Below are 54,014 nucleotides of genomic sequence, written 5' to 3'. Positions count from 1 at the left end.
ATGAATAGTAGACGCTAACTATTCATGAATCACCCTTGGCAAGCGTCCTAGGATGTCCCTTCGCTTTCTCTTGGAGAGGTCCGATGAGCCGCTATGCCTTCGTTTCCACCGATGTCCTGGATATCGCCTACCTGGAGTGGAATCCGCAGGGGGCGCGCAGCGCCGTCTTGTTGCACGGTTGGCCGGACAGCCCGCATACCTGGAAAGACCTGGCGGAGTCCCTGGCGGACGCCGGCTATCGGGTGCTGGCACCAGCCCTCCGGGGATTCGCCCCGACCCGCTTCCGCGATGCGTCTACTCCGCGCAGCGGGCAACTGGCGGCTCTGGCTTGCGATGTGCTGGCATTCGTCGACAGCCTGGCATTGCAACGTCCCCTGCTGGTCGGCCATGACTGGGGGGCTCGCGCGGTGGCCAGTGCCTGCGGACTGCGCGAGGGCGGCGCCTCGCACCTGGTGATGCTCTCGGTGGGGTACGCCAGCAACGATCCGCAGCAAGTTCTTTCCCTGCCGCAGGCCCGTAGCTTCTGGTACCAGTGGTTCATGGCTACGCCACGCGGAGAGCGCGCGCTGCGCGAGGAGGGCGAGGCGTTCGCCCGGCAGATGTGGGACACCTGGTCGCCGCCGGGATGGTATGCCGAGCGCGATTTCCAGGAGGCCGCCCAGGCCTTCTCCGGGCCGGACTGGGTTGCCGTGGTGCTGCACTATTACCGGCATCGCTGGGGCTTCGTCGCGGGGGAGCCGCGCTACGGGGCGGCGGAACAGCGCTTGCTCCCGGCACCGCGCCTGGCGCTGCCGACCCTGGTGCTGCACGGCGGCGCGGATGCCTGTACCCACCCCGACGGCTCCCGCGGACGCGAGCACTACTTCAGCGGGCGTTACCAGCGGCTGGTGCTGGAGGGCGTCGGCCATTTTCCGCAGCGTGAGGCGGCCAATCAGGTGGCGGACGCGATCCTGCGGTTCTGCGCGGATGACTAGGTCCTGGACGCCGCAGCGGCGGATAACGCCCATGGCGTTATCCGCCCTACGAATCGGTGCGAAAGGTCTTGCTCGGCGGGACGAATGATCGCGTCGCGGTTATCCGCCGATGGGGCGGGGGGACGGCGGATAACTCGCCCTACGAACCGGTGTGCCGCGAGCGGTCGCGGCGGACGTGGGGTCGTAAGCTCCGCCGGCGGCCCTATGGCGTCCGCAGGCGGTCGAGCAGCGCCGGGGTCGGATAGCCGTCCGCCGGCCAGCCGAACTCCTGCTGGCAGGCGCGGATCGCCTTGCGCGTATTGGCGCCGATGATGCCGTCCACCGCGCCCGGATCGTGTCCGCGGGCGGCCAGTTGCCGTTGCAGCTCGATGCGCTGCGAGCGGCTCAGCGGAACATCCTCCAGTGGCCAGGCGCCGACTATCCGGCCGCCGCCCTTGAAGCTGTCGGCGAGCAGGCCGACGGCCAGGGCATAGGCACTGGAGTTGTTGTACTTGAGGATGGCGCGGAAGTTGTGCAGCACCAGGAAGGCCGGGCCGCGGTGCCCGGCCGGCAGCAGCAGCGAGGCCTGTTCGCCGGAGAGCCCGGAGGGCAGGGGGCCGCCGTTGACGCCTTGTACGCCCATCCCTTGCCACTCGCCCAGGGGCTTGCGGATGGTGAGTTCCGCCAGGGAATAGTCGAAGCCTGCCGGCAGGCGGACTTCGAACCCCCAGGGTTGTCCGGCGATCCAGCCGGAGGCTTTCAGGTAGTTGGCGGTGGAGGCCAGGGCGTCGCCGGGCGAGCCCCAGATGTCACGCTTGCCGTCGCCGTCGAAGTCCACGGCATACTGGTTGTAGGTGGTTGGGATGAACTGGGTCTGGCCCATGGCGCCGGCCCAGGAGCCGATCATGAAGGAGGCCGGAACGTCGCCGTGCTGGAGGATCTTCAGGGCGGCGAGCAACTGGGCGTGGGCGAATTCCGGACGGCGTCCTTCATAGGCGAGGGTCGCCAGGGAGCGGATCACGTTCTTGTTGCCCATGTGCGAACCGTAGTTGCTCTCCATGCCCCAGATCGCCACCACCGCATCCGCATCCACCGCATAGCGCGCGTCGACTTCGCCGAGGATGCGCGCATGCTGCGCCAGGCGCGCCTGGCCCTGGCGAACGCGCAGCGGATCGAGGGCGCCTTCCAGGTACTTCCATACCGGTCGGGTGAATTCCGGCTGGCTGCGGTCTGCTTCGACCACGGCGGGATCGGGCTGGACGCCGGCGAAGGCGCGATCGAAGGTCTGCGCATCGATTCCACCGGCCAGCGCCTGTTGACGGAAGGCGTCGCGCCACTGTTCGAAGCTCTGCCCAGGTTGGGCCTCGTTCGGCGCGCCAGCGGGCACCGAGGCGGCCGGGCCGGCGCCGGAGAAGGGCGCCTTGGTCTGCAGGGGAGCGGCAGGCTGGTTGTATTCGACTGTCGGATTCTTCTGCGCGCAGGCGCTGGAGAGGCCAAGCCCCATGGCGACGACGGTGCTGCCCAGCAGCCCGCTCACCTTCAGCAGGGCGGATCGTTCGGGGTTACGCATTGCTCTCCTCAGCAGGGTCCTCGGGACGGGCCACCTTAGCACGCCGGCCAGAACGCGTCTGCCGTCGTTGGACGCGCCGGCAGGGCCCCGGGTTCGCCAATACGGTTCCATCGGCTTCGACATAGGTTCGGTCACTGTCGGGCGGCCAATGGTTTCGTCCGTACCGCTCCGCCGCCTGTCGAAGCCTCGCGGCGCACCCGAGTCGGGATCGGCGACGGGCCGCGCGGCATGCTCGAGGCCTTCGACTTCTTCTTCCTGGCCTTCGTTCTGCGCGACATGGCTACCCGCTTCGGCGTCGGCATCGAACGCCCGAGCCTGGTTCGTGCGCTGCAATGGCCAGAGGGTTGCCAGTCGGCCGCGCGGGATGTCGAGGCCGCGGATCATGATGGAGGAACCATTGGCTTTTCGCCCAACCCGATGGGGCCAGGGCTTGCGCGCCGACGATAGTGTGCCCATGGGCGGCAGGCTGGCGGTGGGGTTGGTCTTGTCGACGGGCTTCGGGCGGGGTAGGCGGGGCGCGTGGGTGAGGAGGGCATTGCGGGAGGATGGACCAGCGGCTGTTTCAGGCCGCCATAACAAAAGAAGCCTCCCAGTTACGGGAGGCTTCGCGGCGGTAGCTGCCTTTGCCTTTCTTCGCCTGTTCCTGGCGGCTGCGGAACAGTGGCTGGGCGACCAGGGATTTGGCCTTGTTCGGCCGCTTGCTTTTCTTTGCCATGGCATAGGTCCTCGAAGGTGATCGGGCTGGCGCTCGCCAGCGCGCGCATCATCTGCCTGTCGCCGCGGATTGTCCAGTGCCGGTTGCGCCTTCAGGCTGCCGGCAGGCCGAGACGCTGGCCGGCGAGGCTCAGGGCGAGAAGCGAGAGACCGCTCCAGGGGCTGCCGGGTGCCTGTCCCTTGATCTGCGCGTCGATCAACTGGGCATCCCGCAGCATCTGGTTCCAGCGGCTGCTGGAGTGGCGTTGCAGGGCACGGGTCAGCAGCGGACGGCGCTTGTCCCAGACCGGCGGACGCGCCTGGGCGAAGGCTTTCTCCAGCGGTATGCCCTGGCCGTATTGCTGGGACAGACCCGCCAGCAGGCGGATCTCGCGGGCCAGGCCCCAGAGGATCACCGGCGGCTCGATGCCTTCGCCGCGCAGTCCTTCCAGGATGCGCAGGGCGTGGGCCGCTTCACCGCCAAGGGCAGCGTCGATCAGGCCGAAGACATCGAAGCGTGCGCTGTCGGCGACCGCGGCCTGTACGGTGGCGGCGTCGATCTGGTTGCCCTCGGCGAGCAGCTTGAGCTTTTCGATTTCCTGGGCGGCGGCGAGCAGGTTGCCTTCCACGCGCGCGGCGATCAGCTCCAGGGCTTCGGGGCTGGCGGACAGGCCGGCCTGGGACAGGCGCTGGCGAATCCACTGCGGCAACTGGTGGACGTCGACCGGCCAGACCTGGATGAACTGCGCGGCGTTGCCATCGATCAGGGCCTTGGCCCACTTGGTCTTCTGCGTGCTGCCATCGAGCTTGGGCAGGCTGAGCAGGAGCACGGTGTCTTCCGGCGGCCGTTGCAGGTATTCCTGGAGAATTGCCGCGCCTTTGTCGCCGGGCTTGCCGGAGGGCAGGCGCAGTTCGATCAGGCGCTTCTCGGCGAACAGCGACAGGCTGGCGCCGGCCTCCAGCAGCAGGCCCCAATCGAAGTTGGCTTCGGCATTGAATACCTGGCGCTCGCCGAAGTCGCGCTCGCGGCAGGCCTGGCGAATGGCATCGCAGGCTTCCTGGCAGAGCAGCGGTTCATCGCCGCTGACGACATAGACGGGCGCCAGGGGGCCCTGGAGGTGCTTGGCGAGTTGCGCGGGAGTCAGCTTCATAGGAGAAGACGGGGCCGGCGAAACCGGCCCCGGGGCATCACGGGGTGGGGAACTCGATCGGCGACTGCTGCGGCTCGGCGGCGCGGCGCTGGCGCTCCGCCTCGTCGGCGGCGCGCAGGGCTTCGGCTTCCGCCTTGGCCTTGGCTTCTGCCTGGCGCTGGGCTTCGTCGAGTTGCGCCGGGGTCAGCGCCTGGAGGCGCATGGACAACTGCTGGATCAGGTCGCGCCGCATCTCGCTGCGCAGCTGCGCGGCTTCCTGGTCGGAACCGATCAGGTTGTTTTCGTCGTGCACGTAGACCTTCTGCACCTGTACCTGGTTGCTCATCAGGACCAGGTCGTTGGCGCCGACGATCTCGTAGTTGATCGTGTTGGTCAGCTCGAACTCCGCGCCGCGCGCGGAACCGGTGTAGCTGACGGTGCGCTGCTGGTTGTCCTCGCGGACCAGCACCAGGTGGTAGGGCGCGTTGCTGGTGACCTTCACGCCGCTGTTTTCCAGGGTTTCCTTCAGTTCGCGCACGGTCGGGCCGTAGGCGTTGCGCGCGGACACGTCGATTTCCTTGAGCGCGAATTGCGCATCGCCCAGGCCGCGCAGTTGGAAGCCGCAGGCGGCCAGCAGGGTGGTCATACCGATCAGCGCGGCGCTGGTCAGGATACGTTTCATCAAGCTTCCCTCACTCCTGTTGATCAGCGCCCCCGGATGGCCGGGGGCGTCCAATGGAATCGCGTATCAGTTGGCGACGATGTTGACCAGTTTGCCCGGTACCACGATGACCTTGCGGATGCTCAGGCCTTCGGTGAAACGCAGCACGTTCTCGTTGGCGCGCGCGGCGGCCTCGACATCCTCGCGGCTGGCGCTGGCGGCCACGTCGATGTGCCCGCGCAGCTTGCCGTTGACCTGCACCACCAGTTGCAGGGTGTCCTGCACCAGTGCGCTCTCGTCGACGCTCGGCCAGCGCGCATCGATCACCGCTTCGGCATGGCCGAGCTGGCCCCAGAGCACGTGGCAGATGTGCGGAGTGATGGGCGCCAGCAGCAGGACCACGGTTTCCAGGCCTTCCTGGATCAGGGCGCGGTCCTGGGCGTCCTGGTTCGGCGCCTTCTCCAGCACGTTCATCAGGGTCATCACCGCGGCGATGGCGGTGTTGAACTTGTGGTGCTGGCCGACATCCTGGCTGGCCTGCCTGATCGCCAGGTGGATGGCGCGGCGGACCTGCTTCTGCGCGTCGTCCAGGGCGGCGACGTCCAGCGCGCCGGGGAGGCCGGCGCTGACATGGGCGTGAGCCAGGCGCCAGACGCGGCGGAGGAAGCGGTTGGCGCCCTCGACGCCGGCGTCCGACCACTCCAGGCTCATGTCCGGCGGCGAGGCGAACATCATGAACAGGCGGCAGGTATCGGCACCGTACTGGTCGATCATCGATTGCGGGTCGACGCCGTTGTTCTTCGACTTCGACATCTTCTCGGTGCCGCCGATCTCGACCGGCTGGCCGTCGCTCTTCAGGCGTGCGCCGACGACCTTGGCCTTGGCGTCACGCTCGACCTCGACGTCGGCCGGGTTGAACCAGTCCTTGCCGCCGTTGGCGGTGGTCCGGTAGTAGGTATCGGCGACCACCATGCCCTGGGTCAGCAGGTTCTTGAACGGCTCGTCGCTGCCGACCAGGCCCTCGTCGCGCATCAGCTTGTGGAAGAAGCGCGCATAGAGCAGGTGCAGGATGGCGTGCTCGATGCCGCCGATGTACTGGTCGACCGGCAGCCAGTAGTCGGCCGCCTTCCTGTCCAGCATGCCGCCTTCGAACTGCGGGCAGGCGTAGCGGGCGAAATACCAGGACGACTCGACGAAGGTGTCCATGGTGTCGGTTTCGCGCTTGGCCGGCTGGCCGCATTTCGGGCAGCTGCATTCGTAGAATTCCGGCATCTTCGCCAGCGGCGAACCGGAGCCGTCCGGTACCACGTCTTCCGGCAGCACCACCGGCAACTGGTCGGCTGGCACCGGGACGTCGCCGCAAGCCTCGCAGTGGATGATCGGGATCGGGCAGCCCCAGTAGCGCTGGCGGCTGATGCCCCAGTCGCGCAGGCGGAACTGGGTGCGCGCCTGGCCCAGGCCCTTGGCCTCGAGGTCGGCGCCGATGGCGTCGAAGGCGGCCTGGTAGCCGAGGTTGTCGTACTTGCCGGAGTTGACGGTGAGCACGGACTCGTCCTTGGCGCCGTACCACTCCTTCCAGACGCTGGACTCGAAGTCGTCGTCGCCCTCGACCTTGGCGATCACCTGGCGGATCGGCAGGCCGTACTTGTTGGCGAACTCGAAGTCGCGCTCGTCATGGCCGGGCACCGCCATCACCGCGCCTTCGCCGTAGTTCATCAGCACGTAGTTGGCGACCCATACCGGCAGCTTGTCGCCGGTCAGCGGGTGTTCGACGAACAGGGAAGTGGCCATGCCTTTCTTCTCCTGGGTGGCGATGTCGGCCTCGGCGACGCCGCCGCGCTTGCATTCGTCGATGAACGCCTGCAACTGCGGGTCGTTCTGCGCGGCCTGGGTGGCCAGCGGGTGTTCGGCGGCGACGGCGACGTAGGTGGCGCCCATCAGGGTGTCCGGACGGGTGGTGAACACCTTCAGTTGGCCGGCGTGGCCGATGGAGGCCTGGTCGTAGGGGAAGCCGATCTCCATCCCACGCGACTTGCCGATCCAGTTGCGCTGCATGGTCTTCACCTGCTCCGGCCAGCCGGGCAGGTTGTCGAGGCTCTCCAGCAGTTCCTCGGCGTAGGCGGTGATCTTGAAGTAGTACATCGGGATCTCGCGCTTCTCGATCAGCGCGCCGGAGCGCCAGCCGCGCCCGTCGATCACCTGCTCGTTGGCGAGTACGGTCTGGTCGACCGGATCCCAATTGACCGTGCCGTTCTTGCGGTAGATCACCCCTTTTTCGAACAGGCGGGTGAACAGCCACTGCTCCCAGCGGTAGTAGTCCGGCTTGCAGGTGGTGACCTCGCGGCTCCAGTCGATCGCCAGGCCGAGGCTGTCCAACTGCGACTTCATGTAGGCGATGTTGTCGTAGGTCCAGGCCGCCGGGGCGACGTTGTTCTTCATCGCGGCGTTTTCCGCCGGCATGCCGAACGCGTCCCAGCCCATCGGCTGCAGCACGTTGCGGCCCTGCATGCGGTGGTAGCGGCTGATCACGTCGCCGATGGTGTAGTTGCGCACGTGGCCCATGTGCAGCTTGCCGCTCGGATACGGGAACATCGACAGGCAGTAGAACTTCTCCTTGTCGGGTAGCTCCCTGACGAGGAAGGACTGGTGTTCTTTCCAGTAGTTCTGGGCCTGGGTTTCGATCTCGAGTGGCTGATATTGCTCGTGCATGGCGCTACTTAGACGTGACTGTTCGAAAGCCTCGTAGCATACATGACCCCCACTCCTGTCGATAGCCCGCGCCGTTTGTCGCCGGGGGCGGTTCAGCCGAACGGGAACGCTAAGCTTTCCCTATGGGCCGTCGATGGCTGGCTGCCCAGTGGTACCTTCAGAGGTGTTCGATGGCTGAGCTGCAACGCGCGAGTGTGACGGGAGGTGGGCTGTACGAGAGGCTGCTGCAGCGTCTCGCCCTGGCTCTGGATGAAGCGGATACGGCCGAGCGCCTGCGTGACGAGCATCCCACGGAGCTTGAGTTGCGTGGTTTGAGCGAAGCGGAGATGGGGCTGATACGCGCCTATCTCGACCAGGACCTGCACTGGTTGCGCGGCTGGCATGCGGCCGCCGAGGAGCTGGCGCTGCTCGAGCGCCAGCCCGGCAGGACACCCCGGCCGCCCCGGCCGCAACCGCCGGCGCCGCGTCGGCACGTCTCGTTGAAACAGCGGCAACTGCTCTGTGCGCTCTGCGGTGCGCCGGTGCAGTGGAGCAAGGGGCATGGCGTGTTGCCGTGCGGCCATTGCGGCTCGCAACTGTTCCGTTCGGGCAACGACCGCTAGGGTCTCCTTCCCGGAAGTTTCGCCAGGCGTCGCGCAATCCTTTAGATTGCCTCTTCCGACAGGGAGGGGGCGATGCCGATCCGTTATTTCTTCAAGCAACTGCTGCTGCCGCCGGGCGGCCTGTTGCTGCTGCTGTTTTTCGCTTTCTGGTGGCGCACCAGCCGACCGAGGCTGGCGCGGCTGTGCGGTGTCTGCGGGTTCTTCGGTCTGTGGCTGATGAGTATGCCGCTCAGTGTGGAGCGGATGGGGCGCTGGCTCGAAAGCGAACCGGCCCTGCTGGCGGAGGATCTGCCGGGCCTGGCGCAGCGCGCCGACGCCATCGTCATCCTCGGTGTCGGCCGGCAGACCAACGACCCGGCCTGGGGCGACGATGCGCCGAGCCTGCTGGCGGCCGAGCGGCTGCGCTATGCCGCGCGGCTGGCCAAGACCTCGGCGCTGCCGGTACTGATCAGCGGCGGGTTGCATTACGGGCGCCCGCCCAGCGAGGCGGCGCTGATGGCCAATGCCCTGTTGCAGGACTTCGGCGTGCCGACGCGCTGGCAGGAAGGTCTCAGCCGTACCACCTGGGAAAACGCCACCCTGAGCGCCCCGCAGTTGCGCGAGGCCGGCGTGCGCCGGGTGGTGCTGGTGACCCAGGCCTGGCACATGCAGCGGGCACGCTGGAGCTTCGAGCGCCAGGGGTTCGAGGTGATCCCGGCGCCGGTCGGCTTCCTCGGCGGGGCCAACCTGCGGCCCTTCGGCGGCTGGCTGCCGGAAGCGCAGGCCTTCTGGCAGAGCGGCATGCTGCTGAACGAGGCGATCGGCCTGGTCGGCTATCGCCTGTTCTACCGCTGAGACGCAACCGGCGCCGCAGGGGCGCCGGTCTTTCCAGGAGGGGCTGGTTTCAGCCGAACAGGCGTCGCTCCTGCGGACGCAACTGGCGGCCGAGCAGAGCCCATAGCAGCAGCACGCCGGCCAACCCGGCCAGCGGCCAGACGCGGTATTGCAGATAGGGCGTCAGGCCCTGCATGGGAATCACCTCGCCGCGCAGGATGCCCTGCTGGAACTGCGGGATCTGCCGGACGATTCGGCCATAGGGATCGATCAGGCCGGTGACGCCGTTGTTGGTCGCGCGGATCATCCAGCGACCGCTTTCCAGGGCGCGCATCTGCGCCATCTGCAGGTGCTGCAACGGGCCTATGGAAGTGCCGAACCAGGTGTCGTTGCTCACTGTCAGCAACACCTGGCTCTGCGCCGCGAGCGCGGCAGCGAACTCCGGGTAGACCACTTCGTAGCAGATGTACGGGGCGATCTCGTAGCCCTTGGCCTTGAGCAGCGGCTGGTCGGCCGGGCCGCGAGCGAAGTCGGACATCGGCAGGTCGAAGAAGGCGATCAGGCCGCGCAGCAGGTCCTGCAGCGGCACGTACTCGCCGAACGGCACCAGCTTCTGCTTGAGGTAGGTGCCCGCGCCTTCGCCGACCACGGTGATGCCGTTGAAGTAGCGACTCTTGCCGTCGGCGAGACGTTCGCGCACCGGGACCCCGGTGATCAGCGCGGCGTTCTTCTCGTCGGCGACCTGGCCCATGGCGCCGAGGTAGCCGCTGGCCATGTCCTGGAGAATCGGCACCGCGGTTTCCGGCCAGACGATCAGGTCGACGTCCTGCTGCGGCAGGCTCAGGTCGCGGTAGAGGTCGAGTTGCGCGCGGACCTGATTCGGGTCCCATTTCAGCTCCTGGGCGATGTTGCCCTGGATCGCCACTACCCTCAGCGGTTCGCCGGCCGAATGGGTCCAGGCGTGGCCCTTGAGATAGAGGCCGGCCGCCCACGGGCCGAGCAGCAGGACCAGCCCCAGAAGCAGGCTGGCACCGTGCGGGAAGAGGCGCGGCAGGTTCACCAGCAGGGCCGCGCTGAGGGCGATGACGAAGGAGGACAGCCATACGCCACCCACCGGCACCAGCCCGGCCAGCGGTCCCTGCAACTGGCTATAGCCGGCGTAGAGCCAGGGGAAACCGGTAAGGAACCAACTGCGGAACAGCTCCAGTGCCAGCCACAGGGCGGCGAACGCCAGGGCGTCGCCCAGCGGCGCGTTGTCGCGGCGCAGGCAGCGCGCCCACAGCCAGGCCGGCAGGGCGAAGAAGAAGGCGACGCCGGCGGTGAAGCCGAGCATGAGGAAGCTCGCCAGCGGCACCGAGGCGGCGCCGTAGTCATGGATACTGACGTAGATCCAGCTGGTGCCGGCGCCGAACGCGCCGAAACCGTACCACCAGCCGCGCCACAGGGCGGACTTGCCGGGAAGGCCGCGCAAGCCGAGATAGAGCAGGGCGATCGAGAGGATCGCCAGCGGCCAGTAGACGAAGGGCGCCAGGGCCAGGGGTGTGAGCGCGCCTGCGGCGAGTGCCAGCAGGTGTCCGGGCCAGCCGGGACGAGAAATCCAACGCATCGAATGTCCTTAGAGCCTGTTCAATGTCCGACTGCGCAGACCGGGGCCGCCTTCGGCTGCCGGACGGCAACGTCCGCGGCGACAGGGGAGTCTGGCGCAAGGCGCAAGAGTAAAGGAGGGGCTGGCGAGACGCCAGAAGGACGGCGCGGGAAGATGCCCCCTCCGCCGCGGCGGAGGGGGCGCGCTCAGTTCTGCAGGGGAGACAGGCGCAGCAGATGGACGCGGCGGCTGTCGGCGTTGAGTACGCGGAAACGGAACTCGCCCAGCTCGACCACTTCGTTGCGCTTGGGCAGGTGGCCGAAGGCGCTCATCACCAGGCCGCCCACGGTATCGAATTCCTCGTCGGAGAATTCCGAGCCGAAGAAGTCGTTGAAGGCGTCCACGGGGGTCAGCGCCTTGACGATGAAATCGCCGCTGGGCAGCGGCTTGATGTAGCTGTCCTCCTCGACGTCGTGCTCGTCCTCGATATCACCGACGATCTGTTCCAGCACGTCCTCGATGGTCACCAGGCCGGCCACGCCGCCGTATTCGTCGATGACGATGGCCATGTGGTTGCGGTTGGCGCGGAATTCGCGGAGCAGCACGTTGAGGCGCTTGGATTCGGGGACGAAGGTGGCCGGACGCAGCAGTTCCTTGATGTCGAAGGGACGCTCGTCGTTGTGCAGGATCAGTGGCAGGAGGTCCTTGGCCAGCAGTACGCCCATGACGTCGTCGAGGCTTTCGCCGACCACCGGGTAGCGCGAGTGGGCGGCTTCGATGATGGCCGGAAGGAATTCCTTCGGCGTCTGGGTCGAGCGGATGCTCATCATCTGCGAGCGCGGCACCATGATGTCGCGCACCTGCAGGTCGGCGACCTGGATCGCCCCCTCGACGATGGACAGCGCCTCGCTGTCCAGCAGCTTGTTGTCGTGGGCATCGCGCAGCAGCTCGAGTAGCTCCTGGCGGTTTCTCGGCTCGTGGGCAAAAGCCTGGGTGATCTTGTCCAGCCAGGACTTGTGCCCGTTGCTCGATCGGTCTTCGCTCATTTTTCCTTGCTCGGTGGCTCTTCGTCGTCGCAGGCGTACGGATCGGGATGACCCAGTTCCGCCAGCAATTCACGTTCCAGTGTTTCCATTTCTTCCGCTTCGGCGTCGTCGATGTGGTCGTAGCCGAGCAGGTGCAGGCAGCCGTGGATCACCAGGTGGGCCCAGTGGGCCTGCAACGGCTTGCGCTGTTCCAGGGCTTCGCGGGCGACCACCGGGGCGCAGATCACCAGGTCGCCGAGCAGCGGGATATCGAGAAGCTCGTCCGGGACATCGGCGGGGAAGGACAGCACGTTGGTCGCGTAGTCCTTGTGCCGGTAGGTGCTGTTCAGTTCCAGGCCTTCGGCCTCGTCCACCAGGCGGATGGTCAGCTCCGACTCCGGACGCTGGCGCAGGGCCAGTTCGCACCAGGCGCGGAACTGTGCTTCGGAGGGCAGGTCCGGGGCGGCGCTGGCGACCTGCAGGTCGAGCTCAAGCGGCATCGTGACCGCCCTTGCCCGTTCCCTCGACCGGCCGCACCTGGCCTTGCTGGCGGTTCTCATGGCGCTCGTAGGCTTCGACGATACGCTGCACCAGCGGGTGGCGGACCACATCCTTGGGCTTGAAATGGGTGAAGCTGATGCCGGGGACGTCCTGCAGGACCTCGATCACGTGCTTGAGGCCGGAGCGGGTGCCGCGGGGCAGGTCGACCTGGGTGACGTCGCCGGTGATCACCGCGGTGGAGCCGAAGCCGATCCGGGTGAGGAACATCTTCATCTGCTCGACGGTGGTGTTCTGGCTCTCGTCGAGGATGATGAAGCTGTTGTTCAGCGTGCGCCCGCGCATGTAGGCCAGCGGCGCGACCTCGATGACGTTGCGCTCGATCAGCTTGGCCACGTGTTCGAAGCCGAGCATCTCGTAGAGCGCGTCGTAGAGCGGGCGCAGGTAGGGGTCGATCTTCTGCGACAGGTCGCCGGGAAGGAAACCGAGCTTCTCGCCGGCCTCGACCGCCGGGCGCACCAGCAGGATGCGGCGGATCTGCTCGCGCTCCAGGGCGTCGACGGCGCAGGCCACGGCGAGGTAGGTCTTGCCGGTGCCAGCCGGACCGATGCCGAAGTTGATGTCGTGGTCGAGGATCGCCTTGACGTAGCGCTGCTGGTTGGCGCCGCGCGGGCGGATGTGCGCCTTGCGCGACTTCAGGGTGACCTGCGGCGCGCTCTGCAATTCCTCGAGGTCTTCCAGGCCGGACTCCTGCAGGTACAGGTGCACGGTGTCGGGGGTGAGATCGGTGCCGTTCTGCGCCTCGCGGTAGAGACGCTGCAGCAGGCGTTCGGCGACCTTGGTCCGGCGCGGTTCGCCGGCCAGTTCGAACTGGTTGCCGCGGTTGCGGATCTCGATGTCGAGGCGTTTCTCGATCTGGTGGAGATGCTCGTCGAACTGCCCGCAAAGTGTCGCGAAGCTGCGGGCGTCGAACGGCTCGAGGATAAAGCGATGAAGTTCCTGGGGGGCGTTCAAGGTGTTCTGTCGTACTCGCCAGTGGCTGATTGATAGGGAAGAGAATAACCGCTGGATATCGTCGCGCAAAGTTGCCGTATCGCGGCGGCGCTTTCCCGGTTCCCGCTGAAACGTTGGTGCACCGTGGCGGCGGGAAGGTTCAGCGAGCCCGCCGTACGGTCGTCGGCCTCAATGCAGGGTGCTGTCGATCAGGGTACCGCGCAGCGAGTGCGGCAGCGCGTCGTCGATGTGCACCTGGGCGAACTGGCCGATCAGGCGTGGATTGTCGCAGCGGAAGTTGACGATCCGGTTGTTCTCGGTGCGCCCCTGGAGCATGCCTGGGTCCTTCTTCGAGAAGTCGGTGACCAGGATCCGCTGGGTGCTGCCGACCATGCGCCGGCTGATCTCGTAGCCTTGCTGGTGGATGCGGCTCTGGAGGATCTGCAGGCGCTGTTTCTTCACTTCTTCCGGCAGGTCGTCGGCGAGGTCGGCGGCGGGCGTGCCGGGCCGCGCGCTGTAGATGAAGGAGAAGGAGAAGTCGAAGCCGACGTCCTCCACCAGCTTCATGGTCTGCTCGAAGTCCTTCTCGGTTTCGCCGGGGAAACCGACGATGAAGTCGGAGCTGATGCAGATGTCCGGTACCGCGGCCTTCAGCTTGCGGATACGCGACTTGTATTCCAGCACGGTATGGTTGCGCTTCATCGCCGCCAGCACGCGGTCGGAGCCCGACTGCACCGGCAGGTGGATGAATTTCACCAGCTCCGGCACCTCGGCGTGGGCCTGGATCAGCGCGTCGGAGAATTCCAGCGGGTGCGAGGTGGTATAGCGGATGCGCTCGATACCGTCGACGGCGGCGACCACCCGCAGCAGTTCGGCGAAGTCGGCCAGGCGGCCATCGTGGGTCAGGCCGCGGAAGCCGTTGACGTTCTGTCCCAGCAGGGTGACTTCGCGGACGCCGTTCTCGGCCAGGTGGATCACTTCGGCGATCACGTCGTCGAATGGTCGGCTGACTTCCTCGCCGCGGGTGTAGGGCACCACGCAGAAGCTGCAGTACTTGCTGCAGCCTTCCATCACCGAGACGAAGGCGGTGGGGCCATCGACCCGCGGTTCCGGCAGGCGGTCGAATTTCTCGATTTCCGGGAAGGACACGTCGACCTGCGGCTTGCGCGTGCTGCGCGCGGCGTCGATCATTTCCGGCAGGCGGTGCAGGGTCTGCGGGCCGAAGACCACGTCGACATAGGGCGCGCGCTCACGGATCGCGGCGCCTTCCTGGCTGGCCACGCAGCCGCCGACGCCGATCACCAGGTCGGGATTCTGCTGTTTCAGCTCGCGCCACATGCCGAGCTTGGAAAACACCTTTTCCTGGGCCTTCTCGCGGATCGAGCAGGTATTGAGCAGGATGACGTCGGCCTCGGCGGCGTTTTCGGTCACCTCGAGGGCTTGGTGTTCACCGAGCAGGTCCGCCATTCGCGACGAGTCGTACTCGTTCATCTGGCAGCCGTGGGTTTCGATGAAAAGCTTCTTGGCCATGCGCTTCGTCGGACAGTTCGAAAAGGACCGCGCATTATAGAGGGCGGGGCCCCCGGTTCCTAGCGTTGCTGGCCGAAAGGCTGTGCTATGATTCGCGCCCTTCATTTTCCGGCATTGCTTTCCCCGCCATGAACAAGCGCGAAAACCCCATCTACAAGGTGATTTTCCTCAACCAGGGCCAGGTCTTCGAGATGTATGCCAAGCAGATCTACCAGAGCGATCTGTGGGGCTTCCTGGAAATCGAGGAGTTCGTCTTCGGCGAGCGCACCCAGGTGGTGGTGGACCCCAGCGAGGAGAAGCTCAAGGCGCAGTTCGAAGGCGTTCTGCGCAGCTTCGTGCCGATGCACGCGATCGTCCGCATCGACGAGGTCGAGCGCCTGGGTACGCCGAAGATCAGCGAGGCCAAGGGCGCGGGCAACGTCATGCCGTTCCCCATGCCGATGCCCGGCAAGAGCGACTGATTCGCGAAAGGGACGTCAGGGCAGCGGCGCGAAGGGCGTGACGCCGCCGGCAGTCTGCAGTTCGATCAGGTAGTTGCGGAAGATCTGCCCCAGCACCCGGGTGGCGATGTCCAGTTCGTCGCGGTTCATCTGCTCGGCTACCAGGTCGGCGCTGTCCAGGGCGTCCTCGGCGCCGTTCACCGCTGCCATCTTCAGCACGATGTAGGCCTGTACGTTGTTCGCCGGAACCCCTTCGCCACGGAAGAACATGGTGCCGAGGTGGTACTGGGCCTGGGCATGGCCCTGTAGAGAAGCTTTCTCGAACCAGTTGAGGGCGGCCTGGAGGTCGCGCGGGATGCGCTCGCCGTCGTAGAAGAATTCGCCCAGTTCGTATTGCGCCTCGGCGTCGCCGCCATTGGCGACCTGCTGGCAGGCGGCGAGCGCCTGTTGCAATTCTTCGGGAACGGTGTTCAGCGCGCAGCGGCCGGTCGCTGGAATCAGCAACGAGTTGCCTCCCGCCTGCGCGAGCAGCGGCTGGAGGATCAACAGGCAACCCAGGGCGAGGGTGCGGCCGGTACGGAACATGAGGGGAAGACACCTCCTGGATCGGGGCGGGCAAGGGCTGCCCGGCCAACGAAATGCGCTGACCCTCACATTATGAAATAAGCCGACGCCTCCTTACAAAGTCTTTACTGTCTTTTCGGGAACTTTGTCGGCGCGTTTATGCATTTCGGCTAGGAAGGCGTTCCGGCGGGGAGGAGGGCGGCGCCCGGGAAGGGCGCCGCGAAGAGGATCATTTCAGCGCGGCGAAGGCTTTTTCGGCGGCGTTCAGCGTGATTTCCAGCTCCTTGTCGCCATGGGCGATGGAGGTGAAGCCGGCCTCGAAGGCGCTAGGCGCAAGGTACACGCCACCGTCAAGCATCAGGTGGAAGAAGCGCTTGAAGCGTTCGACGTCGCTGGCCATCACGTCCTCGAAGGTGACGATGGCGTCGGCGCCGCTGAAGTACAGGCCGAACATGCCGCCCGCCTGGGTGGTGACGAAGGGGATGCCGGCGGCATCCGCGCGCTGTTGCAGGCCGTCGAGCATGCGCGTGGTGTAGGCGGTCAGTTCGTTGTGGAAACCGGGGCGGCTGATCAGGCGCAGGGTGGTCAGGCCGGCGGCCATTGCCAGCGGGTTGCCCGAGAGCGTGCCGGCCTGGTAGACCGGGCCCAGCGGGGAAATCTGCTGCATGATCTCGCGCTTGCCGCCGAAGGCGCCCACCGGCATGCCGCCGCCGATGATCTTGCCGAAGGTCGACAGGTCCGGGGTGACCCCGTAGTAGGCCTGGGCGCCGCCGAGGGCGACACGGAAGCCGGTCATCACTTCGTCGAAGATCAGCACCACGCCGTGTTCGTCGCAGGCTTCACGCAGGCCTTCGAGGAAGCCCGGCGCCGGCGGCACACAGTTCATGTTGCCGGCAACCGGCTCGACGATGATGCAGGCGACCTCCTTGCCGACTTCGCCCAGTGTCTTGCGCACCGCCTCGATGTCGTTGAACGGCAGGGTCAGGGTGTGCTTGGCGAAGGCTGCCGGAACGCCCGGGGAGTTCGGCACGCCGAAGGTCAACGCGCCGGAGCCGGCCTTCACCAGCAGGCTGTCGGAGTGGCCGTGGTAGCAGCCTTCGAACTTGATGATGCTGTCGCGCCCGGTGTAGCCGCGGGCCAGGCGGATGGCGCTCATGGTCGCCTCGGTGCCGGAGCTGACCATGCGCACCATCTCCATCGACGGCACCATGGAGCAGACCAGGTCGGCCATTTCCACTTCCAGCGCGGTCGGCGCGCCATAGGACAGGCCGTGGTCGAGCTGCCGGCGCACCGCGTCGAGCACGTCCGGATGGCTGTGGCCGAGGATCATCGGGCCCCAGGAGCCGACATAGTCCACGTAGCGCTTGTCGTCCTCGTCCAGTACATAGGCGCCTTCGGCGTGCTTGAAGAACAGCGGGGTGCCGCCGACGCTCTTGAAGGCGCGCACCGGGGAGTTGACCCCGCCGGGAATGTGTTTCTGGGCGTTGTTGAACAGCGTTTCGGAACGGGACATGGCTAGCTCTCTATCTCTCGGGCGAGGCGCGGAGGCGTCAGGCAGGTTCGAACAGGGCGCTGAAGGCGCGGGCGCGGCGTTCCACCTCGGCGGCGGACGCGGCGGCGAACAGCGCATGGATCACGGCGACCAGATCGACGCCGCGGGCGATCAGACCGGGCGCGGTATCGAGGCTGATGCCGCCGATGGCGGTGATCGGCAGGTGCAGGCGCGGCCGGGCCTGGTCGAGCAGTTCGACGCTGGCGGCGGGGGCGCCGGGTTTGGTGCTGGAATTGAAGAAGCGGCCGAAGGCGACGTAGCTGGCGCCCTCGGCCACCGCCTGCTCGGCCAGCTCCAGCCGGGCGTGGCAGGTGGCGCCGATGATCGCCTGGCGGCCGAGCAGGGCGCGCGCCGCCGACAGCGAACCGTCGGTCTGGCCGAGGTGCAGGCCGACGCCCAGGCGCGCGGCGAGTTCGGCGTCGTCGTTGACGATCAACTGCGCGCCGTAGCGTTCGCAGAGTTCGCGCAGGCTTTCCGCCTCGCGCAGGCGCCGCGCCTGGTCGCTGGATTTGTCGCGGTATTGCAGCAGGCGCGCGCCGCCGCGTAGCGCGGCTTCGACGTAGGGCAGCAGGCGGCCGTCGTCCAGTAGCTGGCTATCGGTGATGGCGTACAGGCCGCGCAGTTTCATCGGCTGGCTCTCAGTGACAGAAGTCGGTGGGCAGGCGGCGCGGCACGTATTGGCCGTGGCCCGGACTCTCGGCGTCGCGCAGGGTCCGCCAGGTGTAGTCGAGGGCGCTCTGTACGGCGCCGTGCAGAGCTTCGCCGAGGGCGATGCGACCGGCCAGGGCGCTGGCCAGGGTGCAGCCGGAGCCATGGTAGCTGCCGGGCAGGCGCTGGCAGGTGAAGGTGCGGCGGCTGCCGTCGCGGCTGTACAGGCGATTGTGCACTTCGCTTTCGTCGCCGTGTCCGCCGGTGATCAACAGGTGCTCGCAGTGTTCCAGCAGGCGCTCGGCGCACTGGTCGGCGCTGCCCTCGGGCAGGTCGGCGAGCAGGCGCGCTTCCGGCAGGTTCGGCGTGGCGATGGTGGCGCGCGGCAGCAGCCGCTCGCGCATGGCGAAGCCGACGTCGCCCTTGCCCAGCGCACCGCCGCCGCCGGCGCGCAGCACCGGATCGCAGACCACCGGCAAGTGCGGGTGGGCGGCGAGGATCTCGGCCACCGTGTCGACCATCTCCAGCGAACCGAGCATACCCAGCTTGACCGCCGCGACGGGCAGGTCGGCGAGTACGGCGTTGGCCTGGGCCAGCACCCACTCGCGGTCGAGGACGCGGAAGTCGCTGACGTTGACGGTGTCCTGCACGGTCAGCGCGGTGACCGCCGGGGCGGCGTGGCAGCCCTGGGCGAGCAGGGCTTCGATGTCGGCTTGCAGTCCGGCGCCACCACTGGGGTCGTGACCGGACAGGCAGAGCACTACGGGGCGGGAAGTCGGTGTTTTCATGGCGCGTGAGCTTACCACTAAAAGCGCTCCGTGGCGGCTGCGCGGACGACCTTTCGGGCGCCGCGCCCGGGCCCTGCGTGACACGTTCCGGGCCTGATGTGGCGTGGCGTGTGCTAAAGTTCGGCGAATATTCATACAACGCTCGCCAAGGGCGGACCATGACGAGGGAGGTGGGGCTCCCGGTCCGTTCGAGGAGCACTGCGGGGCATCATGCGGCACTGGCTGATTCTCTTTCTTCTTGCGTTGCCGTGCCTGGCGGGTGCGGTGAGCTTCAACGAGCAGGTCGAGCGCCTGCCGCTGGGGCAGTCCATCGACGTGTTCGAGGACGTGCGCGGTAGCGCCGATATCAACGACATCACCTCGCGGGCCATCGACAGCAGCTTCCGCCGCCATGACAAGGACGTGCTCAATGCCGGCTATTCGCGCTCGGTGTTCTGGTTGCGCCTGGACCTGGACTACCGGCCGGTCGCCTCCAGCGATCCGCGCACCTGGCTGCTGGAGCTGGCCTATCCGCCGCTGGACAAGCTCGACCTCTACCTGCCCGATGGCCAGGGCGGCTACCGCCTCGCCCAACGCACCGGCGACACATTGCCGTTCGCCAGTCGGCCGATCCGGCAGAACAACTACCTGTTCGAACTCGGCCTCGAGCCGAACAAGCCGCAGCGTGTCTACCTGCGGCTGGAAAGCCAGGGATCGATCCAGGCGCCGTTGACCCTGTGGTCGCCCAAGGCCTACCTGGAGGAGCAGCCCGAACGCATCTATGTGCTCGGCATCATCTATGGCGTGCTGCTGGTGATGCTGATCTACAACCTGTTCATCTTCCTCAGCGTCCGCGATACCAGCTATCTCTACTACATCCTCTATATCGCTTCCTTCGGGCTCTACCAGGTCTCGGTGAACGGCTCCGGCATCGAGTACTTCTGGCCTGACAGCCCCTGGTGGGCGAACGCCGCCACGCCATTCCTGATCGGTTCGGCGGCGCTGTTCGGCTGCCAGTTCGCGCGCAGCTTCCTGCATACCCGCGACCACAGCGTGTGGGTCGACCGCGGCCTGCTGGCGCTGATGGCGGTCGGCGCGCTGGTCATGCTGATGGCGCTGACCATGAGCTACGCCGTGGCTCTACGCCTGGCCACCTACCTGGCGCTGGCCTTCACCGGCCTGATCTTCGCCGCCGGCATCCTCGCCTGGCTGCGCGGCATGCGCGTGGCGCGCTATTTCATCATCGCCTGGACCGCCTTCCTTCTCGGCGGCATCGTCAATACCCTGATGGTCCTCGGCTACCTGCCGAACATGTTCCTCACTATGTATGCCAGCCAGATCGGTTCGGCGCTGGAGGTGGGCTTGCTGTCGCTGGCGCTGGCCGACCGGATCAACGCGATGAAGGAGGAGCGCGCGCGAATCCTCCAGGAGTCCAGCCGCAAGCTGGAAGCGCTGAACCAGGAACTGGCCAACAGCAATCGCCTGAAGGACGAGTTCCTCGCCACCGTCACCCACGAACTGCGCACCCCGATGAGCGGGGTGATCGGTTCGCTGGAGCTGATGCAGACGGTGCCGATGGACGTCGAACTCGCCGAGTACCAGCGCACCGCCGCCGGTTCGGCGCGGGACATGATGCGGATGGTCAACGACATCCTCGCCCTCATCGAACTGCAGGCCGGCAAGCTTTACCCGCGCCGCGAGCCGTTCAGCCTGCGCGGCCTGTTCGACAGCCTGCGCGCGCAGTACGCGCCGCGCGCCGAGGAGAAGGGCCTGCGCTTCGCCCTGCAACTGGACGACAGCCTGCCGGACACCCTCGAAGGCGATGCCGGCAAGCTGGCCCAGGCGCTGGGCTACCTGGTCGACAACGCGATCAAGTTCACCGCCAGGGGCAGCGTCACCCTGCGCGTCGCCGCCGGGCGTACCCATGACGGGGTGGCGCTGCGGGTGGAAGTGATCGACACCGGCATCGGTTTCGACATGGCCGCCGGCAGCGACCTCTACCAGCGTTTCGTCCAGGCCGACAGCTCGTTGACCCGTGGCTACGGAGGCCTCGGCATCGGCCTGGCTCTGTGCCGCAAGCTGGTGGAGCTGCTTGGCGGCGAGCTGACCCACGAGTCCCGGCCGGGACAGGGCAGCCGCTTCCTCCTGCGCCTGCAACTGACCCAGCCGGCCCAGGGCCTGGCGCCGCCGCCGCGGCGCGCCGGCGGGCAGGCGGTGCGGCGTCCCGAGGAGTGCACGGTGCTGGTGGTGGAGGACAACGCCATCAACCAGTTGGTGACTCGCGGCATGCTGCTCAAACTCGGCTACCGGGTGCGCACCGCCGACAACGGCAGCGAGGCCCTGGAGTTGCTGGCGCGCGAGCGGCCGGACGGCGTACTGCTCGACTGCCAGATGCCGGTGATGGACGGCTTCGCCACCTGTCGGGCGATCCGCGCGCTGCCCGGCTGCGCGGAACTGCCGGTGCTGGCGTTGACCGCCCACAGCCACAGCGGCGATCGCGAGCGCTGCCTGGCGGCGGGCATGAGCGACTACATGGCCAAGCCGGTCAAGTTCGAAGAGTTGCAGACCCTGCTGCACGATTGGCTGCTGTGCCAGCCGATCGTCACCAAGTCCGCCTGAAGCCTTTCCGCGGCTGGCTGAAATGCCGGCCTGCGCGACCTGTATGTCTCTTTAGGCAAAGCCTGAAGCGTGATTCACTGGGAAAAAGTGAATCCGGATTCAGTCATGGTCTATCGTGTCACCGAACGCCGCCTGCAACGCGATTCCGCGCTGCGCGAGCGCATCCTCCAGCTAGGCCTGCGGCGTGTCGCGGAGGGCGGTTTCGCCGCGCTGACCATGCAGGCCCTGGCCGACGACGCGGGGATCGCCACCGGCAGCCTGTACCGCCACTTCCGGGGCAAGGGCGAGCTGGCGGCGGAAATCTTCCGCCGCGCCAGCCAGCGTGAGGTCGATGCCCTGGCCGTGGTCCTGCGCGGTCCCGGCGCGCCCGCCTGGCGCCTGGCCGAGGGCTTGCGGCGCTTTGCCGCGCGCGCCTGGAGCAGCCAGCGGCTGGCCTTCGCCCTGATCGCCGAGCCGGTGGATCCTGAAGTCGACGAGCAGCGCCTGCGCTATCGCGAGGCCTACGCCGCACTGTTCGTCGAACTGCTCGAGGAGGGCCGGCGCAGTGGCGCATTCCAGCTTTCCCTGGTGCCGCTTGCCGCGGCCTGCCTGGTCGGGGCCATCGCCGAGGCGCTGGTCGGCCCCTTGTCTCCCCCGGCGCGCGCCGCTCGCGACAGCGGCCAGCCGGAACCGAGTCTGGAGCCGGTGAGTACGGCTCTGGTGAACTTCTGCCTGCGCGCGGTGGGCGCGCCTGTCTGCGAGGAACCCTCATGAACCTGCACCAGTACGCCGAAACCCACGAAGTGACCAACCAGGTACCGTCGCTGGATGGTGCCAACCTCTACCGCCTCGACCTGCCTCTCCAGGAGTGGGGGCGTCGCTACCAGGGCGGCTGGGCCGAGGAGCGCCTGCAGCGCTACGGCGAGCTGGCCGGCGGCCCGCTGATGGCGGCCGGCTTCCTGGCCAACCAGCACAAGCCGGAGTTCCATAGCCACGACCGCTACGGCAACCGCGTCGACCTGGTGGAGTTCCACCCCGCCTACCACGAGCTGATGCGCGCCGCCATCGAACACGAACTGCCCTCGCTGCCCTGGACCGACCCGCGCCCCGGCGCCCAGGTGGCGCGGGCCGGGCTGTCCTACCTGCACAGCCAGGCGGAGGCCGGCACCGGTTGCCCGTTGACCATGACCTACGCCAGCGTGCCGGCGATTCGCCTGCAGGCGGACCTGGCCGAGAAATGGCTGCCGAAGATCCTCTCCCGCGAGTACGACCCGCGCAACGTGCCGATGGAGCAGAAGGCGGGCGTCACCATCGGCATGGCGATGACCGAGAAGCAGGGCGGCACCGACGTCCGCGCCAATACCACGCGGGCCTACCCGGTGGGGATTCCCGGGCCGGGGCAGGCCTACGAACTGGTCGGGCACAAGTGGTTCTGCTCGGCGCCGATGTGCGACGCCTTCCTCACCCTGGCTTACACCGACAAGGGCCTGACCTGCTTCCTGCTGCCGCGCCACCGGCCGGACGGCAGCCGCAACCAGTTCTACATCCAGCGCCTGAAGGACAAGCTGGGCAACTGGTCGAACGCCTCCAGCGAAATCGAGTATCGCGGCGCCCTGGCCTGGATGGTCGGCGAAGAGGGCCGTGGCGTGCCGACCATCATCGAGATGGTCGCCATGACCCGCTTCGACTGCATGATCGGCTCCAGCGCATTGATGCGTCAGGCGTTGACCCAGGCTGCCCACCACTGTGCCTACCGCAAGGTCGGCGGGCGGGTGCTGGCCGAGCAACCGCTGATGCAGAACGTGCTCGCCGACCTGGCCCTGGAAAGCGAGGCGGCGCTGGCCCTGACCCTGCGCATGGGGCATGCCCTGGACCGTGCCCACGACGAGCAGGAGGAGAAGTTCGCCCGCCTGGTCACCGCGGTGGGCAAGTACTGGATCTGCAAGCGTGCCCCGGCGATGATCAACGAAGCCTCCGAATGCATGGGCGGTGCCGGCTACGTCGAGGAAACCATCCTGCCGCGGCTGTACCGCGAGGCCCCGGTGAACTCGATCTGGGAAGGTTCCGGCAACGTGCAGTGCCTGGACGTGCTGCGTGCCCTGTCGAAGGAGCCGGGGGTGCTCGACGCGCTGTTCGCCGAACTGGGCGACGGCCATGGCGACGCCCGTCTCGCCGCGCACATCGGCAACCTCAAGGCGGCCTTCGCCGACACCGCCGACATCCAGTACCGCGCCCGCCAGCTCACCGAGGACGTGGCGATCGCCTTGCAGGCCAAGCTGTTGCTGGAAGCCGGCAACTCCGCGGTGTCCGACGCCTTCATCGGCAGTCGCCTGGGGGACGGCGGGCGGGTCTACGGCACCCTCCCGCGCGGCGTCGAGGTCGAGGCGCTGTTGGCTCGCGCCACCCCGCACCTGGCCTGAGGCGCGTCGCGATGCAAGCGCATCCGCGCTACCGGGAGCTGGTCGAGCAGGGCTTCGCCGCGGCCAGTTTCGTCGGCGACCTCGGCATCCGTCCGCTGGACTGCGGGCCGGGTTGGGTCGAAGCGGGGCTGGACATCCTGCCCCGCCACGCCCAGCAGAACGGCTTCATCCATGCCGGGGTCCAGGCGACCCTGGCCGACCATGCCGCCGGGGCCGCCGCCGCGACCCTGGTGGAGGAGGGGCAGACGGTGCTGAGCCTGGAGTTCAAGCTCAACCTGTTGCGCCCGGCGCTTTGCCAGCGCCTGTTGTGTCGCGCCGAGGTGCTCAAGGCCGGGCGCCAGGTGACGGTGGTCGAGGCCGAGGTGTTCGCCGAGCGGGACGGTCGGCGGCGCCTGTTCAGCAAGGCCACCGTGACCATGGCGGTGGTGGCGCTGGCCGAATGAGGTAACGGGAGAAAAGCGCTGTGTTTTCCTGTCGGTACAGGCAAGATGTTTTCCATGCGAACCGACAGGAAGCCCACCATGAGTATCGATTCCGACGACGGGTTCGTCGTCGCCCGCACGGCCGAGGAGGCCGTCGACCGTCTTGCCGAGCTGCACCGCCAGGCCACCGCGGCGCTGAGCCAGGCGCTCAAGCGCTACATCAAGGAGCGCATCGAGCCGAGCGAGGCCGAGCGGCAGAACTTTCACTACCCGCAACTGCGCATCGGCTACCGCTGCCAGGGCGAGGTGCCGTCCACCACCCGCGCCTACGCCAAGGTCCAGGTGCCGGGCGAATACAGCGTCACCGTCACCCACCCCGACGCCTTCCGCAAGTACCTGCTGGAACAGTTGCGTCCGCTGATGGACGATTTCACCGTGCAGGTGCAGGTCGGCCCGAGCCAACAGGACATCCCCTATCCCTACGTGGTCGAGCAGGGCGACGAGCTGGCCGGCTCCGGGGTGACCGCCGCCGAGCTGGCGCGGGTGTTCCCCAGCACCGACCTGTCCGCCGCTTCCGACGACATCGCCGACGGCCTCTACGAATGGGAACGCGCCGACCAGTTGCCGCTGGCGCTGTTCGACGCCGCGCGGGTGGACTTCTCCCTGCGCCGCCTGGTGCACTACACCGGCAGCGACTGGCGCCACGTGCAGCCGTGGATCCTGCTGACCAACTACCACCGCTACGTCGACCAGTTCATCCGCCTCGGCCTGACCCGCCTGCGCGAGGACCCGCGCTTCGTGCGCATGGTCCTGCCGGGCAACGTGATCATCGAACGCGGGATGGACGAAGGCGAGGCCAACGCCATCGTCGCCGGGGTGGTCTGGCACCGCTACCAGATGCCGGCCTACCACCTGATCGCCGCCGATGGCGACGGCATCACCCTGGTCAACATCGGGGTCGGCCCGTCCAACGCGAAGAACATCACCGACCACCTGGCGGTGTTGCGTCCGCATTGCTGGCTGATGATCGGCCACTGCGGCGGCCTGCGGCAGTCGCAGACCATCGGCGACTACGTACTGGCGCACGCCTACATGCGCCGCGACGGCATCCTCGACCGCGCGCTGCCGCCGCACATCCCGATCCCGGCGCTGGCCGAGGTCCAGGTCGCCTTGCAGGAAGCCGCCGCCGAAGTCACCGGCGAGCGCGGCGAGTCGCTCAAGCGACGCTTGCGCACCGGCACCGTGCTCACCTACGACGACCGCAACTGGGAGCTGCGCTGGGCCCAGGAGCGGCCACTGATCAACCTGGCGCGGGCCATCGCGGTGGATATGGAGAGCGGCACCATCGCCGCCCAGGGCTACCGCCTGCGGGTGCCCTACGGCACGTTGCTGTGCGTCTCGGACAAGCCGCTGCACAGCGAGATCAAGCTGCCCGGCTCGGCCAACGCCTTCTACGAGCGCGCGGTGAACCAGCACCTGCGGATCGGCATCGCCGCCCTCGACCTGTTGCGCAGCCAGCTCAACTCGCTGCACTCGCGCAAGCTGCGGAGTTTCGACGAGCCGCCGTTCCGTTGATCGGACGCGCCCCGGTTTCCGCGCGGAAACCGGGGCGCGCTTCTACGCCTCGCGGCGCCGAGGCCCTAAAATGACGGCCCTTCGCCCTGCGTGGAACCGCGGCACCTTCTGCCGGTCGGAACGACCACGCCTGCCATCGATGTGAGCCCCATGCCGTTCAGCGCCCCCACTCATCTCAGCAACCCGCTCCGTCGCTTCGCCCGCCGCCTGGTGCCCGATGCCGCGCCAGAAGTGGCAGCGCCGTTGCCGATGCCGGAAAGCCTGGCCGGCGAACCGTGGTTCTCGGTCGGTCGGGCGGTCGACGCCCTCGGCGGCGAGCGGGTCGACGGCTGGATCCTGGAAGAATGGCGCGGCCTGGCCCTGCGCGCGCGTTTCAGCGCTTGCTGGCGCGATCCGCGCGGCAACCTCTGGAATGTCCTGCCGCAGGCGGGCGCCATCGCTTTCCTGGCCGACCCGCAGCGGCGCTACGAAGGCGTGCCGCTGGCCGACCAGTACCAGGCGCTCAGCCGCGATGTCCTGCTGGAAGACTACCTCGGCCTGCGGCGCCAACTGGCCCGCGCCGGCCTGGACGACGAGGCCCGCGAGCGCCTGGCCGGGATGGCCGCGCGCCTGGAAAGCTGGCTGGCCCTGGGCGGCCGTGGCGACCAGGCTTGTCCGTGCGGCAGCGGCAAGCGCTACCGCAACTGCTGCTCCCGCCTGGTGGCCTCGGCCTCCTGAGCGACGTTGCGCGGTGCGACGCGCCACTGCTCGCCGGGTTTCGGCGTGCCGAAGGTCGCCGGGTCCACGCCTTGGCTGCGCAGCGCCGCCTGGAGTGCCTTGGGCGGGTCGTCCTGCTGTTCGTCGGTGAGATTGAAGGTACCGAAGTGGATGGCCATGCTGGTCTGCGCCTGCAGCGTGCGATGGGCCTGCACCGCGTCGTCGGGATTCATGTGGTGGTCGCGCATGAACCAGCGCGGCTCGTAGGCGCCGATCGGCAGGGCGGCGAAACGCATCGCCCCGAAGCGCTGGTGGATCAGCCCGAACTCCGGGCCGAGCCCGGTATCGCCGGGAAACAGCAGCGGGCCGTCCGGCGAGTCGATGACGAAGCCGAGCCAGAGCGTGCGGTTGGTGTCGCTGCGGGTGCGCGACGACCAGTGCTGCACCGGTACGCCATGCAGCGTCAGGCCAGCGCCCAGCGGCACGGCCTGCCACCAGTCGATCTCCACGACGTCGGCGAAACCTGTCTGGCGGATCAGCCCGGCGTTGCCCAGGCCGCTGACTACCTTGGCCGTCGGCCAGCGCCGGTGGAGCTGGCGCAGGGTTTCCAGGTCGAGGTGGTCGTAGTGGTTGTGGCTCACCAGCACCAGGTCGATCGGCGGCAACTGGTCGAGCGTCAACCCGGGCGGATGGTGGCGCTTCGGGCCGATGAAGGCGAGCGGGCTGACCCGTTGCGACCAGACCGGGTCGGTGAGGATGTTCAGGCCGCGGTGCTGGATCAGCAGGGTGGCGTGGTTGATGTAGGTGACCCGCAGTTCTTCGCCGCGGGCGCGCTCGTTCACCCTTGGCGGCGTTGCCGTCGGCGGCAGGGCGACCCACGGGCGTTGCGGCGGGCGGTTCCACTGCCACTTGAGCAGGTCGCGCAGGCTCTTGTGCGCGGTCGGCTGGATATTGCGGAAACGTTCGCCGTCGAAATGGTCCGAAGGCGGACCCTGATAGGCGCTGCCAGCGCAGCCGGCCAGGGTCAGCAGGCTGATCAGCCAGGTGGGACGCAGGGAGGGCATGAGGGGATGCTCTTGCGGTCAGGCTCTCGGACAACCTAGCATGCCGCCCGGTACCCCGATCAAGCCAACTCGTTTCCAGTCATGTCCCGTCCCCCGCGTCCTTCCCCGCGTCATCCCGTCCGCCCTGCGCCACGCCGGGTGGCCAAGGCGCCGCCGAGCGAGCCGAAGCTGCTGCTGTTCAACAAGCCGTTCGACGTACTGACCCAGTTCAACGACGAGCAAGGGCGCTCGACCCTCAAGGACTTCATCCCGGTGCCGGGCGTGTATCCGGCCGGGCGCCTGGACCGCGACAGCGAGGGCCTGTTGCTGCTGACCAACGACGGTCGCCTGCAGGCGCGCATCGCCGACCCCCGGCACAAGCTGCCGAAGACCTACTGGGTGCAGGTCGAAGGCACGCCGGACGAGGAGCAATTGCGGCGCCTGCGCGAGGGCGTGACGCTCAACGACGGCCCGACGCTGCCCGCCGAGGCGCGTCTGCTGGATGAGCCGACGTTGTGGGAGCGGGTGCCGCCGGTGCGTTTTCGCAAGTCGGTGCCGACCCACTGGCTGGAACTGGTGATTCGCGAGGGGCGCAATCGCCAGGTACGGCGGATGACGGCGGCGGTGGGCTTGCCGACGCTGCGGCTGGTGCGGGTGCGGATCGGCCCCTGGAGCCTGGACGGCCTGGGCCTCGGGGAATGGCGGGAAGTGCCGGCGCGGCTGGACTGACGAGAGGGGCGTCGTCCAGCGGGCGCGGAACGATCAGTAGTACGACTTGATCACGGCGATGCCGCGACCCATCACGTCGCGCCAGGCGTCGCGGGTCTCGGCGTCGCAGTCGCGGTCGTGCTCGGCGACCGCCATCAGCAGGGCGTCCAGCCACAGGTCGTAGAGTTCCGGGCGGATATCCAGCGCGGCGCGCGAATGGCTGGCGCCGAGTGCGCGCAGCTTGCTGTCGGACATGCCGCGGGCGTACATCACCAGGTTCATGATCCCGGCACGCAGCAGGTGTTTCTGCGCAGTCATGTCGGTGGTGGCGAACTTGGCGCGAATCTGCGGGGAACTGGCAAGGAAATGCCGGTAGAAATCATCGAAGAATCCGGTGCTGGCACAGCAGCGTCCATAACTCTGCATGACGCGGTCGGCGGCGTTCATGGCGACTCCCTTGTTCTAGGCAATGGCAAGGCGAGCCGGCCCCGTTGGCCGGGGCCGGCGGATGATTACGAGTGGTTGGATGACGCGCGTGGCGCCGGGGTTACATGCCCGCGCCTTCGAGGCTGCCGATGACCAGGCCCTTGATGATGAAGCCCAGTACGCCCAGGCCGAGGGCGAAGAACAGGATCAGGGTTCCGAACTTGCCGGCTTTCGACTTCTTCGCCAGGTCCCACACGATGAAAGCCATGAACAGGATAAGCACGGTCACCAGACCGGTCATCATCCACTCTTCGAACAGTTCGGGATCCATTGGCAACCTCCGGATTTTCAAGCAAACGAAGTCCGGCTCGCGGTCGGACGGAGCGTGCCATGGGGGGCGGGCAAGGCGTTTATCGTTCTACGAGCAGGCTGCTCTTTATATGCGGGGGCCACGCGGGCATGACAACTGAAACAGGCTGCCGATTATACGGCATGCCGCCTGTTCCGTGTCATGTCCCAGGTCTCGCTACGATCAATCGCGCAGGTGCTCCAGCGGCAGTTCGGTACTCGCCAGCACCTGGTTGAGGACGAAGCTGGAGCGCACGCTGGAGACCCCCTCGATGCGCGTCAGGGTACCCAGCAGGAGCTTCTGGTAGTGGTCCATGTCCGGCACCACGACCTTCAACTGGTAGTCCGCGTCCATCCCGGTGACCAGGCTGCACTCCAGCACTTCCGGGCATTTGCCGATGACTTCCTGGAAATGTTCGAAGCGTTCCGGGGTGTGTCGATCCATGCCTATGAGGACGAAGGCGGTGAGGCTCAGGCCGAGCTTCTTGCGGTCCAGCAAGGCTACCTGGCGGACGATGTAGCCGTCGTCCTCGAGCTGCTTGACCCGTCGCGAACAGGGCGATGGCGACAGGCCTATCCGTTCTGCCAGTTCCTGGTTGGAGATGCGTGCGTCGCGCTGGAGTTCTTCGAGGATACGCAGGTCGTAGCGGTCGAGTTTGTTCATGGCGAGGATTTCTTTCAGGTTGATTGCCATCGGCAAGGTGAATTTGAGTGATTTATTGCGCAATCAAGGTTCTGGTGAGCAATATTAGCAATCATTGGTCGCGCCTGGCGACGTATTCTTTTACCCAGATTCACGGCCCGGACATCTCGTCCATCACGGCTCGCCCAATCAGGCCAGCCGTGGCCGCCGACCCTACAGGGTTGCGCCGGCCTCCGGGTTGCACACCGCCCAGAAGGTGGAGTGAGGTGAGCCGTCGCCAACAGCGCCGAGCCAGGACAGTTACCCCAGAAGGGAGGTCGACGGGCCTCCCTTTTTCTTTGCCCGCGATCCGGCCCGTGCCGCGCTTTTACCCATTCTTTACCCGGCGTTTACCCACCCTTGGCGGAAAACGGCGGAAAGTCGTTCCCGGGATCATTCGAACGTGGCCGGGCGACCAGGCCCGGGGCGAGGCAGACGATGAACGGTGGATGGTGGCGAATGCTCGGGGTGGGCGCTCTCTCGCTGAGCCTGTGCGTCCAGGCGCAGGCCGACGACGGCCGAGGGGGACGCGGCGGACCCGGCGGCGAGCGCGGTGTTGCCCACGGACAACCGGGACCTGGCCGCGGCGAAGCGCATGGCGGCAGTTGGGGACCGCATCCCGACTGGCGTCCGGGCCGGATGGTGGATGCCTTGCCGCGCGGACACCTGCGGGTGCCCTATCGCGGCGGCGAGTATTTCTTCCACGACGGCTACTGGTACCGACCCGACGGCCCGCGCTATGTGCTGGTCGTGCCGCCCCGCGGGGTGCGCGTCCGCAGCCTGCCGCCCTATGCGGAGCAGGTCTGGCTGGGCAGCGTGCTGTACTTCCTTGCCGCCGGCACTTACTACCTGTGGCATGCCGACACCCGCGAGTACGAAGTGGTCAGCCCGCCGCCGCGGGCAGCGGGACCCGTTTATCCGGTCAGCGGGCCGGCCGCCAGCTACGACGTGGTGGCCTACCCCGCGCGCGGCCAGGGGCCCGACCAGCAGAGCCGCGACCGCTACGAGTGCCACCGCTGGGCGGTGGTCGAGAGCGGCTTCGACCCGGCGGGGGCGACCTACGCGCCGGCCGCCGAGGTCGCCAACGGCTACCGCCGGGCCATGGCCGCCTGCCTGAGCGGGCGCGGCTACAGCGTCAACTGACGGTTTCCTTGCCGACCACTTCCTGCGGGTCGGCATGGATCAGCACCTCGGCCTTCGGGTATTCGCGCTTGATCGCCAGCACTGCGCGGTCGGTCAGGGCGTGGGCCACCGACAGGCTCAGCTCGCCGGGCAGCTCGAGGTGCAACTGGACGAACCAGTGGTTGCCGGAAATCCGCGTGCGCACGTCGTGCGCGCCGAGCACTCCCGGCACGCTGCAGGCGAGTTCGCGCATGCGCTCGCTGATGTCGGTAGGCAGTTCCCGGTCCATCAGGATCGACACCGACTCGCGAGCGATCTGCAGGGCGCTCCAGAGGATGTACAGGGCGATGCCCAGGCCGAACAGGCCGTCGCTCTGTGGCCAGCCGTAGCGGGCCAGGAGCAGTGCCACGAGGATGCTGGCGTTGAGCAGCAGGTCCGAGCGGTAGTGCAGCGAGTCGGCGCGTATCGCGGTGGAACCGGTGCGGCGGATGACGTGGGTCTGGAAGGCCAGGAGAAGGGCCGTGAGCAGCAGCGACAGCAGCATCACCGCGATGCCCCAGGTGGCCGCGCCGAGGGGCTGCGGGTCGCGCAATTGCTCGACCGCCTGGATAGCCACCAGCACCGCGCTGGCACCGATGAACATCGCCTGGGCCAGGCCGGCCAGGGCCTCGGCCTTGCCGTGGCCGTAGCGGTGGTCGTCGTCGGCCGGGCGCAGCGAATAGTGCACTGCCAGCAGGTTGAGCAGCGAGGCGGCACTGTCCAGCAGGGAGTCGGTGAGGCCGGCGAGCAGGCTCACCGAACCGCTCAGCCACCAGGCAATGGCCTTGCCGATGACCAGGGTGACGGCGACACCGAGCGAGGCCAGGGTGGCCAGGCGCAGCAGGCGGGCGTGGGGGGAATCGGGACTCATGGGGCGCTTCTGTCAGGAGGGACGGCGCCACTGTAAACCAACCGGGCGGCGACCGGGCACTGACGCACGGTCGCGCTCGGAGGGCGGATCAGGCGGCCGGCTTCAGGCCATAGGCCGCCAGTTGCTCGACGCTGCCGCTGTGGCGGATGAGGCGCGGGTCGTCGAGCGGCAGTTCACGGCCGATCTCGCGTTCGAGGATGGCCTTGAGCTTGCGGTTGTCGACCTTGCCGTCCGCGCCGACGGCATCCTTGAGCACTTCCGGGGCGACCGAGTACTTGGCGTCGGGCAGGTAGATGGCGCCGGTGGCGAAGTCGACGCCGAAGGCGATCAGGCCGGGGATGATATAGAACAGCAGGCCGATGGCGTCGAAGGCGACGATGGCCGGATCGATGCGGCCGTCGATCTGGCCGCGTCGCTCGGGGTAGAACAGCGTACCGCAGGCCGACAACTGGCTCAGCAGGGCTGCACTGAGAACGGCACAGGAAACGCGGGTGGCAAGGCGCATGTATGACCTCCGGGTGAACATGACGGCGAACTATAGCAATCGACCAGCGTTCGGCAATCTTCTGCCGCGACGATGACGATAAGACCGTCGAAAGCGCCTGCCGGTTCGCCGGTATACTTCGTCGGTCAGTCCGGAGCCAGCATGATTTCCCTACCCATCGACGCCGTTGTTCCCGCCCTGCGCCAGGCCCTTGGTGCACAACACCAGGCCGTCCTGGAAGCCCCGCCGGGTGCCGGCAAGACCACCCGGGTGCCGCTGGCCCTGCTCGACGAGCCCTGGCTCGCCGGCCAACGCATCCTCATGCTCGAACCGCGACGCCTGGCGGCGCGGGCCGCGGCCGAGCGGCTGGCCGCCGAGCTGGGCGAAAAGGTCGGCGAGACCGTCGGCTACCGGATCCGCCTGGAGAGCAGGGTCGGCCCGAAGACCCGCATCGAAGTGGTCACCGAGGGTATCCTTGCCCGTCGCCTGCAAGACGACCCGGCGCTGGACGGTGTCGGCCTGGTGATCTTCGACGAATTCCAGGAGCGCAGCCTGGATGCCGACCTGGCCCTGGCGCTGACTCTCAATGGCCGCGAACTGTTGCGCGACGAGCCGCCGCTGAAAGTGCTGGTGATGTCGGCGACCCTGGAGGGCGAGCGTCTTGCGGCGCTGCTCGGCGAAGCGCCGGTGGTGCGCAGCGAGGGCCGCATGTTCCCGGTGGATATCCGCTGGGGACGGGCGGCGCAACCCGGCGAGTTCATCGAGCCGCGGGTGCAGCAGGCGGTGCTCCAGGCGCTGGCGGAGGAAAGCGGCAGCGTGCTGGTCTTTCTTCCCGGCCAGGCCGAGATCCGCCGCGTTCACGAAGGCTTGCGCGAAGCCCTTGGCGGACGCCCCGAGGTGCTGCTCTGCCCGCTGCATGGCGAGCTCGACCTCGCCGCCCAGCGCGCCGCCATCGAGCCGGCGTCGCGGGGCACGCGCAAGGTGGTGCTGGCGACCAACATCGCCGAGACCAGCCTGACCATCGACGGCGTACGGGTGGTGATCGACGCCGGCCTGGCGCGGGTGCCGCGCTTCGATCCGGGTAGCGGCATGACCCGCCTGGAGACCCAGCGCATCTCCCGCGCCTCCGCTACCCAGCGTGCCGGCCGCGCAGGGCGCCTGGAGCCGGGCGTATGCTACCGCTTGTGGTCGGAGAGCCAGCATGAGCAGTTGCCTGCCTACGGCACGGCGGAAATCCTCCAGGCCGATCTGGCCGGGCTGGCCCTGCAACTGGCGCGCTGGGGCGTGGCGCCGGAGGAGCTGGCCTGGCTCGACGCGCCGCCCGCGGCGGCCTACGCCCAGGCCCGCGAGCTGCTCGGGCGGCTGGGGGCGCTGAACGCCAGCGGTGCGTTGAGTGCCCATGGCCAGGCGATGGCCGCATTGCCGACCCATCCGCGCATTGCCCACCTGCTGCTGCGCGGCCAGGCCCTCGGCCTTGGCGAACTGGCTTGCGACGTAGCGGCGCTGCTCGGCGAACGTGACATACAGCGTGGCGGCGGCGCCGACCTGCACAGCCGTCTCGCCCTGCTCGCCGGCGAGGCCCGCGCTGGCGCCTCGCGCGGCGCGGTACAGCGCGCCCGGCAACTGGCCCGGCAGTTCCGCGGTTACCTGCGCGGCGCCGCCAGCGAAGCGGTCGTCGATCCCGGCCATCCTCGTTGGCTGGGCTGTCTGCTGGCCTTCGCCTATCCCGACCGCATCGCTCGCCAGCGCCGCGCCGGCGGCGGCGACTACCGGCTGGCCAATGGGCGCGCTGCGCAGTTCGGCGAACCGGACAGCCTGATGAAGCAGCCCTGGCTGGTGATCGCCGATCTGGGCAGCCGCCAGGGCCAGCGCGAAGAGCGGATCTACCTGGCCGCCGAACTCGATCCGAGGTTGTTCGATACGGTCCTGGCGGAGCAGGTCAGCCAGCGCGACGAGCTGCAGTGGGACGAGCGCGAAGGCGTGCTGCGCGCCGAGCGCCAGCGCCGGGTCGGCGAACTGGTGCTGTCCAGCGAGGCGCTACCCGGCCTCGACGAAGCGGCGCGCAGCCAGGCGCTGCTCGGCCTGGTCCGGCGCAAGGGCCTGGAGTTGTTGCCCTGGACCCCGGAACTGCGCCAGTGGCAGGCGCGCATCGGCTTGCTGCGCCGGCTGGACCTGGAAGACAAGGGCGAGAGCGAGTGGCCGGACGTCAGCGACGCCGCGTTGCTGGAACGGTTGGAGGAATGGTTGCCGGCCTATCTCGGCAAGGTCACCCGCCTGGCTCACTTCGCCAACCTCGACCTGGCTTCGATCCTCGCCGGGCTGCTGCCCTGGCCATTACCGCAGCGTCTCGACGAGTGGGCACCGAAAACCCTGGAAGTCCCCTCCGGCTCGCGCATCCGCCTGGACTACAGCGAAACCCCGCCGATCCTCGCGGTGCGCCTGCAGGAACTGTTCGGCCTCGGCGACACTCCGCGCATCGCCCAGGGCCGCCTGGCAGTGAAGCTGCACCTGCTGTCTCCCGCGCATCGTCCGGTGCAGGTGACCCAGGACCTGGCGAACTTCTGGCGCAGCACCTATGCGGAAGTCAGGAAGGACCTGAAGGGACGCTATCCGAAGCATTATTGGCCGGACGACCCGCTGGTGGCCGAGGCCACTGCCCGGGCCAAGCCACGCAAGTAGTCGACGGCGCTCAGAGCACCCGGGTCAGGTCGTCGTCGAGGAAGTGCCGGAAACTCAGGCGCTGGCCGTCGGCGAAGTCGAAGTGGCTGTCCAGGGTCGGGCCGTTGAGGACGAACTCCAGGGCCAGCAGGCGCACACCGACCAGGCCGCGCTGCCGGCCGAGGTCGTGCAGGCGGTACTCGCCCGGGCCTTCGTCGTTCTCGCAGGGCCGCGGCGCTTCGCCGCTGCGCCAGAACACCGTCTCGCCCTCGAAGTAGAGGCGATACCAGCGTTGCTCGAACTGCAGGTAGACCACGTTCACCGGATCGGCCGGACGGCCTTCCCACCACCATTCCTGGATCAGCAGCGACTGGCAGACCTGTCCGCGCAGGGCGGGCTGTTCGCCGTTGATCGTGCAGCAGGGGATGGCGGTATGCATCGGGCTCCTCCTCCGGGGTCGGTTCACAGCAGGGACAGGTCGGCGCCGTCGCTCCGCAACTGGTCGTAGGCCTGGTCCAGGCGGTCGCGCAGCGCTTCGGCGCCGGGAATGTGGCGCGAGACGATCATCCGCAGCGGCAGGCGGTACAGTTCCTGGCTCGCCAACGCCTGGCGGCTGGCCGCTTCCACCGGCGCCTGGTAGTCGAGCAGGTAGTCGCCGCGCCCGAGTTCGAGCATGCGCAAGGCAGCGTGGTGGGTGCCGGTGCGGTACAGGCGCAGGTGCAGGTTGGGGTCCTGGATGAAGTTGGTGACCGGTTTCCAGTAGCTGTAGCCGCTGATCAGGATCAGCCGGCGTCCGGCCAGGTCCTGGGGAACCCGCGGTGCCGGCTGGTGCGCCGGGTAGTACAGGTTCAGGCTGACGTGGCCGAGCACGCGCCGCGCCTGGAGGGTGTCGGCGGCCAGCTCCGGCTTGGCCGCGCCGGCCCACAGCGCCACGCTGCCGTCCTGCAGCCCCAGGTACAGGCGCGCGCTGGGCAGGGCACGGAACGCCGGACGATAGCCGGCCCGCTCCAGCAGCAGGCGGACCAGGCGGGCGCCGGAACCGGCGGCGTGGCCATCCCGGGCGGTATAGATGTAGGGGGGGAATTCGTAGTAGCCGACGTTCAACGACGGCCTTGCGTCCTGCGCATGGAGCTGCGGGGCGGCCAGCAGGGCGAACGCCAGCAGCGCGAGCAGGGGCGTTGTGGTGCGTAGGGGCATGGTGTCCGGCCTTGCCGTTTTTTGTTGTTATGAATGGGGGCGAAGCATGCGGCGCGCCGGGCCGCTTGTCCAGCCCGGCGCGCGCCCGGTCAATGGGGCAGCAGGAAGCGCGCGGCGAGCGGCAGGTGGTTGGAGATCTGCAGCGTATCGCTGCGCCGGACCCGGGCATCGAGACGGGTCAGCGAGGGGCTGTGGAACAGGTAGTCGAGGGTCCGATCCGGCCCCTGGACCCGTGGGTCGTTGGGGAAGTGCGTGTACCAGCGAACCTGGTCGACGCCACTGGCCTCTTCCAGCGACGGCACCATCGGGAAGCGCCCGCTCAGGACGGCCAGCTCGCTGTCTTCCCGGTAGGGCGCGCGCAGCGGCGCCAGCAGGTAGGGATACTGGCCGGGCGGCAGCAGGTTGAGGTCGCCGCCGAGCAGCCAGGGCGTGCGCCTGGCCTGCAGTTCGTCGAGCAGCGTACGGGTGGTCTCGACCTGGCGCTCGAGGGTGTCGTCGTTCGCCTGCGGGCGGTCGAAGCGGGCGTTGAGCACGGCCAGCTCGCCGCCGCCGTCGATCGGCAGGTGGCTGACCAGGATCGCCGGGCGCGGCCCGAACAGGCGGTCGAACAGCCCGCCATCGCGTGGCGGCAACTGGCGCCGCTCGGCGCTATCGATGCGATAGCGGCTCAGGGTGGCCTGCTTGCGGCCGACGCTGCCGAAGATGTGCGGCGTCGGCACGAAGGCCGACTTCCACTCGTAGGCCTGGGCGCTGCAATGGTAGAGATCGTTGATGCGCTCCTGGATCAGCGCCAGTTGGTCCTGATCGTCGGTGGCGCTGGAGCCGTCGTCGATCTCCTGGAGCAGGACCAGGTCCGGCTGCTCGTCGCGGATCACCCGGACCACCTCGTCGAGGGTGAACGCCAGGTCTTCGGCGGTGGGGCGCTGGTCCGGGCCGGTGGCATCCGGCAGGTCGTCCCAGAAGACGTAGCGCTTGCCGGCCAGGTACTGGATGTTCCAGGTCATCACCTTCAGGGCCTGCCCCGGCTTCAGCGCCGGCGCGGCGCCCTGGCAATGCAGGGGCGCGGCTTCGCGATCGGCGGGTTGCCAGCTCAGCAGGTAGCTGGCGAGCAGGGCACCGCCGACCAGCAGGAGCAGGCCGACGAACAGCAGGTTGCGTAGACGGGGCAGTGACATCGCAATCGAGACTATGCTGGAAAGGACCAGAGCATAGAGCTTGCCGCCGCGCATTTCACCCTTGCAGGTCGAATTGACGCAAGGGTTCGCGTTTTTTCGAGCGGGAGGGTATCGCATGCCGCGCAAGGTATTCAGCAGCCAGGCCTACCGCCACAAGGTGGTGCTGGTCAGTGGTGGTTGTTCTGGCATCGGTCGCGCGCTGGCGCTGCGTTTCGCCCGGGCCGGTGCGCGACTGGCGATCCTCGACCTCGACCAGGCGGCGCTGGACAGCCTGGTGCAGCACCTGCGCGACCATCTCGGCGGCGAGGCGCTCGGCCTGCGCTGCGACGTCGCCGACGCCGATGCGGTGGAGCGTGCCGTGGCGCTGGCGGTGGAGCGCTTCGGCGGCATCGACGTGCTGGTCAACAACGCCGGCATCACCCACCGCGGTACCTTCGCCGAAACCGGCCTGGGGGTTTTCCGCAAGGTCATGGCGGTGAACTTCTTCGGCGCCGTGCATTGCACCCGCGCGGCGCTGCCGAGCCTGCTCGAACGGCGCGGGCAGATCGTCGTGCTCAGTTCGCTGACCGGTTTCGCCCCGTTGCTCTACCGCAGCGCCTACAACGCCAGCAAGCATGCCTTGCACGGTCTGTTCGACACCCTGCGGATGGAGCTGGAAGGCACCGGCGTCAGCGTGACCCTGGCCTGCCCGGGATTCACCGCCACCGACCTGCGCAAGAATGCGCTGGTCGGCGATGGCTCGGTGACTCGCCAGCCGGTGCAAGTGCTGGGCAGCCAGGTGGCATCGCCGGTGGAGGTCGCCGAGGCGATCTTCCAGGGCGCCGCGCGGCGCCGGCGCCTGCTGGTGCTGTCCAACGTCAACTGGCGGGCGCGGCTGCTGGCGCGCTTCTTTCCGCGTCTCTTCGAAAAGCTGCTGGTGCCGCGCCTGTCGGGACTCAAGCCGCAACCCTGACGGCGCTCAGTGGGCGTGGTCGTGGGCGTCGAAGCCCTGGCTCATGTCCCAGTAGGAGGCCTCGACCTTGTGCCCGTCGAGGTCGCGGATGAAACACCCGTAGTAGGGCTCGCCGTAAAGCGGACGCGGGCCCGGCGCGCCCTCGTCGTCTGCGCCGGCGGCCAGGGCCGCGGCGTGGAAGGCGTCGACCTGGGCCTTGCTGTCGGCGAAGAGGCCGACGTGGCTGCCGTTGCCGACGCTGGCGGGACGGCCGTCGATCGGCGCCTGCACCCAGAACTCCGGATAGAGCTTGCCGTAGGCCACGGCGCCGGGGTATTCGAGGATCACCTTGCAGCCGAGGGCGGCCATCACCGCGTCGTAGAAGGCTCGGGCACGGGGAAAGTCGTTGGTGCCGATGGACAGGTGGGAAATGCAGCTGGGGTTGGCCGATTCGTCGCTCATGGTCCGTTCCTCGAGGCAGGGCTCGTCAAGCATAGGCCAGCGCGGCGAATCGGCGCGCGGCGCCGTTCACATCCCGTTGCGTGGCGCCGGACCGAGGCTGTAGATGCGGAAGGCGACGATGGTCAACAGCAGCTGGAAGAACCCGCTGAGCGTATGCAGGGCGACCCGCAGCACGACGGCGTCGCCGGCCGAATCGGCGAGCCAGGCTTCCAGGCTCCAGACCGGCAGCAGGATCACCAGCGAACAGGCGAGGATCAGGAAGAATCGCCCACGGGTGAACTCGAAGCTTTCCCGCAGCGCCTGCAGCGGACTACGGCCGCGCAGCACCAGGCAGAATTCGGCGAAGGCCAGCTTCACCATGACGAAGATGCCCGGCAGGATCAGCAGCGACAGGCCGAGCACGATCAGCAGCGAAGTCAGCGCCGCGAGTAGCGCGAAGGCTGGCCACAGGCGCAGCGCGGCGCTCCACAGCTGGCCGACGCGAGGCCGCTCGTCGCGCCCGCGCGCGTCCATGAACAGGATCAGGGCTGCGGTGTAGAGCGGGTAGAAGAGCAGTCCGGCGACCAGGCTCCAGGCGCCCATCTGCTGGGGGCCGACGGCTTCGTCGATCTGCTGCTGGAGCAGGCTTTCGAGGAATATCCAGGGCAGGCAGAGCGGCACCAGGGTGGTCAGGTGGCGGGTGAAGAAGAACCAGGCGTCACGCAGCGGCAGCAGAGGATTCATCGCGGGTCGGCAGATCGGATACGAGCCCGCGACTCTAACCCAGCCGGCCGCCGAGGCCAACGCCTGGCGGCCGCCGTTGCCGATCAGGCCGCTTCGCGGGCCTGGGCCTGCTCCAGTTCGCGGACCAGCGGCAACACGTGCTTGCCGAAATACTCCACTTCTTCGTGGAAGTGCAGGAAGGCCGACAGCACCAGGTCGACCCCGGCCGCCTTCAGCGCGACGATGCGTTCGGCGATCTGCCGTGGCGTGCCGATCAGGTTGGTCTTGAAGCCGTCGTTGTATTGCACCAGGTCTTCGAAGGTGGATTTGGCCCAGTTGCCATCGCCCTCCGGCGAGGCCTTGCCGGCCTGTTTCACCGCGTCGCCGAAGGCGTTCACCGCCTCGTAGTCGGCCTTGGCGATGATCTCGTCGAGCACCGCCCGCGCTTCCTCCTCGGTGTCGCGGGCAATGATGAAGGCGTTCACTCCGACCTTGACCGAATGGCCGTTGGCCGCCGCCTTGGCGCGGATGTCCTCGACCTGGGCGCGGATGCCGTCGATGCTGTTGCCGTTGGTGAAGTACCAGTCGGACACGCGCGAGGCCATGTCCCGCGCCGCCCGCGAGCTGCCGCCCTGGAAGATTTCCGGGTGCGGCTGCTGGATCGGCTTGGGTTTCAGGGTGTAGTCGTGGAAACGATAGAAATCGCCCTTGAAGGTGAAGTTTTCCTCGGTCCAGATGCCTTTCAGCACGCGGATGAACTCTTCGGAGCGCCGATAGCGTTCGTCGTGCTCCAGCCAGGGTTCGCCGATGCCGGTGAACTCTCCCTTGAACCAGCCGCTGACGATGTTCACCGCGACCCGGCCATTGGTCAGTTGGTCGATCGTCGCCAGTTGCTTGGCCACGACCGCAGGATGCCAGGGGCCAGGCAGGATCGCCGCGATCACCTTGAGCTTCTCGGTGGCCGCCAGCAGGGCGTGGCTGATGGCCACCGACTCGTGCTGGTACTCGGCGCCGTAGCCGGCGGTGAAGCGGATCTGCGAGAGGGCGTAGTCGAAGCCGTTGCGTTCCGCCAACTGGGCCAGCTTGCGGTTGTAGTCGATGTCCCAGCTGGTGCGCTGCTCGATCTTGCTCACCACCAGGCCGCCGCTGACGTTGGGGACCCAGTAGGCGAAGTGGATCGGCTGTTGCTCTTGGCTCATCGGGGGTATCTCCGGGTAGGGGCGTGGTCCGGTGTCTATGAAGGAACCGTGCCATCCCGGATTCATGTTTTCGAATCAATGGCTTATGGGGGATATGGCGGAGGCGGCCTGTCTTCTGCCGGACAGCCCTGTTGTCCCGCTGTTGCCCGGCAGACAGTCAGGCCGGCAAGCGCTGCAACAGTTCGGCGGCGCGCAGTACCACGGCGTACTCGCCGTGCAGGTTGGCCAACGCCATCGCATGTACCTCGTCGGCGCTGCGCGGGGTGCCATGGAAATCGGGCTTGGCGAAGGTGAAGCAGGCGTCGGCCACTACCCAGGTCTGGAAGCCGAGGTTGCCGGCGCTTCGTGCGCTGGCTTCCACCGAGTTCTCCGTGGCTACCCCGACGAGCGCCACCTGGCGGATGTCGCGGACATGGAGCCAGCGTTGCAGGCCGCTGTTGATGAAGGCGTCGGGAACGTTCTTCTCGAACACCGCCTCGTCGTCGCGCGGCGCCAGCGCTGGCTGGAACTCCACGCCGGGCTGGCCGGGCGCGAAGGGCGAGCCGGGCTGCCGGGAAATGTGCCGGACGTGCACCACCGGCCAGCCGGCGGCGCGCCAGGCGGCAAGCAGTTCGACGATGCGCGCCTCGGCGCCGGGATTGTTGCGCGGCGGCAGGTCGTGGCGCTGCATGCCGCGTTGCAGGTCGACGATCAGCAGGGCGACCTGGGGCCGTGCGGAGCGCTGGGCGTGGTCATTCATCGGGAATTCACCGGAGGAACTTGAGATCGTGCAGGGTGCTCCAATATTTCCCTTTGGTGCAATCCATCCTTCCTTCTCGAAATGCAGTCGAGGCGTGCGATGAAATCCGATGAGAAAACCCTGATCGACGGCCTGTTCAGCCGCCTGCGCGAGGCCGAGGGGCAGTCCGCTCCGCGTGACGCCGAGGCCGAGGCGCAGATCAACCAGCACCTGGTGCGGCAGCCGGCGGCGCCGTACTACATGGCGCAGGTGGTGCTGATCCAGGAAGCCGCGCTGAAGCGCCTCGACCAACGGGTGAAGGAGCTCGAGGCGCAGGTCGCCCAGTTGCAGCAGAGCCGTCCGAGCAGCGGCGGCTTCCTCTCCGGCCTGTTCGGTGGCGGCGCGCGCGACGAGCCGGCGCCGAGCCAACCGGGGCGCCCGGCGGGCTGGGGCGAGACGCGTTTCTCCAATCCGGCGGCGGGGGCCGGCGACATGCGTCCGGGTATGGCGCCCGCCGCGTCGGCCGCGCCTTCGCGGGCCAGCGGTTTTCTCGGCGGCGCGTTGCAGACGGCCGCCGGGGTCGCTGGCGGGATGCTGGTGGCCGACCTGCTCACCGGCATGTTCCGCCACAGCCAACCGCAGGAAATCGTCGAGGTGATCCAGGACGTCCCGGTGGATAACCTCGACGCCAGTCAGTTTGCCGATCCCGAGCCGGCAACCGAGCGCTTCGCCGATAGCGACTATCCCGCCGACGGCGGTTTCGCCGATGGCGATTTCAGCGATAGCGACTTCAACGACGACTCCAGCTTCCTCGGCGACGACGATTTGTTCACCTGACCGTTAGGGTTGCGGGCCGTGGGCTGCGATAATGGTGGCCCACTGCCGTCGTTCCGGAGTTCCCCTTGAGTCGTCCCGAGTCGCCCGCGGCGAAGAAGATCGCTGTCTTCGCCGATGTGCAGAACCTCTACTACACCGTGCGCCAGGCCTACGGCTGCCATCTCAACTACGCCGCCCTGTGGGCAGACATCGCTCGCGGCGGGAGCATCGTCGAGGCCTATGCCTACGCCATCGACCGCGGCGACCCGCGTCAGCAACAGTTCCAGCAGATTCTGCGCAACCTCGGTTTCACGGTGAAGCTGAAGCCCTACATCCAGCGTGCCGACGGCTCGGCCAAGGGTGACTGGGATGTCGGCATCACCATCGACGTACTGGATGCCGCGCCGCGGGTGGATGAAGTGGTGCTGCTCTCCGGTGACGGCGACTTCGATCTGCTGCTGGAGAAGGTCATCCGCGCCCACGGCGTCGTGGCTACGGCCTACGGGGTGCCTGGCCTGACCGCCAACGCGCTGATCCGAGCGGCGTCGCGCTACGTGCCGATCGAGGGCGGACTGCTGCTCAAGGGCTGACCGGCCGCGCTCCAGAGGACGATGGGAGACGGCGAATCCGCTAGAATGCCGTCCGTTTCCTTTTTTCCGAGTCGCTCATGACGTTCGCTTCCCTCGGTCTGCTCGACCCCCTGCTCAAGGCCCTCGAAGGGCTCGGCCACGGCACGCCTACGCCGATCCAGGCCCAGGCCATACCCCCGGCGCTCAAGGGCCGCGACCTGCTCGCCGCAGCACAGACCGGCACCGGCAAGACCGCCGGTTTCGCCCTGCCGTTGCTGCAGCGGCTGACCCTGGAGGGGCCGCAGGTCGCTGCGAACTCGGTGCGTGCACTGGTCCTGGTTCCGACCCGCGAACTGGCCGAGCAGGTCCACGCCAGCGTCCGCGACTACGGCCAGCACCTGCCGCTGCGTACCGCGGTGGCCTACGGTGGGGTCAGCATCAACCCGCAGATGATGAAGCTGCGCAAGGGGGTGGATATCCTCGTCGCCACTCCCGGGCGGCTGCTCGACCTGTATCGGCAGAACGCGGTGAAGTTCGCCCAGCTCCAGGCGCTGGTGCTGGACGAAGCCGATCGCATGCTCGACCTCGGTTTCGCCCGCGAGTTGGACGAGCTGTTCGCCGCGCTGCCGCGCAAGCGCCAGACCCTGCTGTTTTCCGCGACTTTCTCCGACGCCATCCGCACGCTGGCCCGCGAACTGCTGCGCGACCCGCTGTCCATCGAGGTCAGTCCGCGCAATACCGCGGCGAAGAGCGTCAGGCAATGGCTGGTGCCGGTGGACAAGAAGCGCAAGGCCGAGCTGTTCTGCCACCTGTTGCAGGCCAATCGCTGGCGCCAGGCGCTGGTCTTCGCCAAGACCCGCAAGAGCGTCGAGGAACTGGTCGGACTGTTGCAGCGCCAGGGTATCGCCGCCGACTCGATCCATGGCGACAAGCCGCAGCCGGCGCGGCTGCGCGCCTTGCAGCGGTTCAAGGCCGGCGAGGTAGACCTGCTGGTAGCCACCGACGTGGCCGCGCGTGGCCTGGATATCGAGGAAATGCCGCTGGTGGTCAACTTCGACCTGCCGATCGTCGCCGAGGACTACGTGCATCGCATCGGCCGTACCGGCCGTGCCGGGGCCTCCGGCCAGGCGGTGTCACTGGTCTGCGCCGACGAAGTGGAGCTGCTGGCGGCGATCGAGACACTGATCGGGCAGACCCTGCAGCGCCGCGAGGAGCCCGACTTCGCGCCGGAACACCGGGTGCCGCAGACCGCGCCGGGCGGCGTGGTGCTGAAGAAACCGAAGAAGCCGAAGAAACCCAAGGCCGCGGAGAGCGCCGGCAAGCCCGGCAAGATCCACTTGGGCAGTTGGTTCGACAGCAGCGCGCCGACGGTCAAGGCGGTGCGCAAGGCGCCGGGCTTCGGCGCGGGCGCGGCGGGCAAGCCGAAGAAGCGGCCGTCCGGCAAATAGCGAGGCGCTGGCGTACCGGTCTCTAGCGCCTGCCGCGCAACCAGGCCAGCGCGCCGAGTCCGGCCACGCGCCCGCTGGCGAAGCAGGCGGTCAACAGGTAGCCGCCGGTGGGCGCCTCCCAGTCGAGCATTTCCCCGGCGCAGAACACGCCGGGCAAGCCAGCGAGCATCAGGTTGCGGTCGAGCGCCTCGAAGCGCACGCCGCCGGCGCTGCTGATCGCTTCGTCCAGCGGACGCGGGCGCAGCAGCGTCAGCGGCAGGCGCTTGATCGCCGCCGCCAGGCGGGCCGGCTCGGCATAGGTGGCGGCGGGGGTGAGTTCACGCAGGAGGCCGGCCCGAACCCCATCGATGCCCAACTGGCTGCGCAGGTGATTGGCCATCGACCTGGAGCCGCGCGGGCGAGCCAGGGCTGCCTCGATCTGCTCGCGACGCCTGTTCGGCAACAGGTCCAGCCATACTTCGGCCGATCCCTGTGCCTCGATCCGTTCGCGGATGGCGGCGGAGAGGGCATAGACCAGGCTGCCCTCGATACCGTCGCGGGTCACGACGAATTCGCCCTGGCGCGGCGTTTCGCCCGCCAGTCCCATGGCCACCGGTTTGACCGGAGCGCCGGAGAACTTGTCGCGAAACAGCTCGCTCCAGCCGCCGATCTCGAAACCGCAATTGCTTGGCCGCAGGGGCTCGACCTCGACGCCGCGGGCCCGCAGCAGGGGCACCCAGGCGCCGTCGGAGCCCAGGCGCTGCCAACTGCCGCCACCGAGCGCCAGGATCACGGCGTCGGCCCGTATCGACAGGCGCTCGGCGGCGCTCTGGATGTCCAGCGTACCGTCCGCGTTCCAGCCCAGCCAACGGCAGCGGGTGTGGATGAGCACGCCTTGCTCGCGCAGGCGCTTGAGCCAGGCACGGAGCAACGGCGCGGCCTTCATGTCGGAGGGGAACACCCGGCCGGAACTGCCGACGAAGGTGTCGATACCCAGGCCGTGGATCCAGGCGCGCAACGCATCCGCGTCGAATTCGCCGAGCAGTGCGGCGATTTCCTTCTGGCGCCTGCCATAGCGGCCGAGGAATTGTTCCCTGGCCTCGGCATGGGTGATGTTCATGCCGCCGACGCCCGCGAGGAGGAATTTCCGGCCGACCGAGGGCATGGCGTCGAACACTTCCGTGCGTACGCCCGCCTGGCTCAGGACCTCCGCGGCCATCAGGCCTGCGGGACCGCCGCCGACGATGGCGACCTGGGGGGAAGGGGAGGATGCTTGACTGGGCATGTGGACGACGAGCGAGACCTGGGGAAACCGGCGTGCAGTGTAACCGAGGCGAAGACCGCCTCCGAGCCTTGTCGATGCCACCTGGTCCGCTCGCCGTGCGCCTGGTCAGGAACTGATCAACCGTCGCAAGGCCAGGCACGATGCGCTGCACGGAGCGTTTTTCGCACCTTATCCACAGGCGGTTCCACATGCTTTGTGGAAATCCGCCGATGCTCGTGGCGTGGCAGGAACGGCTTCCGGCCGCGCTTGCTCGAAGGTGCCTAGGCCTGGGCTTCGACAGCGAAGCGCCAGGTCAGTGGATCAGCGAATTGCGCTTGGCGAACTCTGCGAGGTCGACCAGCGAACCCAGGCCGAGCTTCTGCAGCAGGCGGGTCTTGTAGGTGCTGACGGTCTTGTTGCTGAGGAACAGCTTCTCGCCGATGGCCTTGTTCGAATAGCCCATGGCGAGATGCTGGAGGACGATCATCTCGCGGTCGGAGAGCAGGCCGATAAGCTCGCTTTCGGAAATGCGCTCCGGCGGGGTGCCGAGGGTATCGAACGTGAGCGAAGGAAAGAACGTGTAGCCAGCGATCACGGCGTTCAGGGCGTTGATCAGGTTGTTCAGGTCTTCTTCCTTGTTGACGAACCCACGGGCGCCGACCTGGATACAGCGCTTGCAGAACGCCTCTGCGGATTGTGAAGTGAGTACCAGCACCTGGGTGCGCAGTTCCAGCGACTTGATCCGCGAGATCACGGTCAGGCCGTCGAGCTTGGGAATGCCGATGTCGAGAATCACCACGTCCGGTTCGTGCTCCCGGACCAACTGGATGGCATCCACGCCATTGTCCGTCTCGGCCACCACCTGCAAACCATGCTTTTCCAGCAGGACGCGCACGGCGAGGCGGATGACGGGGTGGTCGTCGACGATCAGGACGGTATGCATAAATTCGATTTACCTTGAGGGACCGGGGCAGGGTCGGGATTCGATTTCCCGGGCGCTGCCGCCGGTGGTCATCCATGTTGGGCGCTAGGCCGAGATCGCCGTCCAGAATAGCCTGTTGAGGCGGGGCGATTCGGTTTTTCATGTGGAACCATGCTAATCCAACCGAACCTCCAAATCAGTAGGAAAATTCCCACAAAACATGGGGACTTGTCCCATAGGTCTAGTAAGGGAAACACAGCAGTATATCGCCGGTATTTCCTGGAAACCCTGTGTGGACCGTGATGAATGATTTGAATGTTCTGGTGTTGGAGGATGAGCCTTTTCAGCGCCTGGTAGCCGTCACAGCCCTGAAGAAAGTGGTGCCCGGATCGATCCTCGAGGCGGCGGACGGCAAGGAGGCGGTGGCGATCCTGGAGTCCTGCGGACACGTCGACATCGCCATCTGCGACCTGCAGATGAGCGGCATGGACGGCCTGGCATTCCTTCGCCACGCAAGCCTGAGCGGCAAGGTTCATTCGGTGATCCTCAGCAGCGAGGTGGATCCCATCCTGCGCCAGGCCACCATTTCGATGATCGAGTGCCTGGGCCTCAATTTTCTCGGCGACCTCGGCAAGCCATTCAGCCTGGAGCGGATCACCGCCCTGTTGACCCGCTACAACGCTCGTCGCCAGGACCTGCCGCGACAGATCGAAGTCGCCGAGCTGCCCTCCGTGGCGGACGTGGTGCGCGGCCTCGACAACGGCGAGTTCGAAGCCTACTACCAGCCCAAGGTGGCCCTGGATGGCGGCGGCCTGATCGGCGCCGAGGTCCTGGCACGCTGGAACCACCCGCATCTCGGCGTATTGCCGCCGTCGCATTTCCTCTATGTGATGGAAACCTACAACCTGGTCGACAAGCTGTTCTGGCAACTGTTCAGCCAGGGTCTGGCGACGCGCAGGAAGCTGGCGCAGTTGGGGCAGCCGATCAACCTGGCGTTCAACGTCCATCCTTCGCAACTGGGTTCGCGTGCGCTGGCCGAGAACATCTCGGCGTTGCTGACCGAGTTCCACCTGCCGCCCAGTTCGGTGATGTTCGAGATCACCGAGACCGGGTTGATCAGCGCTCCTGCCAGCAGCCTGGAGAACCTCGTGCGTCTGCGGATCATGGGCTGCGGCCTGGCGATGGACGATTTCGGCGCCGGCTATTCGTCCCTCGACCGGCTCTGCGAGTTTCCCTTCAGCCAGATCAAGCTGGACAGAACCTTCGTCCAGAAGATGAAGACCCAGCCCAGGAGTTGCGCCGTCATCAGCAGTGTCGTGGCGTTGGCGCAGGCGCTGGGAATTTCCCTGGTGGTGGAAGGGGTGGAGAGCGACGAACAACGGGTACGCCTGATCGAACTCGGTTGCTCCATAGCCCAGGGCTACCTGTTCGCCCGGCCGATGCCGGAACAGCACTTTCTCGACTATTGCTCCGGATCCTGACGCCGCCGCCCTGGCCTCGGCTGCCGCTAGCCGAACGCCGGGCCTCGCGCCGGACGCGTTTCCTTTCCATACAACTGCCGGCCCTGCCGCACAGACCTTTCATGCGATCAAAACTATTCCTGCTGTTCTTCTGCCTGCTGCTGTCGGGCGGACGCCTGTTCGCCATCGAAGCGCATCCGTCCCTGACGCTGTTCAGCCAGTTGCGCATCGAGCACGAGGACATGGCGATCGCCGAGGACGACTGGGCCTGGCTGCGCCACAAGGGTCACCTGAGGCTCGGCGCGGCGCTGGACGAGACCTCGCCCTTCAACGTCCGGCTCGACGACGAGAACTACGAAGGCATAACGGCGGACGTCGCCACGCTGGTCGGACAGTTGCTCGGCATGCGCATCAAGGTCGTGAGCTTCGATACCCATGCGGATGCCGTGGCGGCGCTCGCTGCCGGAAAGATCGACCTGCTTGGCAGCCATTACAGCTCGGCGGGCGATTCTTCCCTGGTGCTCAGCCAACCCTACGCCCGTGACCGATTGGCGGTGTTCAAGCGGATGGGGGAAAAGCGCAACTCGCCGGAGGATCTCGCCGGACTCAGCGTGGCGGTGGCCCGGGAGCATGTCGGGGAATTGCGCCAGCGTTTCCCGCGGGCGCGTTTCGTGGTCTTCGGCAGCCATGACGAGGCCGTTGCCGCGGTGGCTTTCGGACATACCGACCTGTATCTCGACGATGTGCTCAGCGCCTACCACCGGATCAATCGATCCTATTACGGCTACGTGAGGTTCGAGCGGTTTGCCGATGCCCGCCTGGAAGGGGGCTACGGCTTCCTCCTTCGTCGCGGCGATACGAACCTGTTGCGCGTCGTCAACTCGGCCATCGGCGCGATCAACCAGGACCGTCTCGAAAGCATCGCCAGGCGCTGGGTCGGCAGCGGCTCCCTGCCAACGGGCCAGCGTATCGCGCTGACGCCGCAGGAGAGCCGCTGGATCGCTCGCCACCCGGTGGTGCGGTTGGTCATCAACGACGACCTGGCGCCGCTGGCCTTCTTCAATTCCGACGAGACCTTCTCGGGCATCGCCTCCGACCTGCTGGACATGATTTCCCGCCGCACCGGCCTGCATTTCCAGGTCACGCCTCGCAGTGGCGGCTTCCCCGAGCAGATCGGCGTATTGGCCAGGAAGGAGGCGGACCTGGCGATCATGAGCCGCAGCAGCAAGCGCGAGGAAATGCTGCGTTTCACCCGCTCGTTCCTGTCCACCTCGTACGTCCTCGTCACCCGGGCGGACGACAAGGGACGCGCGGAGAGCCCCGGAAGCCTCGACGGCAAGCGCATAGCGATTCCCGCCGGCCATGTGGGCATGCAACAGGTGCGCGAGCGCTATCCGCAGGCCTCGATAGTGGAGGTCGGCGTCGCGCTGGATGCCATGAACCTGGTCTACGAAGGACGGGCCGACGCGGCGGTGGTGCCGCTGGTCACCGCTCGCTACTACATCGTCCGGTTGTTCCGCGAGAGGCTGGCGATCGCCGACCTGGTTCCCATCGGTGCGGCCACCGCCCACTTCGCCGTTCGCCGAGGCGACGCCGAACTCCAGTCGATTCTCGACAAGGCCTTGCTGAGCATCTCGCCGGACGACCTGAGCGATATCGTCAATCGCTGGCGCTCGCCGCCGGGAATGAGCGGCCAGACCTGGGTCGACTACATCCTGGTGATCACCGAGATCCTGGCGATCGCAGCGGCCTTGCTGCTGTTCTGCCTGGGCTGGGTCACTTATCAGCGCCGGCAGATCAGGGCGCGCGCGCGGGTCGAACAGGCGCTCAGCGACCAGTTGCGGTTCGTCGAGGCCCTGACCGACTGCATGCCCCCGCCGCTGTATGTGCGCGATGTCAACGGACGGATGCTGTCCTGCAACCGCAGCTACTTGCAGAGCGTCGGCCTGAGTTCCGAGGAGGTGATGAACCGCACCGTGCTCGAGCTGCCCATGGAAAACTTCGAGACCGCTCCGGAGTTCCATCGCAGCTACCTGATGGCCATGCGCGAGGGCAGGACCATCGAGGCGGTCTACCCGGTGGCGCTGGGCGGCCGGGAGCGCTGGATCGACCACTGGATCCAGCCGTTCCGCGATTCCAGCGGGACCATCCGCGGTGTCATCTGTGGCTGGCTGGACATCACCGAGCACCGCCAGTTGATCGACGAACTGGAAGAAGCGAAGAACCTGGCCGACGAAGCGAGCCGGGCCAAGACCACCTTCCTGGCGACCATGAGCCACGAGATACGCACGCCGATGAATGCGGTGATCGGCATCCTCGAACTGGCGCTCAAGCGTGCCGAGACCGGTCGGGTGGACCGCTCCAGCATCGAGATCGCCTATGCCTCGGCGAAGAGCCTGCTGGAGCTGATCGGCGATATTCTCGACATCGCCCGCATCGAGTCCGGTCGCCTCAGCCTGTCGCCGAAACGGGCCAACCTGCGCGAGCTGGTGGAATCGGTGGCACGGGTGTTCGAAGGCCTGGCCCGGCAAAAGCGCCTGAGCCTGGTGCTGGAGATCGATTCGAGTATCAACGGCGACGTACTGCTGGATGCCATGCGCTTCAAGCAGATCCTCTCCAACCTGGTCAGCAACGCGATCAAGTTCACCGACGAGGGATCGATCCGCATCCGCATCGATGGCCGCCAGGTGGAGCCGTCGCTGTTGCAGGTCAATCTCTGTGTGGAAGACACCGGCATCGGTATTTCCCTGGGCGACCAGCAGCAATTGTTCCGGCCTTTCGCCCAGGTCAACCGCAACCTGCAGAACACCGAGGGCACCGGGCTCGGCCTGGTGATCTCGCGCTCGCTGTGCGAAATGATGGGAGGGCGTCTGGTGATGAGCAGCGAGCTGGGGCAGGGTACGCGGATCGACGTCGAGCTGCGCCTGCAGGTGCTGGAACCGATCGTCGAGAACGTGCGGGCGATCCCGCTCGGCAGTCGCCAGGCGCGGCGGTTGCAGGTGCTGGTGGTGGACGACCATGCGGTCAACCGGCAGATCCTCCATCAACAACTGAGCTTCCTCGGTCATGACGTGGAGGAAGCGGAGAACGGCCTGAACGCTCTCAACCTCTGGCATGGGCAACCGTTCGACATGGTCATCACCGACTGCCACATGCCGCTGATGAGCGGCTCCGACCTCGCCCGCTCGATCCGCCAGGAGGAGCGCGAGAATGGCGAGGAACCGGTGGTCATCATCGGCCTCACCGCGGACGCCCAGCCGGAGGAGATCGAGCGTTGCATCCAGGCTGGAATGAACGAATGCCTGATCAAGCCCATCGGTCTCGATGTTCTCGAGGAGCGTCTTCTGGCCCTGGGCTTCGCCGACGACGACCTGCCCGTCACCATCGACGCCGAACCCGTCGCCATACCGTCGGACCCCCGTCTCTACGACCTGGATTCCCTGCATGCGCTGACCGGCGGCGAGCCGACGATGCTCAGGCGGCTGCTCGATGAACTGCTGACCAGCAACCGCAAGGACCTGGAGACCCTCGAGGGACTGGTGCAACGCCAGGAGACCGGCGAACTGGCCGAGCTGGCGCATCGGATCAAGGGCGCGGCGAGGGTGGTGCGTGGCGAGCAACTGGTGGAAAGCTGCCGGCGCCTCGAGGATGCCTGCCTCAGCCCGAACGCCTCGTTCGCCTGGGTGGAGGAGTGCGCCGTTGGGGTGAAACTGGCGATCCTCGCCCTGGACGAGAGCCTGGTGGAAGAGTGCACGGATTGACGTGGCCTGCGCCCGTTGCCCGGGCGGTAAACCAATCGTCATCGCTTTGCCCGAGGATCGGGCATGTCCAGGCGCGGAAAAGACTACACTCCGGTTGGGGAGCCTTTTCCGCGGAGCCTGACCAAAGATCGGAATACCGCCCTCGCGGGCACCCCAGCCGATTCCTGCGGTCAGATAGTCCTTCTGGAGTGCGTTGAACGAAAGGAACCAAGCGATGGCCGACCTGACCAGCCTGAGCATCGAGCATCTGCGCTCGCCACGGCTGTATACCCACCGTCTGATCCTGCGGCCCTGGCTGGTGCAGGACCGAGCCAGGTTCGCCGAGCTGAATGCCGACCCGCGGGTGATGGAGTTCTTTCCGTCCTGCCTGGATCGCGCCCAGAGCGACGCGTTGCTGCGCCGCATCGACGCGCACTTCGCCGAGCACGGTTTTGGCTGGTGGGCGCTGCAGGTCAAGGGCGGCGATCCTTTCATCGGCTACGTGGGGCTGGAGGTCGTGGACTTCGATGCGCCCTTCGTACCCGCGGTGGCCATCGGCTGGCGTCTCGCCGCCGAGCATTGGGCGGAGGGCTTCGCCCACGAGGCGGCCGAGGCGGCGCTGAGCTACGCCTTCGATACCCTTGGCCTGGACCAGGTGGTGGCTTTCACCGTACCGGCCAACGAGAACTCCCTGGGACTGATGGAGCGCCTGGGGATGCATCGCGATCCCACCGACGACTTCGAGCATCCCGACCTGCCCCCCGGCCACCGCTTGCGGCATCATGTGCTGTACCGGTTGACGCGCGAGGACTGGCTTCGCAGATGAGTCGGCCGTTTCCGAAAAGGCCTCCCATGAACGCGAACCTTCCCCCTTCCGCCATTTCCGAACTGCATGGCCCGCGCCTGCTGCTGCGCGCCTGGCGCGACAGCGACCGCGAGGCGTTCGCCGAGATGTGCGCCGACCCGCAGGTAATGGAATTCTTCCCCAGTGTGCTCGACCGCGCGCAGAGCGACGCCTTGGTCGATCGCGTCCAGGCGCATTTTGCCGAGCGTGGCTACGGGCCCTGGGCCCTGGAGCTACCGGGCGAGGCGGCGTTCATCGGATTCACCGGCCTGTTCGACGTGACCATGGACGTGCACTTCGCCCCGACCGTGGAGATCGGCTGGCGCCTGGCGCCCGCCTACTGGGGCCGTGGATTCGCCCGCGAAGCGGCGGAAACCGCCTTGGACTTCGCCTTCGAGCGGCTGCGCCTGCCCGAGGTGGTGGCCTTCACCACGCCGCCCAACCGCCGCTCCTGGGGCTTGATGGAGCGCCTGGGCATGCGTCGCGATCCGGCCGAGGATTTCGACCACCCACTCCTGGCAGCGGATCACCCGATGCGCCGGCATATCCTCTATCGCGTCGACGCGGCCCGCTGGGCGGAGCGGTGAACATGGGCGACGGCGGCGGCGAGGTGCTCTCCTACCATCGCCTCAGCATGCATCGCCCGGAGCGCTACGCTCCCGGTCCCGGCGGACTGGACTGGGCGACCCAGCCGGCGCCGTTCCGCCAGTACCGGGGCTGCCGGCAAGTCGAACTGCTGCATCGGCCGCTGGAGGAGTCGCCACCCTACGACGGGGTGTTTTCCGGGCCGGCGGCCGCGCCCTCCCGGCTCGATCGCCGCAGCCTCTCGCAGATGCTCTACGACGGATTGGCGCTGTCGGCCTGGAAGGAGGCCGGCGGCACTCGCTGGGCGCTACGGGTCAATCCGTCGAGCGGCAACCTGCATCCCACCGAAGCCTACCTGCTGCTTCCCGGCGGTACCCTGGAGCCGGCGCCACTGCTCGCCCACTACCGTCCCGACAAACATGCCCTGGAGGTGCGCGGCGAACTGCCGGCGCCGCTGGCTTCGCTGCTGGATGACTGCTTGCCGGCCGGCGGCTGCCTCCTGGCATTGACCAGCGTGCCCTGGCGCGAGGCCTGGAAATACGGTGAGCGAGCCTATCGCTACTGCCAGCATGACCTCGGCCACGCGCTGGCCTGCCTCTCGATCGCCGCGGCGATTCAGGGCTGGGAGATGCGCCTGCTGCGCGGCGTCGCCGAAAGCGCACTGGACGGCCTGTTCGGCCTTGACCGGGACGGCTTCGCCGAGTGCGAGAGCGTCGACGCACTGTTCTGGATCGGGCCGGCGCTCACGCAGGAGCCTTCCCTTTCGCCGCGCCTGTGCGAAGGGCTGGCGGCCCTGCCATTGGCCGGCGCACCGAACCGGCTGTCGCGGGAGTACCGGGACTGGCCGGAGTTGCAGCGGATACATGGGCTATGCCGGGCGCCGCGCCTGCCGGCACGCCCGTGGAGGGTCGCACCGGGCGAGCCCGGCAACGACAACCCCGGCCTGCCGCTGCGACCGCTGCTGCATCGGCGGCGTAGCGCGCAGCGCATGGACGGGCGCGCCGGCATCGATGTCGAACTGCTGCGGGCCTGGCTGCGCAGGCTGCTGCCGGAGCGCTCGCCGGTGCCTTTCGCGGTCACCGGCGAGGCCGCGCGGGTCGATCTACTGCTGTTCGTCCATCGCGTCCGGGGCCTGGTGCCGGGGTTGTACTGGCTGGATCGCAGCGGCCTGCGGCGGC

General features: G+C 67.5%; 52 protein-coding genes. 23 read left to right on the top strand and 29 right to left on the bottom strand.

Going from position 1 to position 54,014, the window contains the following annotated elements:
- The first annotated feature begins 83 nt into the window (after window positions 1-83).
- Window positions 84-974, top strand: coding sequence for an alpha/beta fold hydrolase (locus HMPREF2581_RS10245; protein WP_003137697.1), 891 nt, complete (start codon window positions 84-86; stop codon window positions 972-974).
- A 202-nt stretch (window positions 975-1,176) separates the two neighbouring features.
- On the opposite strand, the gene HMPREF2581_RS10240 is transcribed toward HMPREF2581_RS10245, so the two are convergent.
- The gene (locus HMPREF2581_RS10240; protein WP_003118255.1) at window positions 1,177-2,523 is read right to left on the bottom strand and encodes a lytic murein transglycosylase; all 1,347 of its coding nucleotides are present in this window, start codon (window positions 2,521-2,523) and stop codon (window positions 1,177-1,179) included.
- A 228-nt stretch (window positions 2,524-2,751) separates the two neighbouring features.
- On the opposite strand from HMPREF2581_RS10240, the gene HMPREF2581_RS33305 reads away from it, so the two are divergent.
- On the top strand, window positions 2,752-2,970 hold the full coding sequence (locus HMPREF2581_RS33305; RefSeq protein ID WP_003093170.1) for a hypothetical protein: 219 nt from the start codon (window positions 2,752-2,754) through the stop codon (window positions 2,968-2,970).
- Window positions 2,971-3,085: 115 nt separating this feature from the next.
- Here the strand turns inward: HMPREF2581_RS33305 and arfA are convergent, their stop codons facing one another.
- The 4 genes from arfA to leuS all read right to left on the bottom strand — a co-directional run bounded on the left by arfA (window position 3,086) and on the right by leuS (window position 7,716).
- Window positions 3,086-3,238 (bottom strand): alternative ribosome-rescue factor A, encoded by a 153-nt coding sequence (gene arfA, locus HMPREF2581_RS10225; RefSeq protein WP_003093169.1) that lies wholly within the window; start codon window positions 3,236-3,238, stop codon window positions 3,086-3,088.
- Window positions 3,239-3,329: 91 nt separating this feature from the next.
- Window positions 3,330-4,367: a DNA polymerase III subunit delta gene (gene holA / locus HMPREF2581_RS10220; RefSeq protein WP_003093168.1), complete on the bottom strand. Its 1,038-nt coding sequence runs from the start codon at window positions 4,365-4,367 to the stop codon at window positions 3,330-3,332.
- Window positions 4,368-4,404: 37 nt separating this feature from the next.
- Window positions 4,405-5,028, bottom strand: a complete 624-nt coding sequence (lptE, locus tag HMPREF2581_RS10215) for an LPS-assembly lipoprotein LptE (RefSeq protein WP_003100322.1) — start codon at window positions 5,026-5,028, stop codon at window positions 4,405-4,407.
- A 66-nt stretch (window positions 5,029-5,094) separates the two neighbouring features.
- A complete protein-coding gene (gene leuS, locus HMPREF2581_RS10210) occupies window positions 5,095-7,716 on the bottom strand; it encodes a leucine--tRNA ligase (RefSeq protein ID WP_003137700.1) in 2,622 nt (873 codons plus the stop codon).
- 170 nt (window positions 7,717-7,886) lie between these two features.
- Here leuS and HMPREF2581_RS10205 point away from each other — a divergent pair, with 170 nt between their 5' ends.
- Together HMPREF2581_RS10205 and HMPREF2581_RS10200 are read left to right on the top strand one after the other, a co-directional pair.
- Window positions 7,887-8,318 (top strand): hypothetical protein, encoded by a 432-nt coding sequence (locus HMPREF2581_RS10205; protein ID WP_003137702.1) that lies wholly within the window; start codon window positions 7,887-7,889, stop codon window positions 8,316-8,318.
- A gap of 72 nt (window positions 8,319-8,390) precedes the next feature.
- Window positions 8,391-9,152 (top strand): YdcF family protein, encoded by a 762-nt coding sequence (locus HMPREF2581_RS10200; protein WP_003137704.1) that lies wholly within the window; start codon window positions 8,391-8,393, stop codon window positions 9,150-9,152.
- Between the two features lie 49 nt (window positions 9,153-9,201).
- On the opposite strand, the gene lnt is transcribed toward HMPREF2581_RS10200, so the two are convergent.
- The 5 genes from lnt to miaB form a co-directional block, all read right to left on the bottom strand.
- On the bottom strand, window positions 9,202-10,737 hold the full coding sequence (gene lnt, locus HMPREF2581_RS10195) for an apolipoprotein N-acyltransferase (protein WP_003137706.1): 1,536 nt from the start codon (window positions 10,735-10,737) through the stop codon (window positions 9,202-9,204).
- A 185-nt stretch (window positions 10,738-10,922) separates the two neighbouring features.
- Window positions 10,923-11,762 (bottom strand): HlyC/CorC family transporter, encoded by an 840-nt coding sequence (locus HMPREF2581_RS10190; protein ID WP_003093161.1) that lies wholly within the window; start codon window positions 11,760-11,762, stop codon window positions 10,923-10,925.
- The gene (ybeY, locus tag HMPREF2581_RS10185; protein ID WP_003093160.1) at window positions 11,759-12,241 is read right to left on the bottom strand and encodes an rRNA maturation RNase YbeY; all 483 of its coding nucleotides are present in this window, start codon (window positions 12,239-12,241) and stop codon (window positions 11,759-11,761) included. Before ybeY ends, HMPREF2581_RS10190 begins: the two co-directional genes overlap by 4 nt.
- Window positions 12,231-13,253 (bottom strand): PhoH family protein, encoded by a 1,023-nt coding sequence (locus HMPREF2581_RS10180; protein ID WP_003111486.1) that lies wholly within the window; start codon window positions 13,251-13,253, stop codon window positions 12,231-12,233. The genes ybeY and HMPREF2581_RS10180 overlap by 11 nt, the downstream gene beginning before the upstream one ends.
- Window positions 13,254-13,421: 168 nt before the next feature.
- Window positions 13,422-14,762 carry a tRNA (N6-isopentenyl adenosine(37)-C2)-methylthiotransferase MiaB gene (miaB, locus tag HMPREF2581_RS10175; RefSeq protein ID WP_003093158.1) on the bottom strand — a complete coding sequence of 447 codons (1,341 nt, stop codon included), beginning with the start codon at window positions 14,760-14,762 and terminating at the stop codon, window positions 13,422-13,424.
- 128 nt (window positions 14,763-14,890) lie between these two features.
- Here miaB and HMPREF2581_RS10170 point away from each other — a divergent pair, with 128 nt between their 5' ends.
- Complete coding sequence (locus tag HMPREF2581_RS10170; RefSeq protein ID WP_003093157.1) at window positions 14,891-15,223, top strand: DUF1820 family protein; 333 nt, start codon at window positions 14,891-14,893, stop codon at window positions 15,221-15,223.
- A 15-nt stretch (window positions 15,224-15,238) separates the two neighbouring features.
- On the opposite strand, the gene HMPREF2581_RS10165 is transcribed toward HMPREF2581_RS10170, so the two are convergent.
- The 4 genes from HMPREF2581_RS10165 to HMPREF2581_RS10150 all read right to left on the bottom strand — a co-directional run bounded on the left by HMPREF2581_RS10165 (window position 15,239) and on the right by HMPREF2581_RS10150 (window position 18,754).
- Complete coding sequence (locus HMPREF2581_RS10165; protein ID WP_003093155.1) at window positions 15,239-15,787, bottom strand: tetratricopeptide repeat protein; 549 nt, start codon at window positions 15,785-15,787, stop codon at window positions 15,239-15,241.
- A 208-nt stretch (window positions 15,788-15,995) separates the two neighbouring features.
- Window positions 15,996-17,279, bottom strand: a complete 1,284-nt coding sequence (gene hemL, locus HMPREF2581_RS10160; RefSeq protein WP_003132522.1) for a glutamate-1-semialdehyde 2,1-aminomutase — start codon at window positions 17,277-17,279, stop codon at window positions 15,996-15,998.
- 37 nt (window positions 17,280-17,316) lie between these two features.
- A complete protein-coding gene (gene thiE / locus HMPREF2581_RS10155; RefSeq protein ID WP_003132524.1) occupies window positions 17,317-17,946 on the bottom strand; it encodes a thiamine phosphate synthase in 630 nt (209 codons plus the stop codon).
- A gap of 10 nt (window positions 17,947-17,956) precedes the next feature.
- Window positions 17,957-18,754, bottom strand: a complete 798-nt coding sequence (locus HMPREF2581_RS10150) for a hydroxymethylpyrimidine/phosphomethylpyrimidine kinase (RefSeq protein WP_003100335.1) — start codon at window positions 18,752-18,754, stop codon at window positions 17,957-17,959.
- Window positions 18,755-18,964: 210 nt separating this feature from the next.
- Between HMPREF2581_RS10150 and ladS the strand changes: the two genes are divergently transcribed.
- The 6 genes from ladS to HMPREF2581_RS10120 all read left to right on the top strand — a co-directional run bounded on the left by ladS (window position 18,965) and on the right by HMPREF2581_RS10120 (window position 26,465).
- Entirely contained in the window at window positions 18,965-21,352 is a 2,388-nt protein-coding gene (ladS, locus tag HMPREF2581_RS10145) for a hybrid sensor histidine kinase/response regulator LadS (RefSeq protein ID WP_070867320.1), read from the top strand.
- Window positions 21,353-21,457: 105 nt separating this feature from the next.
- Window positions 21,458-22,105, top strand: a complete 648-nt coding sequence (locus tag HMPREF2581_RS10140) for a TetR/AcrR family transcriptional regulator (RefSeq protein WP_003093144.1) — start codon at window positions 21,458-21,460, stop codon at window positions 22,103-22,105.
- On the top strand, window positions 22,102-23,751 hold the full coding sequence (locus HMPREF2581_RS10135; RefSeq protein WP_003137710.1) for an acyl-CoA dehydrogenase family protein: 1,650 nt from the start codon (window positions 22,102-22,104) through the stop codon (window positions 23,749-23,751). The genes HMPREF2581_RS10140 and HMPREF2581_RS10135 overlap by 4 nt, the downstream gene beginning before the upstream one ends.
- Window positions 23,752-23,762: 11 nt before the next feature.
- Window positions 23,763-24,194, top strand: a complete 432-nt coding sequence (locus HMPREF2581_RS10130; RefSeq protein WP_003137711.1) for a PaaI family thioesterase — start codon at window positions 23,763-23,765, stop codon at window positions 24,192-24,194.
- Between the two features lie 54 nt (window positions 24,195-24,248).
- Window positions 24,249-25,748, top strand: a complete 1,500-nt coding sequence (amn, locus tag HMPREF2581_RS10125; protein WP_003119204.1) for an AMP nucleosidase — start codon at window positions 24,249-24,251, stop codon at window positions 25,746-25,748.
- 150 nt (window positions 25,749-25,898) lie between these two features.
- A complete protein-coding gene (locus HMPREF2581_RS10120) occupies window positions 25,899-26,465 on the top strand; it encodes an SEC-C metal-binding domain-containing protein (RefSeq protein WP_016254302.1) in 567 nt (188 codons plus the stop codon).
- On the opposite strand, the gene HMPREF2581_RS10115 is transcribed toward HMPREF2581_RS10120, so the two are convergent.
- A complete protein-coding gene (locus HMPREF2581_RS10115; protein ID WP_003119208.1) occupies window positions 26,423-27,508 on the bottom strand; it encodes an MBL fold metallo-hydrolase in 1,086 nt (361 codons plus the stop codon). The two genes, HMPREF2581_RS10120 and HMPREF2581_RS10115, sit on opposite strands and share 43 nt — an antisense overlap.
- A 138-nt stretch (window positions 27,509-27,646) precedes the next feature.
- On the opposite strand from HMPREF2581_RS10115, the gene HMPREF2581_RS10110 reads away from it, so the two are divergent.
- Complete coding sequence (locus tag HMPREF2581_RS10110; RefSeq protein ID WP_003114324.1) at window positions 27,647-28,216, top strand: pseudouridine synthase; 570 nt, start codon at window positions 27,647-27,649, stop codon at window positions 28,214-28,216.
- 33 nt (window positions 28,217-28,249) lie between these two features.
- Here HMPREF2581_RS10110 and HMPREF2581_RS10105 read toward each other — a convergent pair whose 3' ends face one another.
- The 3 genes from HMPREF2581_RS10105 to HMPREF2581_RS10095 all read right to left on the bottom strand — a co-directional run bounded on the left by HMPREF2581_RS10105 (window position 28,250) and on the right by HMPREF2581_RS10095 (window position 29,663).
- The gene (locus HMPREF2581_RS10105) at window positions 28,250-28,642 is read right to left on the bottom strand and encodes a globin (protein ID WP_003093127.1); all 393 of its coding nucleotides are present in this window, start codon (window positions 28,640-28,642) and stop codon (window positions 28,250-28,252) included.
- Window positions 28,643-28,742: 100 nt separating this feature from the next.
- The gene (locus HMPREF2581_RS10100) at window positions 28,743-28,952 is read right to left on the bottom strand and encodes a DUF2788 domain-containing protein (protein ID WP_003093125.1); all 210 of its coding nucleotides are present in this window, start codon (window positions 28,950-28,952) and stop codon (window positions 28,743-28,745) included.
- A 201-nt stretch (window positions 28,953-29,153) separates the two neighbouring features.
- Window positions 29,154-29,663 (bottom strand): Lrp/AsnC family transcriptional regulator, encoded by a 510-nt coding sequence (locus HMPREF2581_RS10095; protein WP_003119210.1) that lies wholly within the window; start codon window positions 29,661-29,663, stop codon window positions 29,154-29,156.
- Between the two features lie 447 nt (window positions 29,664-30,110).
- Here HMPREF2581_RS10095 and HMPREF2581_RS10090 point away from each other — a divergent pair, with 447 nt between their 5' ends.
- Entirely contained in the window at window positions 30,111-30,794 is a 684-nt protein-coding gene (locus HMPREF2581_RS10090; protein ID WP_049259938.1) for a DUF6515 family protein, read from the top strand.
- Here HMPREF2581_RS10090 and fieF read toward each other — a convergent pair.
- Complete coding sequence (gene fieF / locus HMPREF2581_RS10085; RefSeq protein ID WP_003093118.1) at window positions 30,787-31,683, bottom strand: CDF family cation-efflux transporter FieF; 897 nt, start codon at window positions 31,681-31,683, stop codon at window positions 30,787-30,789. The genes HMPREF2581_RS10090 and fieF overlap by 8 nt on opposite strands.
- An 88-nt stretch (window positions 31,684-31,771) precedes the next feature.
- A complete protein-coding gene (locus HMPREF2581_RS10080; RefSeq protein ID WP_003093116.1) occupies window positions 31,772-32,188 on the bottom strand; it encodes a hypothetical protein in 417 nt (138 codons plus the stop codon).
- Window positions 32,189-32,329: 141 nt separating this feature from the next.
- Between HMPREF2581_RS10080 and hrpB the strand changes: the two genes are divergently transcribed.
- Window positions 32,330-34,846 carry an ATP-dependent helicase HrpB gene (gene hrpB / locus HMPREF2581_RS10075; protein ID WP_003137713.1) on the top strand — a complete coding sequence of 839 codons (2,517 nt, stop codon included), beginning with the start codon at window positions 32,330-32,332 and terminating at the stop codon, window positions 34,844-34,846.
- A gap of 10 nt (window positions 34,847-34,856) precedes the next feature.
- Here the strand turns inward: hrpB and HMPREF2581_RS10070 are convergent, their stop codons facing one another.
- The 3 genes from HMPREF2581_RS10070 to HMPREF2581_RS10060 all read right to left on the bottom strand — a co-directional run bounded on the left by HMPREF2581_RS10070 (window position 34,857) and on the right by HMPREF2581_RS10060 (window position 37,251).
- Entirely contained in the window at window positions 34,857-35,264 is a 408-nt protein-coding gene (locus HMPREF2581_RS10070) for a hypothetical protein (RefSeq protein WP_003093113.1), read from the bottom strand.
- Window positions 35,265-35,287: 23 nt separating this feature from the next.
- A complete protein-coding gene (locus HMPREF2581_RS10065) occupies window positions 35,288-36,022 on the bottom strand; it encodes a substrate-binding periplasmic protein (RefSeq protein WP_003093112.1) in 735 nt (244 codons plus the stop codon).
- 89 nt (window positions 36,023-36,111) lie between these two features.
- A complete protein-coding gene (locus HMPREF2581_RS10060; protein WP_003110387.1) occupies window positions 36,112-37,251 on the bottom strand; it encodes an endonuclease/exonuclease/phosphatase family protein in 1,140 nt (379 codons plus the stop codon).
- A 61-nt stretch (window positions 37,252-37,312) separates the two neighbouring features.
- Here HMPREF2581_RS10060 and HMPREF2581_RS10055 point away from each other — a divergent pair, with 61 nt between their 5' ends.
- Complete coding sequence (locus HMPREF2581_RS10055; RefSeq protein ID WP_003093110.1) at window positions 37,313-38,149, top strand: SDR family oxidoreductase; 837 nt, start codon at window positions 37,313-37,315, stop codon at window positions 38,147-38,149.
- Window positions 38,150-38,155: 6 nt separating this feature from the next.
- Here HMPREF2581_RS10055 and HMPREF2581_RS10050 read toward each other — a convergent pair whose 3' ends face one another.
- The 4 genes from HMPREF2581_RS10050 to HMPREF2581_RS10035 form a co-directional block, all read right to left on the bottom strand.
- Entirely contained in the window at window positions 38,156-38,590 is a 435-nt protein-coding gene (locus HMPREF2581_RS10050; RefSeq protein WP_003137714.1) for a VOC family protein, read from the bottom strand.
- A gap of 66 nt (window positions 38,591-38,656) precedes the next feature.
- Entirely contained in the window at window positions 38,657-39,313 is a 657-nt protein-coding gene (locus HMPREF2581_RS10045; protein ID WP_003093108.1) for a DUF7847 domain-containing protein, read from the bottom strand.
- A gap of 83 nt (window positions 39,314-39,396) precedes the next feature.
- The gene (gene sfnG / locus HMPREF2581_RS10040) at window positions 39,397-40,491 is read right to left on the bottom strand and encodes a dimethylsulfone monooxygenase SfnG (protein WP_003137716.1); all 1,095 of its coding nucleotides are present in this window, start codon (window positions 40,489-40,491) and stop codon (window positions 39,397-39,399) included.
- 157 nt (window positions 40,492-40,648) lie between these two features.
- Window positions 40,649-41,230: a cysteine hydrolase family protein gene (locus HMPREF2581_RS10035; RefSeq protein WP_003137718.1), complete on the bottom strand. Its 582-nt coding sequence runs from the start codon at window positions 41,228-41,230 to the stop codon at window positions 40,649-40,651.
- Window positions 41,231-41,329: 99 nt separating this feature from the next.
- Here HMPREF2581_RS10035 and HMPREF2581_RS10030 point away from each other — a divergent pair, with 99 nt between their 5' ends.
- The 3 genes from HMPREF2581_RS10030 (at window position 41,330) to HMPREF2581_RS10020 (ending at window position 44,042) form a co-directional block, all read left to right on the top strand.
- Complete coding sequence (locus tag HMPREF2581_RS10030) at window positions 41,330-42,046, top strand: DUF2076 domain-containing protein (protein WP_016254299.1); 717 nt, start codon at window positions 41,330-41,332, stop codon at window positions 42,044-42,046.
- Window positions 42,047-42,111: 65 nt separating this feature from the next.
- Complete coding sequence (locus HMPREF2581_RS10025) at window positions 42,112-42,615, top strand: LabA-like NYN domain-containing protein (RefSeq protein ID WP_003093104.1); 504 nt, start codon at window positions 42,112-42,114, stop codon at window positions 42,613-42,615.
- A 77-nt stretch (window positions 42,616-42,692) separates the two neighbouring features.
- Window positions 42,693-44,042: an RNA helicase RhlE1 gene (locus HMPREF2581_RS10020; RefSeq protein WP_003118269.1), complete on the top strand. Its 1,350-nt coding sequence runs from the start codon at window positions 42,693-42,695 to the stop codon at window positions 44,040-44,042.
- Between the two features lie 22 nt (window positions 44,043-44,064).
- Here HMPREF2581_RS10020 and HMPREF2581_RS10015 read toward each other — a convergent pair whose 3' ends face one another.
- The gene (locus HMPREF2581_RS10015; protein ID WP_003110392.1) at window positions 44,065-45,306 is read right to left on the bottom strand and encodes a TIGR03862 family flavoprotein; all 1,242 of its coding nucleotides are present in this window, start codon (window positions 45,304-45,306) and stop codon (window positions 44,065-44,067) included.
- 292 nt (window positions 45,307-45,598) lie between these two features.
- A complete protein-coding gene (locus tag HMPREF2581_RS10010; RefSeq protein ID WP_003093094.1) occupies window positions 45,599-46,228 on the bottom strand; it encodes a response regulator transcription factor in 630 nt (209 codons plus the stop codon).
- Window positions 46,229-46,509: 281 nt separating this feature from the next.
- On the opposite strand from HMPREF2581_RS10010, the gene rocR reads away from it, so the two are divergent.
- From rocR to HMPREF2581_RS09985, 5 genes are all read left to right on the top strand, one after another.
- Complete coding sequence (rocR, locus tag HMPREF2581_RS10005) at window positions 46,510-47,688, top strand: two-component system response regulator cyclic di-GMP-specific phosphodiesterase RocR (RefSeq protein WP_003106013.1); 1,179 nt, start codon at window positions 46,510-46,512, stop codon at window positions 47,686-47,688.
- 101 nt (window positions 47,689-47,789) lie between these two features.
- Window positions 47,790-51,428 (top strand): transporter substrate-binding domain-containing protein, encoded by a 3,639-nt coding sequence (locus HMPREF2581_RS10000; protein WP_003137721.1) that lies wholly within the window; start codon window positions 47,790-47,792, stop codon window positions 51,426-51,428.
- Between the two features lie 214 nt (window positions 51,429-51,642).
- Window positions 51,643-52,233 (top strand): GNAT family N-acetyltransferase, encoded by a 591-nt coding sequence (locus HMPREF2581_RS09995; RefSeq protein WP_003110394.1) that lies wholly within the window; start codon window positions 51,643-51,645, stop codon window positions 52,231-52,233.
- A gap of 26 nt (window positions 52,234-52,259) precedes the next feature.
- The gene (locus HMPREF2581_RS09990; protein ID WP_003110395.1) at window positions 52,260-52,838 is read left to right on the top strand and encodes a GNAT family N-acetyltransferase; all 579 of its coding nucleotides are present in this window, start codon (window positions 52,260-52,262) and stop codon (window positions 52,836-52,838) included.
- Between the two features lie 2 nt (window positions 52,839-52,840).
- The coding region (locus HMPREF2581_RS09985) for a SagB/ThcOx family dehydrogenase (RefSeq protein ID WP_070867319.1) at window positions 52,841-54,014 on the top strand (1,174 nt) is incomplete at its 3' end.

The organism is Pseudomonas sp. HMSC057H01, from assembly GCF_001836405.1.
In the GTDB taxonomy this organism is placed as follows: Bacteria; Pseudomonadota; Gammaproteobacteria; order Pseudomonadales; family Pseudomonadaceae; genus Pseudomonas; species Pseudomonas aeruginosa.
Note: the sequence above shows the minus strand (reverse complement) of the source record. Positions and strands in the feature narration are given on the sequence as shown.

What these genes read in the sequence shown, in the direction of transcription:
- HMPREF2581_RS10245 (WP_003137697.1), top strand. Translation starts at nt 84, where the DNA reads ATGAGCCGCTATGCCTTCGTTTCCACCGATGTCCTGGATATCGCCTAC.
- HMPREF2581_RS10240 (WP_003118255.1), bottom strand. Translation starts at nt 2,523, where the DNA reads ATGCGTAACCCCGAACGATCCGCCCTGCTGAAGGTGAGCGGGCTGCTG.
- HMPREF2581_RS33305 (WP_003093170.1), top strand. Translation starts at nt 2,752, where the DNA reads ATGCTCGAGGCCTTCGACTTCTTCTTCCTGGCCTTCGTTCTGCGCGAC.
- arfA (WP_003093169.1), bottom strand. Translation starts at nt 3,238, where the DNA reads ATGGCAAAGAAAAGCAAGCGGCCGAACAAGGCCAAATCCCTGGTCGCC.
- holA (WP_003093168.1), bottom strand. Translation starts at nt 4,367, where the DNA reads ATGAAGCTGACTCCCGCGCAACTCGCCAAGCACCTCCAGGGCCCCCTG.
- lptE (WP_003100322.1), bottom strand. Translation starts at nt 5,028, where the DNA reads ATGAAACGTATCCTGACCAGCGCCGCGCTGATCGGTATGACCACCCTG.
- leuS (WP_003137700.1), bottom strand. Translation starts at nt 7,716, where the DNA reads ATGCACGAGCAATATCAGCCACTCGAGATCGAAACCCAGGCCCAGAAC.
- HMPREF2581_RS10205 (WP_003137702.1), top strand. Translation starts at nt 7,887, where the DNA reads ATGGCTGAGCTGCAACGCGCGAGTGTGACGGGAGGTGGGCTGTACGAG.
- HMPREF2581_RS10200 (WP_003137704.1), top strand. Translation starts at nt 8,391, where the DNA reads ATGCCGATCCGTTATTTCTTCAAGCAACTGCTGCTGCCGCCGGGCGGC.
- lnt (WP_003137706.1), bottom strand. Translation starts at nt 10,737, where the DNA reads ATGCGTTGGATTTCTCGTCCCGGCTGGCCCGGACACCTGCTGGCACTC.
- HMPREF2581_RS10190 (WP_003093161.1), bottom strand. Translation starts at nt 11,762, where the DNA reads ATGAGCGAAGACCGATCGAGCAACGGGCACAAGTCCTGGCTGGACAAG.
- ybeY (WP_003093160.1), bottom strand. Translation starts at nt 12,241, where the DNA reads ATGCCGCTTGAGCTCGACCTGCAGGTCGCCAGCGCCGCCCCGGACCTG.
- miaB (WP_003093158.1), bottom strand. Translation starts at nt 14,762, where the DNA reads ATGGCCAAGAAGCTTTTCATCGAAACCCACGGCTGCCAGATGAACGAG.
- HMPREF2581_RS10170 (WP_003093157.1), top strand. Translation starts at nt 14,891, where the DNA reads ATGAACAAGCGCGAAAACCCCATCTACAAGGTGATTTTCCTCAACCAG.
- HMPREF2581_RS10165 (WP_003093155.1), bottom strand. Translation starts at nt 15,787, where the DNA reads ATGTTCCGTACCGGCCGCACCCTCGCCCTGGGTTGCCTGTTGATCCTC.
- hemL (WP_003132522.1), bottom strand. Translation starts at nt 17,279, where the DNA reads ATGTCCCGTTCCGAAACGCTGTTCAACAACGCCCAGAAACACATTCCC.
- thiE (WP_003132524.1), bottom strand. Translation starts at nt 17,946, where the DNA reads ATGAAACTGCGCGGCCTGTACGCCATCACCGATAGCCAGCTACTGGAC.
- HMPREF2581_RS10150 (WP_003100335.1), bottom strand. Translation starts at nt 18,754, where the DNA reads ATGAAAACACCGACTTCCCGCCCCGTAGTGCTCTGCCTGTCCGGTCAC.
- ladS (WP_070867320.1), top strand. Translation starts at nt 18,965, where the DNA reads ATGCGGCACTGGCTGATTCTCTTTCTTCTTGCGTTGCCGTGCCTGGCG.
- HMPREF2581_RS10140 (WP_003093144.1), top strand. Translation starts at nt 21,458, where the DNA reads ATGGTCTATCGTGTCACCGAACGCCGCCTGCAACGCGATTCCGCGCTG.
- HMPREF2581_RS10135 (WP_003137710.1), top strand. Translation starts at nt 22,102, where the DNA reads ATGAACCTGCACCAGTACGCCGAAACCCACGAAGTGACCAACCAGGTA.
- HMPREF2581_RS10130 (WP_003137711.1), top strand. Translation starts at nt 23,763, where the DNA reads ATGCAAGCGCATCCGCGCTACCGGGAGCTGGTCGAGCAGGGCTTCGCC.
- amn (WP_003119204.1), top strand. Translation starts at nt 24,249, where the DNA reads ATGCGAACCGACAGGAAGCCCACCATGAGTATCGATTCCGACGACGGG.
- HMPREF2581_RS10120 (WP_016254302.1), top strand. Translation starts at nt 25,899, where the DNA reads ATGCCGTTCAGCGCCCCCACTCATCTCAGCAACCCGCTCCGTCGCTTC.
- HMPREF2581_RS10115 (WP_003119208.1), bottom strand. Translation starts at nt 27,508, where the DNA reads ATGCCCTCCCTGCGTCCCACCTGGCTGATCAGCCTGCTGACCCTGGCC.
- HMPREF2581_RS10105 (WP_003093127.1), bottom strand. Translation starts at nt 28,642, where the DNA reads ATGAACGCCGCCGACCGCGTCATGCAGAGTTATGGACGCTGCTGTGCC.
- HMPREF2581_RS10100 (WP_003093125.1), bottom strand. Translation starts at nt 28,952, where the DNA reads ATGGATCCCGAACTGTTCGAAGAGTGGATGATGACCGGTCTGGTGACC.
- HMPREF2581_RS10095 (WP_003119210.1), bottom strand. Translation starts at nt 29,663, where the DNA reads ATGGCAATCAACCTGAAAGAAATCCTCGCCATGAACAAACTCGACCGC.
- HMPREF2581_RS10090 (WP_049259938.1), top strand. Translation starts at nt 30,111, where the DNA reads ATGCTCGGGGTGGGCGCTCTCTCGCTGAGCCTGTGCGTCCAGGCGCAG.
- fieF (WP_003093118.1), bottom strand. Translation starts at nt 31,683, where the DNA reads ATGAGTCCCGATTCCCCCCACGCCCGCCTGCTGCGCCTGGCCACCCTG.
- HMPREF2581_RS10080 (WP_003093116.1), bottom strand. Translation starts at nt 32,188, where the DNA reads ATGCGCCTTGCCACCCGCGTTTCCTGTGCCGTTCTCAGTGCAGCCCTG.
- hrpB (WP_003137713.1), top strand. Translation starts at nt 32,330, where the DNA reads ATGATTTCCCTACCCATCGACGCCGTTGTTCCCGCCCTGCGCCAGGCC.
- HMPREF2581_RS10070 (WP_003093113.1), bottom strand. Translation starts at nt 35,264, where the DNA reads ATGCATACCGCCATCCCCTGCTGCACGATCAACGGCGAACAGCCCGCC.
- HMPREF2581_RS10065 (WP_003093112.1), bottom strand. Translation starts at nt 36,022, where the DNA reads ATGCCCCTACGCACCACAACGCCCCTGCTCGCGCTGCTGGCGTTCGCC.
- HMPREF2581_RS10060 (WP_003110387.1), bottom strand. Translation starts at nt 37,251, where the DNA reads ATGCGCGGCGGCAAGCTCTATGCTCTGGTCCTTTCCAGCATAGTCTCG.
- HMPREF2581_RS10055 (WP_003093110.1), top strand. Translation starts at nt 37,313, where the DNA reads ATGCCGCGCAAGGTATTCAGCAGCCAGGCCTACCGCCACAAGGTGGTG.
- HMPREF2581_RS10050 (WP_003137714.1), bottom strand. Translation starts at nt 38,590, where the DNA reads ATGAGCGACGAATCGGCCAACCCCAGCTGCATTTCCCACCTGTCCATC.
- HMPREF2581_RS10045 (WP_003093108.1), bottom strand. Translation starts at nt 39,313, where the DNA reads ATGAATCCTCTGCTGCCGCTGCGTGACGCCTGGTTCTTCTTCACCCGC.
- sfnG (WP_003137716.1), bottom strand. Translation starts at nt 40,491, where the DNA reads ATGAGCCAAGAGCAACAGCCGATCCACTTCGCCTACTGGGTCCCCAAC.
- HMPREF2581_RS10035 (WP_003137718.1), bottom strand. Translation starts at nt 41,230, where the DNA reads ATGAATGACCACGCCCAGCGCTCCGCACGGCCCCAGGTCGCCCTGCTG.
- HMPREF2581_RS10030 (WP_016254299.1), top strand. Translation starts at nt 41,330, where the DNA reads ATGAAATCCGATGAGAAAACCCTGATCGACGGCCTGTTCAGCCGCCTG.
- HMPREF2581_RS10020 (WP_003118269.1), top strand. Translation starts at nt 42,693, where the DNA reads ATGACGTTCGCTTCCCTCGGTCTGCTCGACCCCCTGCTCAAGGCCCTC.
- HMPREF2581_RS10015 (WP_003110392.1), bottom strand. Translation starts at nt 45,306, where the DNA reads ATGCCCAGTCAAGCATCCTCCCCTTCCCCCCAGGTCGCCATCGTCGGC.
- HMPREF2581_RS10010 (WP_003093094.1), bottom strand. Translation starts at nt 46,228, where the DNA reads ATGCATACCGTCCTGATCGTCGACGACCACCCCGTCATCCGCCTCGCC.
- rocR (WP_003106013.1), top strand. Translation starts at nt 46,510, where the DNA reads ATGAATGATTTGAATGTTCTGGTGTTGGAGGATGAGCCTTTTCAGCGC.
- HMPREF2581_RS10000 (WP_003137721.1), top strand. Translation starts at nt 47,790, where the DNA reads ATGCGATCAAAACTATTCCTGCTGTTCTTCTGCCTGCTGCTGTCGGGC.
- HMPREF2581_RS09995 (WP_003110394.1), top strand. Translation starts at nt 51,643, where the DNA reads ATGGCCGACCTGACCAGCCTGAGCATCGAGCATCTGCGCTCGCCACGG.
- HMPREF2581_RS09990 (WP_003110395.1), top strand. Translation starts at nt 52,260, where the DNA reads ATGAACGCGAACCTTCCCCCTTCCGCCATTTCCGAACTGCATGGCCCG.